The sequence below is a fragment of the Caballeronia choica genome, from assembly GCF_001544535.1.
Classification (GTDB): domain Bacteria; phylum Pseudomonadota; class Gammaproteobacteria; order Burkholderiales; family Burkholderiaceae; genus Caballeronia; species Caballeronia choica.
Genome location: NZ_FCON02000048.1, coordinates 1 through 54,203, shown reverse-complemented (window position 1 = coordinate 54,203; position 54,203 = coordinate 1). Strand labels below are relative to the sequence as shown.

Genomic DNA, 54,203 nt, shown 5'->3' with positions numbered 1-54,203 from the left:
ACGCTTTCGTGATGCGGTGACTTGTCGCAAACCGGATCGGCATTCGCCGGGTCTTGCGTGAGCAGATACGCCTGACAGCGGCAGCCGCCGAGATCGATCGTCTTCTCGTCGCAACTGCGGCAAGGCTCCTTCATCCAGTCGAAGCCGCGAAAGCGGTTGAACGCATCGCTCTCGTACCAGATTTCCCTGACCGTCATCTCCTTGACGTTTGGAAAGGTCAGGCCCGGCAGCGAGCGCGCCGTGTGACACGGCAGCGCGGCGCCATCCGGCGCGATGCCGAGGAACACCGAGCCCCAGCCGTTCATGCAGCGCTTGGGCCGGCGCTCGAAGTAATCGGGCACGACGAAGAAGATCCTGCACTTGTCGCCGATTTCCCGCCGATAGCGCTCGACGACCGCTTCCGCTTCCTTCAGTTGCTCGGCGGTCGGCATCAGTTGCGCGCGGTTCGTATGCGCCCAGCCGTAGTACTGCGTGTTCGCGAGTTCGAGATATTCGGCGCCCATCTGCAGCGCCATGTCGATGATCTTGTCGACGTGCGGCAGGTTATAGCGATGCAGCACGCAGTTGAGCACCATCGGAAAGCCATGCGCCTTGATCGCCTGCGCGACGCGGTTCTTCAGTTCGAACGTGCGCGTGCTGCTGAGGAAGTCGTTGAGTTCCTGCGTCGAGTCCTGAAACGACAACTGGATGTGATCGAGGCCCGCTTCCTTGAGTGCGTCGAGGCGCTTGTCGGTCAGCCCGATCCCCGAGGTGATCAGGTTCGTATAGAAGCCGAGCTTGCGCGCCTCCGCGACGAGTTCTTCCAGATCGTCGCGCAACAGCGGCTCGCCGCCGGAAAAGCCGAGTTGCGCGGCGCCCAGCGCGCGCGCCTGACGCAACACGTCAACCCACTCCGCCGTGCTCAATTCGCTGCTGTGATCCGTGTAGTTCACCGGGTTGTAGCAGAACACGCAATGCAGCGGGCAGCGATAGGTCAGTTCGGCAAGCAGCCACAGCGGCGGCGCGATGGTCGCCGGTTGTGCTTCAGCCATCGGTTGCGATAGATCGGTCATGCTCTTACTCCAGCCAGCCGCGCGTTTGCGCGCCGGCGATGAACGCGCGCACGTCGGCATCGAGCCCGGTGGTGTTGAACGCCTGCTCCAGATCGGCGACGAGCGTGGGCAGATCGCGCGTGCCGTCGCAGCGCAGAAGAATCTGCGCCGCGCTCTGGTTCAGCTTCACCATGCCTTCGGGATAGAGCAGGACGTGCGCGTCCTGCGCCGGTTCCCATTGCAGGCGGAACAGCTTCTTAAGCTTGGGACGAAGCTCGCTGGTGTCGCTCATTGGGGGAAGGCCTTTTCGATGGAATCGAGCATGGTCCAGAGGATGTCGAGCTTGAACTGCAGGATTTCGAGCGCGCGTTCCTGCTGCTCGCGCCGCTTGAAATGGTCGAGCGTGACTTCGAGCCCATGTTCGACGTCGCGTTGCGCGAGCGTGATACGCGAGCGGAAATACGCGAGGCCGACCGGCTCGATCCACGGATAATGTTCGGGCCAGGTCGCGAGCCGGTCCTTGTGAATCTGCGGCGCGAACATCTCGGTGAGGGACGAACAGACTGCCTCCTGCCACGGCGCGCGGCGCGCGAAATTCACGTAGGCATCGACAGCGAAGCGCACGCCAGGCGCCACGAGCCTGAGCGACCCCAGTTCATCGCGCGTGAGACCGACTGCATCGCCGAGGCGGGCCCACGCTTCGATGCCGCCTTCCTGGTCGCCGTAGCCATCGTGATCCAGGATGCGCAGCACCCAGCGGCGTCGCGTCTCGCGATCGGGGCAGTTGGAGATGACCGCGCCGTCCTTGAGCGGGATATTGATCTGATAGTAGAAGCGATTCGCGACCCAGCCACGAATCTGCTCGCGCGAACAGCCGCCGCTATTCATCTTCACGTTGAACGGATGATGAATGTGATACGCGGTGCCTTTCGCGCGCAGTTGCGCTTCGAACTCATCGCGGGTCCAGGCGGGTTTCGCGTCGTCCGTCGTGTCGATCATCGATGAAGCTCCCTGCGTGTTCATAGTTTGAACGCCATGCCGTCGCTGGCGACCTCGATGCCGTGCTCGGTCAGCACGCGCCGCTCGGGGCTGTCCTCGACGAGGATCGGGTTCGTGTTGTTGATGTGGATGAGCACCTTGCGCACGTTCGGCCGGTCGATGGAATCGAGCACTTCGATCATCCCGCCCGTGCCTGATTGCGCGAGATGGCCCATGTCGGCGCCGGTCTTCTTCGAGAGGCCGAGGCGGATCATTTCGTCGTCGGTCCAGAGCGTGCCGTCGACGAGGATCAGGTCCGCGTTGGACATGGCCTCGTAGACATGCGGCTCGATCGCGCCGAGGCCTGGCGCGTAGAACGCGCGCTTGTTGGATGCGGTATCGATGAAGACGAGGCCGATGTTGTCGCCGCGCTCGGGTGCTTCGCGATGCGGCGAATAGGGCGGCGCCTTGCTGGTGAGCGGCAGCGCTTCGATGCGCACATGCGGCAGGGCGGCGATGGTGATTGCTTTGCCATCGAGGTCGATGCGGTGGCGCTCGATGCCGCAGTAATGCGAGAGGATCGACGTGATGGGGAAGCCGGTGGACAGGTCTTGCCATACCGGGTCGGTCACGTAGAGCGGCAGCGGCGTGTCGCGTTCGCGCAGCATGAGGAGGCCGGTGACGTGATCGATTTGCGCGTCGATGGTGAGGACGGCTGCGATGCCGGAATCGCGTGGGCGGCGTGCCGGTTGGAGTTCGGGGTTCGCGGCGATTTGCGCGAGGATATCGGGGGAGGCGTTCACGAGTAGCCAATCGTGGGTGTTTTCGCTTACCGCGATCGAGGATTGGGTGCGGGGGGTGGCTTTTAGCGTGCCGGTGCGCGCGCCGGCGCAGTTGCGGCAGTTGCAGTTCCATTGCGGGAAGCCACCGCCGGCCGATGAGCCCAGGACTTTGATTTTCATTGCGGTTGGCCTTTCGCTGGCGCTTGGGGGTAGGGGTGGGTTTGGTGTTTACACCGTTTGATGTTTATGCGCTTCTGTGGAACTTGTATTGTTTTTAGTTTATTAGCTCTGCCCCTGTCCGGGGCGGGACTCACTTTCTTTGCTGCTGCAAAGAAAGTAAGCAAAGAAAGCAGCTTCCCACCGCGAATGCTTGCCAGTCGCCGCCAGACTGTTCCCTCGGAGTGGTCCAACCGGGGGAGTGTCGTTAGCGGGGTTTCATCGTTGTTGGCATGTAGAAAAGGCGCGCGCGTCGCACCGCTATACGAAGTGGACCAGCAGTCATACATCCAGCCTCGCGCTTCGCGCTCGCCCGTCAGGCAAAACCAACGCCCATCGCTATCGCTATCGCTATATCTACATCCTACGTTCGTGCTTGCTGCATGCTTCAATTCACCGCTTGGCAGACCTGTCGTCGGGCACGAAGTGCCGGGACGGATGAATGACTGCTGATCCACTCCGTGTAGCGGTGCGAGGTGCGCGCCTTTTCTACATGCCAACAACGATGAAACCCCGCTAACGACACTCCCCCGGTTGAACCACTCCGTTTCAAGCGCGAGTGAAGACGGGTTAGGGCTGGCGTTTGAAAGCTGCTTTCTTTGCTTACTTTCTTTGCAGCAGCAAAGAAAGTGAGTCCCGCCCCGGACAGGGGCAGAGCAAATAGACCAAGAAGAAAACAAGTTCCATAGAAGCCTAAGCGCATCAAACGGCGTAAACACCAACCCCAACCCCAACCCCAACCCCAACCCCAACCCCGCCCCCAAGCGCCAGCGATCACCCTTCACGGAAACATCCTCCTGACCAACCCATCACGGTCGATCAACTGATGCTTCATAGCGCCAGCAAAATGCAAAACGATCAGTCCGATCATCACCCACGCAATCACCCCGTGAATAGTGAAAAACACATGCCGCAGGTGCGCATCATCCCAACCCCACTGCGGCAGCGCCAAACCCCAAAACTTCGTACCGTACTTGTTGAACGATGACCCAAGATAGCCAGTCAATGGCATCGCGACCATTCCCACATATAAAAGACCCTGCGTGATACTCGCGGCGGCGCGTTGCCACGCTCGCATCGGCGGCAGAGGCGGTCGACCGTAGGCCATGCGTGCCATGATGCGGATCAGCACCAGCAGGAAAACCGTCATGCCAAGCGACTTGTGGAAGTTGATCACCGTCGACTTGAACGGCAAACCCTTCGGCAAGCCGACCATATAAAGGCCAATGCCAAGCATCGCGATGATGCCAAGCGCAATCAGCCAGTGCAGCACAATAAGCGGCAAGGCGAAGCGCGGCGCAGCGGCATTTCCCAGTCCCCCAGGATCGCGCGTCGCTCCGGGCGAATGCGCAGCATTCATGTCGAGCTTCCTCTTTGAAGGATGTCCTTAAATCTGACGTCTGTTCTATTCTTATCTCGTGACTAGGATTGCGCGATCAGCAATTCCCCTCGTCCATCCACCGCGAGGTCGCCGGCGTGGCGTCTCGGCAACGCGCTCGCGTCCAATGCCGAAAACGGCGCGATCTCGCGAGCAAGCGAACGCACAAAAAGCGACCAGAAGACGTGAAAGCCATGTCCGCCGCCCGTGAACGTGGGTGGCAGGCGGTCCGGTTCGCGCGCCAGCAACAACGTGCCGCGCCGCATCCCATACGCATAGTGTGTGCCGATCCGCCCCGCAATGCAGACCGTCCCCGCGACGATCCGCGATGCCGCGAAATCGCCCGCGTCGCCGCCGACCAGCACGAGGCCGCGGCGCATCCGGTCAGCAAGTCGCGCACCCGCGTTGCCGTGGATCGTCAGCGTGCCGCCCGTCATCCCTTCCATGTCGCCGGGCAGCGCGCCAGCGGCGAAGTCGCCGGCGTTGCCGGTGACGGTGAGCCGCCCGCCGCGCATCTCGCAGCCGGTGAAGCGGCCAGCGTCGCCGTCGATATGAAGCTCGCCGCCTGTCATGCCGAGGCCCGCACAGGCGCCGGCCGAGCCGTGCACCTCGATGCGGCCTTGCGCCAGACGCGCGCCAAGCCGGTCGAGCCAGCGCGTGTCGCCTTCCACGATCAGCATGGGCGATTCGCTGTCCGAGAGCGTCACGTCGAACAGGTCGCCGACTGCACAAGTCGCGTTGCCCGCGGGTAGCGCGAGTCGCGCGATCTCGTCGGCGGAGAGCGCCGCGAGCGAAGCAGGCAGCAATTTCGACGCATCCACGCGAAAGCCCGGTGCAGTTCTTACACGAAGCGCGATCGTGTTCATGCGGGCTCCCCGCCAATCCGTGCCGCCAGCTCGCGCAGATGGAAGTGGTAAGGGCCGAGCTTGCCGCCGTAGTTGCCGGCCGAGATTCGCAGCACGCCCGCCGCGCGCCCGAGCTGCGTGGCGGCGGCGATGCCCGCCGTCATCGCGGCGCCGACATCGGCGTCGGTGAGACCATCGATCACGATCTCCAGCACGCACGCGACGTCCGCCGTGAGTTCGCTCTTCTTCGACAAGCCGATCAGTGTCGGGCAGAACGCGTCGTTGGTGGATGCCGTCGCGCCCGCGTACTTCGAGCCGATCTTCGACCCCGAGCGCACGACGCCGCCCGGAAACGGCGTGATCACGTTCGGCAACGCGTGCATCGCGGTCACGGCGGCTTCGGCGGCGGCGAGCGCCGAATCGATATCGCGCGCGAGAAAGAGCAGGTTGCCGCCGCCGACCGCTTTCACCGTGACTGTGCTTTCCTCGCAAACGAACTCGCCGTCCATCACGGGCACGCGCCAGTAGCGCGTGGTGCCCATCATCTTCGATATCTGCCAGCCGTCGCCGAAAAAACGCAGGCCGCCACCGAGCGGCGCGTTGTCGGAAAGCGGCGCGCGGCTCGTCGCCGGATCGATGCCGCTGTAGACGGCCGTCGTCGGGCACGTCAGCACGCACTGGCCGACGCGCCGCGCGATCTGCTTCGCCAGTTCCTTCGACGACACCGCGAACATCAGCACCGAAATGCCGGGGCGCTGGTCGGGCGTTTCTTCGGCGGCGAGCTCGCGTTCGATGCCGGCTTCGCAGCCGCAGTCGATCACCGAGGTCGCGAAACCCGTCAGCGAGAGCGCGGCGTTGCGCGCCCACTTTGACGTGTGGGCGGTGATGATGAGGCGCGTCGCCTTCATCGGGAAGGCTTCCGCGAAGGTGTCGTCGATGAGCGTTTCGTTGATCTGCATGGCGCTCAGGCGTCGTTGAAGCAGGCGACCGGCAGCAGCCGGCCGCCGCGGCAGCACGCGCAGATTTCGTCGTCGCTGATGGCGGCGTGCGTGAAGTTGCCGGTGAGATTCGCGTCGCTATACGCGCGCAGCGTCTTTTCGATGCCGCGATCGAATTCGGGCGCGACGAAATGGATGCCGCCCGTCGGCGTGGCGACGAGCGTGCCGTCGCGCGCGACCAGTTGCCCGTCCTTGAACACGAACGCCGGCGACGTGAACATGCGCTCGCGATCCGGCTCGTCGCGATAGACGGCAATATCCGCCGCCGCGCCCGCGCCAAGCTGGCCGCGATCGCTCAACCCGAGCAATCGCGCGGGACCGGCGCGCGTGATGATCGCGATGTCATATAGCGAGAACTCGCGGGTGAGTTGCGGAAGCGCGCTCGCGACCTGCGCTTCGGGTTGCAGCTTCGCGAGCTGCTCGTCGCGGAAGGTCTTGTCCATCAGCAGGCGAATCAGGTGCGGATAGCTCGTGAACGGGCCGCCGTTCGGGTGATCGGTCGTCATCGAGACGCGCCACGGATCGTCGACCAGCAGGAAAATCTCCAGTCCGATGATCCATTGCAGCGCGTTCACGTAGCTTTGCTCGCGATAGCGGAACGGCACGATGCCGCAGCCCGCGTCGCATTCGATATCGCCGACGATCCACTTGCGCGGATTGCCGAGCGGCGCGTTCTTGAACTGCATCATCGTGTCGCCGGAAGCGGTCACGGTCTGCCCGAAAATGATCTGGCCGACATCGATCGATACGTTCGGCCGCGCATTCACCGCTTCCGCGATCGCGCGCGCCCCCGACGAAAACTTGCGCGGACCTTCCGTGCCGTAGCTGTGGAACTGGATATGCGTGAGGTGGATCGGCAGGCCGTCGGCGGCGTCCATCGTGGCGATCGTCGACGCGATGTTGCCCGGTACGCCAAGGTTGCTCGCGTGAACGTGCAGCGGATGCGGCACGCGCAGTTCGGTCAGCGCGCGCGACAGCGTGCGCAGCACGTCGCGCGGCGTAATGCCGTAGTGGACGTGCGCTTCGTCGACATCGAGCGAGCGCTGGTTGAACTTGAACGCCGAGATGCCGCCGGGGTTCACCACCTTCACGCCGAGCGCCTTGCTCGCGTGGATCGTCCAGCCGATGTAGTCGCGCAGGCGCTCGAAGTCGTCGCGGGCGGCGAGCATCTGCAGCAGGAGTTCGTCGTTGCCCATCATCACGTAGGCGCCGTGATCGATGATCGGCGTGTCGCCCATTTCCAGGTGCGTGTGGCGCGCGTTCGACGGCATCATCGCCGGCTCGAAGGCCGCCGTGTATCCCATCTCCGCGTAGCGGTAGCCGGTGGCGAGCGTGCCGGGCGTGCAGACGCCGCAGGACGGCAGGCGCAAATAGTTGCCGTCGGAGCCGGCTGCGGCATCGGCGTTGGCGCGGTGGTCTTCCGGCAGGAGAAGCCGCGACAGATTCGTCTTGCCGCCGCCGATGTGCGAATGCAGGTCGATGCCGCCCGCCATCACGACCATTCCCGACGCGTCGTAATCGTCGTCGACGGGCGCGTTCTCTGCGTTATCGACGATGCGCCCGTCGCGGAAGTAGATGTCGCGGCGCTCGCCGTTCACGCCGTTGGCGGGATCGTAGACCACGCCGCCCTTGAGCCGCGCGAGGCTCATGGCTGGCTCCCTTTGGCGAGTGCGGCGGCGATCTCGGCGACGGTCGGCAGCGGGGTCTTACGCGCGGCCTGAAGCGGCGCGACGACGGTCGCATCGATGCGGAACAGATGCCCGCCGCTGTCGATGCCGGGCGTCGCCACCGGGATGAACACGGTCGGCGCGTTGCGCTTGCCTGGTTTGCCTATCGTGCCGGCCAATGCAGGATGACCGAGCACGATGACGGGAACGTCGTCGGCGAGCGTGGACGGCAGCGGTTCCGGCCCGAAGCTCGCGACCCACAGGAGCGCGTCCGCTTCGCCATCGGCGAGCAGCGTCTCCGTTCGATAGCGGTACGGATCGTGATCGAGCGGCGCCGTCATCGACACATGCGTGCGCAACGGAAAGCCGGACAGCCACGTCACGGCCTGATTGACGGTGAGCGCGCCGTCGTCGCCGGACAATGCGAGACCGCCCGCCCGCGTCGTGCGATTCACGGCCTTGACGATGCGGTTCAGCGCTTCGATCAGCAGCGCCGCGTGTGGCTGCGGCAGCGCGGCCGGCTCGTAGACGAACACTGTGTAGCGCGCGGCCGCGACACGGTCGGCGAGTGCGGACAACGCGCGCTCATCGATGGCGCGTCCTTCGAGATGCGCGGACCAGAGCGCGAGGACATCGAAGGGATCGGCGTCGGCGAGGATCGAATCGACGCTCGCGTTCGGCAACGCGTTCGCAGCCGGATCGACCGGACACGCGACGAAGCTCAGTGCAACCGCCCGGTCGATGCCGCCCAGCGCGCGCTCGTAAAAGCGCGGATAGCGCTGCGACGGCGCGCAGCCGAACACGATCACAAGATCGGCACGCGAGCGCACCTCGGAGAGCGTCGTGAAGAACGACCCGCGATCCTGCAGCGCGAGCGTCGCTGCCGCGAGCGTATCGCCGTGCAGGTGATCGAGGACCGCGCCGCAGCGCGCCGCGAGTTCATACAGGGCGCGGGCGCCGGCTACGTCGGTCGCGAGGCCGCCGAAGAGCGGCCGCCGGGCGCGGGACAGGATCTCCCCGGCTCGCGCGAGCGCCGACGCGTGATCGGTGGTTGCGCCGTCGATCGCCGGCTTGCACGCTGCGTCCGCGCTGCCGTAGAGCGCAATCGAGCGCGCGAGACGCGGGCAGTCTGTGTTCAGTGCGGCGAGGCTGTGGTCGCCGCGCAAGTCTATCGAGATGTCGTCGCATAGCAGCGGGCAGAACGGGCAGGTCCAGTCGCGCGTGATCGAAACGGACCGTGCGGGTAACGGTGAAAGCGGAGGCGCGGGCGCGACAGCGGCGCCCGAGTGGCCGATACTCGACGGAAGGGAGGACGGATCGTGCATGGCGCCCCTTTGAGCAAGGTCCATGCCGGTCTCCATGCTGGTTGCCCCACGGGCGCACTTCACCGCGTTCGCGCCAGATCGACGCGAATGGCCCGTGCGCGCAACACAGTATGTGCGTCCTTCTGAAACACAGTGTCACCCGAGGGACACGCGCTGCAACACCGCCTTGCGAACGCATGACACTTATGACGCGCCGCACCACATGGCACGGATATTGTGTGAGCGGTTGGTTACCGATAAACCCGCACCACCTGTGACGAGTGACTTTGCTTTGACCAAAATCTTCGTATTCGAATATCTCACTGGCGGCGGTATCGACCCGGAACTGGCGGGCGCGGCGAGTCTCGCGGACCTGAGCGCGCTGGTCGTCGAGGGGCGCGTGATGCGCGATGCGCTCATCGCGGACCTGCGTGAGATAGATGGCGTGGAAGTCTCGTTCGCCAGTTCGCGCTTCGAGGCGGTCGATGCGTCGGAAGCGCATTACATGGCGGAGCCGAACGAGCCGATGACGCGCTTCGTCGCGCGCGTCGCGCGTGAGCACGACCATGCGTGGATCATCGCGCCAGAATGCGACGGCTTGCTGCTGCGTCTTCACGATGCCGTCGGCGCCGCGCGCTGGCTCGGCTGCTCGAAGGAATCGATCCGCGTCACGTCGAGCAAGAGCGCGACGGCCGCGTGTCTCGTGGCGCATGGCATCGCCGCGACGCCCGCGCTCGAACCGGACTCGGCGCCAGCGCTTGCGGGCGGCAAATGGGTCGTCAAGCCCGACGACGGCGCCGGTGGCCTCGACACCTATGTCTACGACGACCTCGGCCACGCATGCGCCGAATATGAAGCGCGTGCGGCGGCGGGCCGCAATCCGGTGCTGCAGCAATGGGTCGATGGCGATCCGCTCAGCTTGTCGCTCGTCTGCGGCGAGCGCCGCGCCGAACTCATCAGCATCAACCGGCAGCGGATCGGCTTGCCCGAAGCGCCGGCTCAGGGACACAACGAGCGCGTCGTGGAATTCACCGGCGTCGACATCGACCGCATCGAACGGCGCGGCGTGCAGGGACGCATGCTCGACGCGCTGGCGCAACGCGTCGTTACGGCGTTGCCGGGTTTGCGCGGCTTCGTCGGCATCGATCTCGTGTGGCATCCCGAGCGCGGGCCCGTCGTGATCGAAGTCAATCCGCGCCTGACCGTGGCGTTCGCGGGGCAGTCCGCGCGCCTTCGGCGCAATCTCGCACGCGACCTGCTGGCGGTGCATGGTGTCGCGGGCTTCGAGGTCGATACCCGGCCGCGCTTTCGCGCGTTCGGAGGGTTGTCGTGAACGCCGCTCAGGCGTTGGCCGAAGCGCCGGTCTTCGGCTGGGACGTCGGCGGCGCACATGTGAAAGTGTCGATGGTGAGCCGCTCGGGCGTGCTTGCCGATGTCGCGCAATGGGCGTGTCCGCTGTGGCAGGGGCTCACGCATCTGGAGCGCGCGATCGACGCCGTGTTCGAGCGCTGGCCCGCCGCGCGCGACGGCGCCGCCCGCCATGCCGTCACGATGACGGGCGAGATGGTCGACCTGTTCGCCGATCGTGCCGAAGGCGTGCGCGTGCTCGCGAGCGCGCTGGCGCAGCGACTCGGGCCGCGCACGCTGTTCTATGCGGGCGCGGCGGGCTGGCTCGCCCGCTCCGCCTGCGCCGACGGCTGGCGCAAGGTAGCGTCGGCGAACTGGCACGCGAGCGCGCAGTGGGTCGCGACGCGCATCGCCAATGCGCTGTTCGTCGACATCGGCAGCACCACCACCGACATCATTCCGATCGTCGAAGGCCGGATCGCGGCGCGCGGATCGAACGACGCCGACCGGCTCGTGAGCGGTGAACTCGTGTATCAGGGCGTGGTGCGCACGCCGTTGTGCGGCGTCGCGCATCGCATCGCGTTTCGCGGCGAGACGACGAGCGTGATGAACGAATGGTTCGCGACGAGCGCGGACGTCTATCGTCTGACGGACGAGCTTTGGGCGCCGCACGACCAACATCCGAGCGCCGACAACGGCCCGAAGACGAAGCCGGCAAGCCGTGCGCGTCTGGCGCGCATGATCGGCCGCGACGCCACCGAGGCGAGCGATGCGGAATGGCGCCGTTTCGCCGACGAGTGGCGGCGCGAGCAGTTGCGGGCGATCGAGGCGAGCCTGGCGCGCGTGTGCGCGGCGCATCCGGCGCTTGCGGCTGCACCGATCGTCGGCGCGGGGTGCGGGCGGTTCTTGGCGGCGGCGCTTGCCAGGCAGGAAGCGCGCAGCTATGTCGACTTCGCGATGCTTGCCGGCGCCTGTGCCGGTGCGGCGGACGCGCGAGGGGATGCCGAGGTCGCTGAGTGGATCGCGACGTGCGCGCCGAGCGTGGCCGTGGCGTTGCTGGCGGCGTCGGCGACCTCGATCGAACTGCTGCCGCGCGCGGGTGGCGAAGGGCAGACACTGGCCGCATGAGCGGACGAAGGCAGCATTGAAGCATTCACGACCAAGCGAGGAAACACGTCATGTGGGTGGTGAAAATCGGGGGAAGCCTCAGTCACGACCCGGCGCTGCGAGAGTGGCTCACGCAGCTTTGGGAAGTGGGCGGCGGGCGCGTGGTGATCGTGCCGGGCGGTGCCGAATTCGCGGACACGGTTCGCCAGTATCAGCTCGAATGGGGCTTCGACGATCTCGCCGCGCACAACATGTGTCTGCTCGCGATGGCGCAGTACGCGATCCTGATGCAGGGCGTGCTGCCCGAACTCGTCCTCGCATCGAGCGAGGAGAACATCCGGAAAGCGCTGCGCGACGGGCGCGTCGCGGTGTGGGTGCCGACGGGTTTGATGCGCGTCACGCCGGATTCCACGACCAATTGGGACACCACGTCGGACAGCCTGGCCGCGATGCTCTCGACGACGCTCAACGCCGAGCGGCTGATGGTCGTGAAGTCGTGTGCCGTCGATACTTGCGCTTCGCTCGAAACGCTTGCCGCGAATGGCGTGGTGGATGCGCGCTTCGCGGGTTATGTGAAGGATGCCAACTACGTGGTCGAGTTGTTTAATAAGGATGATGTGGGGCTTGTGCGGGATCGGTTGTTTAACGTGCCGGTGGTTTAGGGCTGGCGCCGGGTGCTTACGCCGTTTGACGGTTTTGCGCATGGTGCAGCGCATCCGCCCACTGTGCGACACGCTTGGGGTCCAGCCGCCCGCCGCGTCCTTCCGCTTCATCGCAAAGCGCCGTGCGAAATCCCGCGATATCCGGCTCCAGCGCGCGGATTTGCTCTAACTGCCCCCAGCCGAGCGAACCCGCCACGCACGTCATCGCGCCCCGCGCGCCCGCCGCCGCGAGACAGCGCGCAAGCGTCCCCGCGTCGACGCAATCGAAGAGCGTGCGGCCATTTTTGCTGGCCGTATCGAAGACAATGCCGGCAAAGCCGAGTGTCCCCGCGAGCGCCGCGAGTTCCGCATCCGCGCCGTCATCCGACAACAGCACCGGCACCACGGACGCCGGCAAACTCGCGAGCAACGCGAGGCAGCGCGCAGCGTCCGGCCCCGGCGTCACGCCGACCTTCACGTAATCGACGCCCGCCGCGTTCACTTCGATCACGCGCGCGGCAATCTCGTCGAAGGCGTCGGTCGGCAGGTCGCCGATCGTCGCGCTGATCGGCTTCACCGGATATTGCGCACGCAGCGCCCGCACGATGCGCGCGATTTCATCGACGGCCACGCCGCCCAGCGCGCCCGCGCCCGGCTCCTTCAGGTCGATCAGTTCGGCGCCGGCATGCGCGGCGTCGAGGGCTTCGGCGGACGAGCGGACGCTCGCGAGCAAGGCGGTCATGGGTGTCTCCGGTTACTGCGGTTTGACAGGGTCGCTGCGATGCCGCGCGATGGCTTCCTTGATCCAGTTCCACGCGGTGCGCTCGGCATCACCGGCGGTCTTGTCGATGGCGATCTGGAGATAGGCGATCTCGTTGTCCACCTTTTCAGGCGGCAGCATGAAGAGCCGGCTCACGAGGATCGCGCCTTCCACCACTGCGGACTGCGCCCGATTGAAGCCCGGAAACGGTGCGTGCGTCTCGCGATGCACGCATTTCATGCGTAGCACCGGGCGCTGTTCATCGTCGCGCACTTCGTCGAGGCGCAATTCCATGTGCGCCAGCGACCCGTCGAGCCGCACGCTTTCGATACGGCTCGTGGGCACGGTGGGCCAGTCGCGTTTCGTGCCGGTCACGCAGCCCGCGAAGATGCGCACGTCGGTCGTGAAGTTGATCACGGCGCCGCGGGTGGCGAGGATGTTGTCGAGCGTCGTCGACGGGCGAAAGGGCGCGAGGATCGCGAGGTCGTCCTCGAAGCGCACGCCCATCGGTGCGATGTGGGGCCGGCCATCGCGCGCCGCGGTCGTGACGATCGTTTCGAAAATCATGGCGGGGAACGCTGGTCGTAGCGGCAGGCTCTGAGCCGGCAGGTTGTACTACCAATGCAACGATCCCGCACGGCAGCCGCTCATCGCGGCTAGCGCGGGATTAACGGGTGGCGATATACATCGTGATTTCAAAACCAAAACGCATATCGGTGAAGCTCGGGGTTGTCCATTGCATACACGTCCTCCTCGTTGGTGGTTCAACCGTGCCCTCGCACTTCAGCTTCGAAACGCTCGGGCACGCGTCACGATGCAAGCCCCATGCCATAGCGGTTTAAGCAGGCGGCGAATGGAACGGACGCGCGCTTTCACGGCTGGGTGTCGCGGAAACGCAGCAAAGTGTTCCATCTGCATCATAGGCAATAACCCGCGATAAAAGGATCACTTAGGGACGCACAAGAAATTCGTGAATTCACTTCGAGAGTGGCCGCGCCTACTCTGCAGACTCAGCGCAGGCGAACAGCACGAAGAGCCGGACGTGCAACGAGCCCCGGCAACGCAGCCTGCCGCAACCGCCGATCACTCTCGAGGAAACGCAATGAACGACTTCAGCAAAGCCGCCGTCGAGCCGGTCCGCAATCCGCACGATCCGCGTTCGCGTTATGCGGCGGGCGTCATGAAGTATCGCGAGATGGGTTACTGGCAACCCGACTACACGCCGAAGGACACCGACATCATCGCGCTCTTTCGCATCACGCCGCAGCCTGGTGTCGAGCCCGAGGAGGCGGCTGCGGCGGTCGCGGGGGAATCGTCGACAGCAACCTGGACCGTCGTGTGGACCGACCGCCTGACCGCCTGCGACATGTATCGCGCGAAGGCGTATCGCGTGGAGCCGGTACCGTCCGCCGCCGCCGGCGAGCCGCAGTTCTTCGCGTACATCGCGTATGAACTCGACTTGTTCGAGGAAGGATCGGTCGCGAACCTGACGGCATCGATCATCGGCAACGTGTTCGGGTTCAAGCCGTTGAAGGCGCTGCGACTGGAGGACATGCGCATCCCGGTTGCCTATTTGAAGACGTTCCAGGGACCGCCGACGGGGATCGTGGTCGAGCGCGAACGGCTCGACAAGTACGGACGGCCGCTCCTCGGCGCGACGGTGAAGCCGAAGCTCGGGCTCTCGGGCAAGAACTATGGTCGGGTCGTGTATGAAGGGCTGAAGGGCGGCCTCGATTTCCTGAAGGACGACGAGAACATCAACTCGCAGGCGTTCATGCACTGGCGCGACCGCTTCCTGTTTTCGATGGAAGCCGTGAATCGCGCCCAGGCCGAGACGGGCGAAGTGAAGGGGCACTACCTGAACGTGACCGCCGGCACGATGGAGGACATGTACGAGCGCGCCGAATTCGCCAAGGAACTTGGGTCGTGCATCGTGATGATCGATCTCGTGATCGGGTGGACCGCGATCCAGTCGATGTCGAAATGGGCGCGCAGGAACGACATGATCCTGCATCTGCATCGTGCGGGGCACGGCACTTATACGCGGCAGCGCAATCATGGCATTTCGTTTCGCGTGATCGCAAAGTGGCTGCGCATGGCGGGAGTCGATCATGCGCATGCGGGCACGGCGGTTGGCAAGCTCGAAGGCGATCCGCTTTCGGTGCAGGGCTATTACAACGTGTGCCGCGACGCGCACAACGACGTCGACCTTTCGCGCGGGATTTTTTTCGACCAGCCGTGGGCCGGTTTGCGGAAGGTGATGCCGGTGGCGTCGGGCGGGATTCATGCGGGGCAGATGCATCAGCTGGTGGGGCTTTTCGGCGATGACTGCATCTTGCAGTTTGGTGGCGGCACCATTGGTCATCCGGGGGGGATTCAGGCTGGCGCCCTGGCCAATCGGGTTGCGCTCGAAGCGATCGTCAAGGCGCGCAACGAAGGGCGCGACATTGCCAACGAAGGACCCGAGTTGCTTGAGGCCGCTGCGCGGTGGTGCACGCCGCTGAAGCAGGCGCTCGATACGTGGCGCGATGTGACGTTCAATTATGCATCGACGGATACGCCGGATTTTGCTGTTACGGCTACGGCGGTTTGATGATCGCTGGCGCTTGGGGTTGGGGTTGGGGTTGAGGTTGAGGTTGAGGTTGATGTTTACACCGTTTGATGCGCTTAGGCTTCCATGGAACTTGTTTTCTTCGTGGTTTATTTGCTCTGCCCCTGTCCGGGGCGGGACTCACTTTCTTTGCTGCTGCAAAGAAAGTAAGCAAAGAAAGCAGCTTTCAAACGCCAGCCCTAACCGGTGTTCACTCGCGCTTGAAACGGAGTGGTTCAACCGGGGGAGTGTCGTTAGCGGGGTTTCCCCGTTGTTGGCATGTAGAAGAGGCGCGCACGTCGCACCGCAACAGGGAGTGGAACAGCAGTCATTCATCCGTCCTGGCACTGCGTGCCCGACGACAGGTCGTTGAGCGGTGAATTGAAGCATGCAGCAAGCACGAACGTAGGACGGTGATATAGCGATGGGGCTCGGGTTTCGGTTTTGCCTGACGGGCGAGCGCGAAGCGCGAGGCCGGATGTATGACTGCTGGTCCACTTTCGTATAGCGGTGCGACGCGCGCGCCTTTTCTACATGCCAACAACGATGAAACCCCGCTAAGGACACTCCCCCGGTTGGACCACTCCGAGGGAGCGGTCTGGAGGCGCATGGCAAGCATTGGCGGTGTGAAGCTGCTTTCTTTGCTTACTTTCTTTGCAGCAGCAAAGAAAGTGAGTCCCGCCCCGGACAGGGGCAGAGCAAATAGACCAAAAGCAAAACAAGTTCCATAGAAGCCCAAGCGCATCAAACGGTGTAAAACCAACCAAACCCCTATCGGACCGATAAAACCATGAAGATAACCCAAGGCACTTTCTCCTTCCTCCCGGAACTGACCGACGAAGAAATCTCCAGGCAAATCGACTATGCCCTGAGCCAAGGCTGGGCCTGCTCCGTCGAATTCACCGATGACCCGCATCCGCGCAACACGTACTGGGAAATGTGGGGCCTGCCGATGTTCGACCTCCACGACGCCGCCGGAGTGCTGCACGAAATCAACGCCTGCCGCACGACGTATCCGCAGCACTACATCAAGGTCAACGCCTTCGATTCAGTGCGCACCTTCGAAACGATGCGGCTCTCGTTCATCGTCAACCGCCCCGACGCGGAGCCCGGCTTCCGCCTCGAACGCCAGGACGGACCCGGCCGCGTGCAACGCTACGCGATGAAAAGCTACGCAAGCGACCGCCCCGCAGGCGAACGCTACGTGGAGCGATGAACCATGTCCGCCGAAGCCACCGTCGACATGCCAGCCCCCGAGACAACCGAGGCCACCGAGGCCACCGAGGCGCCGCAAGTCGATCTCGTCGCGCTCTTTCACGACTCGGGCATCGGCGATGTCCTCGCGGAACTCGACCGCGATCTCGTCGGCCTCGTGCCGGTGAAAACGCGCATCCGCGAAATCGCGGCGCAACTGCTCGTGGAGCGCGCGCGCGAAACGCTCGGCATCGCGAGCGGCGCGCCGACACTCCACATGTGCTTCTCAGGCAACCCCGGCACCGGCAAGACGACCGTCGCGCTGCGCATGGCCGAAGTGCTGCACCGGCTCGGCTATATCCGGCGCAATCATCTGGTGTCGGTGACGCGCGACGATCTCGTCGGTCAGTACATCGGCCACACCGCGCCAAAGACCCGCGATGTGCTGAAACGCGCGATGGGCGGCGTGCTCTTCATCGACGAAGCGTATTACCTCTATCGCCCGGAGAACGAACGCGACTACGGACAGGAAGCGATCGAGATTCTCTTGCAGACGATGGAGAACCAGCGCGGTGATCTCGTCGTGATCCTCGCCGGCTACGAATCGCGCATGGAGACATTCTTCAAGAGCAATCCGGGCTTTCGTTCACGCATCGCGCATCACATCACGTTCCCCGATTACGACGCGCTGGAGTTGCTGCAAATCGCGGAACGCATGCTCGCCACGATGCACTACCGGCTCGACGAGGACTCGCGACACGCGTTCGAAGACTATCTCGCGCGTCGCATCGCGCAGCCGAACTTCGCGAATGCGCGCTCGGTGCGCAATGCGCTCGACCGCGCGCGGCTCCGGCAGGCGAACCGCCTCTTCGCCGACGCGCTGCAAGGTGGCAAGCCAACGGATAGCGCGGCGCTGACGCTCATCGCCGCGAGCGATATCCGCGCGAGCCGTGTCTTCGATGCACCGCCGCCCGATCCCCTTCGATAGACCCTTCGATAGACCCTTCAGGAGAGTGCCATGCAGGACGGACGAACGACCCTTTCGAAGTTCCTCATCGACACACTCGACCGCAAGCCCGGGCCAGAATCGGCGAGCGGCTTGTCGGCGCTTCTGATCGACGTGGCCGCATCGATCAAGACGATTTCCGCGACGCTCACGAAAGGCGCGCTCGGCGGCAATCATGGATCGGCTGAGACGATCAACACGCACGGCGAGGAGCAGAAGAAGCTCGACCTCGCGACCAACGACATCTTCCTGCAGCACTGCGAGTGGGACGGCCTGCTCGCGGGAATGGTGTCGGAGGAAATGGAAGGCGTCTATGCGATTCCCGACGCCTACCCGCGCGGCGAATATCTGCTCGCGTTCGATCCGCTCGATGGCTCGTCGAACATCGATATCAATGGCGTGGTCGGTTCGATCTTCTCCGTGCTGCGCGCGAACGGCAAGTCCGGCGACGCGGCATTCCTGCGTCCCGGTCACGAACAGGTGGCGGCGGGCTACGCGATCTACGGGCCATCGACGATGCTCGTACTTTCGGTCGGCAACGGCACGCATGGCTTCACGCTTGAACGCGACGTCGGCAACTTCGTGCTTACGCATTCCGATATCCGCATCCCCGAAGACTCTTGCGAGTTCGCGATCAACGCCTCGAACGAGCGCTTCTGGGAACCGCCCGTGCGCCGCTATGTGCAGGAATGCAAGGACGGCCGCAGCGGTTGCCGCGAGCGCGACTTCAACATGCGCTGGATTGCGTCGATGGTGGCGGAAGTACATCGCATCCTGATGCGCGGCGGCGTGTTCATGTATCCGCGCGACTTCAAGACGCCCGCGATGCAGGGACGTCTAAGGCTTCTCTACGAAGCGAGCCCGATGAGCTTTCTCGTCGAACAGGCGGGAGGGCTTTCGATCACCGGACGCGAACGCATTCTCGATGTGAAGCCGCGCGCGCTGCATGAGCGTGTGCCGGTGATTCTCGGATCGAGGAACGAAGTGGCGCGCATCGGGCGATATCACGGCGAATACGATCGCGGCGAGGACAAGCCGTTCACGTCGCCGCTTTTCAACGAGCGTTCGCTGTTCCTGCCCGAAGCACCGGTTTAAGGAGACACGCGCATGTCAGTCAAGCATCCGATCATCGCGGTGACCGGCTCCAGCGGCGCCGGCACGACCACGGTCATGAAAAGCTTCACGCATATCTTCAGGCGCGAGCGCATCAATGCGCAGATCGTCGAAGGCGATGCGTTTCATCGCTACGATCGCCTCGGCATGCGCGAGGCGATGAAGCAAAGCGAGCGCGACGGCGTGCTCAATTTCAGCCACTTCGGGCCGGAAGCGAATCTGCTCCAGGAACTCGAACAGCTTTTTGCGAGCTACGCACAAAGCGGCACAGGCAAGTTGCGCCGTTATATCCACGACGATGCCGAAGCCCTGCAATTCAAGCAGGACGCGGGCACGTTCACGGCGTGGGACGACATCGCGCAGGGCACCGACCTGATGTTCTATGAAGGCCTGCACGGCGCGGCCGTCACCGAAAAGGTGGATATCGCGCGACATGCCGACCTGCTCGTCGGGGTGGTACCGATCATCAATCTCGAATGGATTCAAAAGCTGCATCGCGACCAGACGATGCGCGGTTACTCGCACGAGGCAGTCGTCGATACGATTCTGCGGCGCATGCCCGATTACGTGAACTATATCTGTCCGCAGTTTTCGCGCACGCATGTGAACTTCCAGCGCGTGCCGACCGTGGACACATCGAACCCGTTCACCGCCCGCGAGATTCCGCAGCCGGACGAGAGCTTCGTCGTGATCCGGTTCGCCAGGCCGAAGGGCATCGACTTCCCGTATCTCCTCACCATGCTGCACGACTCGTTCATGTCGCGGCCGAACGTGATCGTCGTGCCGGGCGGCAAGATGGGACTCGCGATGCAGCTCATCTTCACGCCGATGATTTTGCAATTGCGCGACCGCTGCGCCAGGGCATGAACCGATTTTCGACTCATGGAAAAGGAGGCATCCGATGAATGCCGTTGCTGAAACGATGGAGAGGCAAGAGACTCACGCGGATACGCGATCGATGGCGAATGCGCTGCGCATGCTCGCCATCGATGCGGTCCAGCAGGCGAACTCGGGACACCCCGGCATGCCGATGGGCATGGCGGAGATCGCGGTCGCGCTGTGGGGCCGGCATCTGAAGCACAATCCGCGCAATCCCGACTGGCCGGATCGCGACCGGTTCGTGTTGTCGAACGGACATGGGTCGATGCTGCTTTATGGCTTGCTGAATCTGACAGGCTACGACCTGCCGATCGATGAGCTCAGGCGCTTCCGCCAGTTGCACAGCAAGACGCCCGGACATCCCGAAGTCGGCGTGACGCCTGGCGTCGAGACAACGACCGGGCCGCTCGGCCAAGGTTTCGCGAACGCGGTCGGCATGGCGCTCGCCGAAGCGCTGCTCGCTCGCGAGTTCAATCGGCCGGGACATCAGGTCGTCGATCATCGGACGTATGCGTTCGTCGGCGATGGGTGCCTGATGGAAGGGATTTCGCACGAGGCCGCATCGCTTGCGGGGACGCTTGGTCTCGCGAAGCTGACCGTGCTCTACGACGATAACGGCATCTCGATCGATGGTCACGTCGCGCAATGGTTCGCCGACGATACGCCGGCGCGCTTCGCGGCGTACGGCTGGAACGTGCTGCGCGAGGTCGATGGTCACGATGTCGATGCCATCGATCGCGCGTTACATCAAGCACGCGTCTCGCCGAGGCCGACGCTCATCTGCTGCAAGACCGTGATCGGCAAGGGCGCGCCCTCGATGGCGGGCACGCACGACGTGCACGGCGCGCCGCTCGGTGCGAAAGAGGCCGAAGCCACCAGGGAAGCACTCGACTGGCCGCATGCGCCATTCGAGATTCCCGCATCGATCCGGCATCTTTGGGATGCACGCGACGAAGGCGCGGCAGCCGAAGCCGCCTGGACGCAACGCTTTGCCGCCTATCGCGAGGCTTATCCCGTAGAAGCTGCCGAGTTCGAACGGCGCGCACGCGGCGCATTGCCTGCTCGCTGGCGCGAAGCGGCGCTCGCACTGGTAGCCGGCGCGAACCGCGACGCGCAATCGATCGCGACGCGCAAGGCGTCGCAAATCGCGATCGAAGGACTTGCACGCGCGTTGCCGGAGTTGCTCGGCGGATCGGCGGACCTGACGGGCTCGAACCTCACGCGCTGGAAAGACGCGGTCACCGTGCAGCGTGACGAAGATAGTTTGCAAGGCAACTATATTCATTTCGGCGTGCGCGAGTTCGGCATGAGCGCGGTGCTGAACGGCATCGCGTTGCATCGTGGACATCTGCCGTTCGGCGGCACGTTCCTCACCTTCTCCGACTACTCGCGCAACGCATTGCGCATGGCCGCGCTGATGAAGACGCGCACGGTGTTCGTCTTCACTCACGATTCGATCGGCCTCGGCGAAGACGGTCCGACGCATCAGTCGGTCGAACATGCGGCAACGCTGCGCTTGATTCCGGGGCTCGACGTCTGGCGTCCGTGCGATACGGTCGAGACGGCGCAGGCATGGGTATCCGCCGTCGATCGGGATCGTCCTTCGTGCCTGTTGCTGAGCCGCCAGAACCTGCCGTTCGTCACACGCAGCGACCGGCAGATCGAGGCGATCGAACGCGGTGGCTACGTACTGCGCGACTGGCCGGATGCGTCGGGGCCGCATGACAGATGCGTCGTGCTGATCGCGACGGGTTCCGAAGTGATGCTCGCACTCGGCGCAATTGAAGCGTTGCGGGACGAAGGCATCCTGGCGCGCGTCGTATCGATGCCCTCGACCACGGTCTTCGACCGGCAGTCGCACGCATGGCGTGACAGGGTGCTTCCGCCCGGCGTGCCGCGCGTCGCGGTGGAAGCGGGCGTCACCGCGTTCTGGCGGCAATACGTGGGACTCGAAGGCGGTGTGGTCGGCATCGACAGCTTCGGCGAATCGGCACCGGCGTCCGCGCTGTTCGAGCATTTCAATCTGACCGTTGGCGCCGTCGTGGATGAAGCGCGGCGCGTCGTCTCGACATCGGGGAGCCTGTGATGGCGTTCATCGCATTGCGTCAACTGCTGGACCACGCGGCGGAACACGGCTACGGCGTGCCCGCGTTCAACGTCAACAACATGGAGCAGGTCCAGGCGATCATGGAGGCTGCCGAAGCCACGAAGAGCCCGGTGATCCTGCAGGCGTCGGCGGGCGCGCGCAAGTACGCGGGCGAGGCGTACCTGCGTCATCTCGTGCTGGCCGCGCTCGAAGCGCATCCTGATCTGCCCGTCGTGCTGCATCAGGATCACGGCGCGAGTCCGTCGGTCTGTCAGCAGGCGATTCGCTCGGGCTTCACGTCGGTGATGATGGATGGTTCGCTGATGCCCGATCAGAAGACCCCCGCCGCTTACGACTACAACGTCGAGGTGAGCCGGCGCGTGGTGGAGGCGGCGCATTCGGTGGGCGTGTCGGTGGAGGGTGAACTCGGCTGTCTCGGTTCGCTCGAGACGGGCGCGGCGGGCAAGGAGGATGGCGTGGGCGCCGAGGGCAAGCTCTCGCGCGACGAGTTGCTCACCGATCCCGAGCAGGCGCGCGCGTTCGTCGAGGCAACCGGCGTCGACGCGCTTGCCATCGCGATCGGCACGTCGCACGGGGCGTATAAGTTCAGCCGCCAGCCGACCGGCGACATCCTCGCGATCGATCGGATCGTCGCGATTCACGAGCGCATACCCAACACGCATCTCGTGATGCATGGCTCTTCGTCGGTGCCGCAGGAATGGCTCGCGACGATCCGCGAATTCGGCGGCGAGTTGCCGGAGACGTATGGCGTACCGGTCGAGGAGATTCGACGTGGCATCGCCAACGGCGTGCGCAAGGTGAACATCGACACCGACATTCGCCTCGCGATGACCGGTGCGATCCGGCGTGCGCTGGCGTCGGCACGCTCGGAGTTCGATCCAAGGCATGCGCTCAAGGCGGCGACGGCGGCGGCGCGAGCGTTGTGCGTGGAGCGCTTCGAGGCGTTCGGCTGCGCGGGACAGGCGGAGCGCATCAAGCCGATGCCGATGGAGGCGATGGCGCGGAGGTATCACTGAGCCGCCTGCCCGTCCGCCAGGTAAATGCAGGGCAAGCAAGTCCGCCGGAAGCGATCAGCTTTCGGCGGATTTTTTTGTGTCATCGCATCCGCGTGCGCGTGTGCGCAGCCGTGCCCCGCACGCATCCGCGGAAATCAAGAATTCGCCAATCCGAAACGAAGTCATCGGCGCATAGGAATTCTCCTGTTTTAGTCTGATTTCAAGATATGTCTTATGTGTCTGCCTAATTGAATCAGATTAAATCGGACATCTTCGATTAAGCCGGCATCAGAACTGTCTGCCCTCCAGACAATTTCGACATTCCGCCTGTTCGAAGCATTTTCCAATCCGACGAATTCCGCTTCCGGTTTCGAGGCCCGTCATCAAGACGTCTGCCCGATTGTTGCCGCGTTAGCCACTCGTCAACGCCGAGAGCATGCACCATGAACAAGACATACAAGACTGTTTGGAACCAGGCCACCCGCACGTGGGCGGTCGCTTCTGAGCTGGCGAAGAGCAAGACGAAATCGGCAGGCGGAAAGGCCGCATCGACGGTCGCGTCGGCGACGATGCTTGTCGCGAGCATGACCGGTGTCGCGACGATGGCGACGCCGCTCAGGGTGTCGGCGGCAGAGCAGGCGGTGTTCAATGACGGCACGAGCAATGCGTGTACGGCGATCAACGGCGACGGCACGACGTCCGCGGTGACGGGAACGGCCGCGTGCGCGACGACAATCGGCTCGGGCACAGCGAGTGCGGCGGGACTGGGAAGCGGGTTGAACTTCGCGTCCAACGCAAACGGGGCGTTTATCAACGGCGGCCTCGAAGTGTTCGGCACGGGCGTGGCGGCGGGCAGCCCCGCTGCGTATATCCATGGTCAACTGAGCCTTTTCAGCGGACCGGGAACGACGGGCGCCGCGAACAAGATCGTTGGTGTCGCGGCGGGCACGGCTGCCACGGATGCGGTGAACGTTCAGCAATTGACCAATGCGACGCGGTATTTCAAGGCTGGCGGCGCGAACAATGGGACCGATGACGCGACCACCTTCGGATCAGGAATTGCCGTTGGTAGCGCAGCAAACTCATTGAGCAATTACGGCGTAGCCCTCGGAGTCAAGTCGACAGCCTCAGGCAACAGCACGATCGCCATCGGAAGGAATGCACTTTCGACGCAGGATTCCAGTTTGGCGCTCGGCGTCAATGTAGCATCGACCGGCGCTGCCGCCGTGGCGATAGGCGGTGCTACGGATAGCGCGGTGAATGCCGCGCAGGCGTCGGGTTGGGGAAGCGTCGCGCTCGGGTATAAGGCATCGGCGGCAGGCAATTCCGCGGTCGCGCTCGGGCAAGCCAGCGCAACCGCCGATAACACGGTTGCGCTGGGTGCTGGCTCCGTGGCGGATCGCACGAATACTGTGTCGGTCGGCAAGGCGGGCGGCGAGCGGCAGGTAGTCAACGTCGCGAAGGGCACGCAGAATACCGACGCGGTCAACGTGCAGCAATTGAAGGACGCGGGCCTCACCACCGACACGAGCGGCGTCGCGACCAACAGCTTCGTCGCCTATGACGACACGACCAAGGGCAAGATAACGCTCGGCGGCACGTCGGGCACGACGATCACCAACCTGAAGGCGGGCTCGATCACCGCAGGCAGCATGGATGCGGTGACGGGTGGCCAGTTGAACACGACTAACACGAACGTGGCGTCGAACACGACGGCGATCGCAAGTGCTCAGTCGCAGTTGAACGCACTCGACGCGGCGGCCGTGAAATACGACAGTGCGTCGAAAGACACGATCACGCTGGCAGGCAGCGGCGGCACGATCATCTCGAACGTGAAAGCGGGCGCAGCCGACACTGACGCAGCCAATGTCGGACAGTTGAAGGCGGCTGGCCTGGTGGATGGGAGCGGCAATATGCTATCGGGTGTGACCTACGACACGAGCGCGAAGGACACGATCACGTTGGCAGGCACGTCCGGCACGACGCTCACGAACCTGAAAGCAGGTTCGCTCGCAGCGGGCAGCACCGATGCCGTGACAGGCGACCAGTTGAACACGACAAACACGAACGTGACGTCGAACACGACGGCGATCGCGGGCCTGGACACGCGTGTAACGACGAATACGACCGACATCGCAAGTGCGCAGTCGCAGTTGAACGCGCTCGACGCCGCAGCTTTGAAGTACGACAGCGCATCGAAGGACACGATCACCTTGGCGGGCACGAACGGCACGACGATCACCAACCTGAAAGCAGGTTCGCTCGCAGCGGGCAGCACCGATGCAGTAACCGGCGACCAGTTGAACACGACGAACACAAACGTATCGTCGAACACGACGGCAATCGCAGGCCTCGACACGCGCGTGACGCAGAACGCTACCGACATCGGCAGCCTGAACACGAGCGTCAAGGCCAACACGACGAACCTGGTGAGCGCACAAGCGCAGTTGAACGTCCTCGACGGTGCGGCAGTGAAGTACGACAACACGTCGAAAGACACGATCGCGCTGGCGGGCACGAACGGCACGACGATCACGAACGTGAAGGCAGGCGTAGCAGATACCGACGCGGCGAACGTGGGTCAGTTGAAAGCAGCGGGTGTAGTGGATGCGAGCGGCAACGCGGCGGCAGTCGTCGCTTATGACTCGGCGGCGAAAGACACGATCACGCTGGCGGGCACGAACGGCACGACGATCACCAACCTGAAGGCGGGTTCGCTCGCAGCGGGCAGCACGGATGCAGTAACCGGCGACCAGTTGAACACGACGAATACAAACTTATCGTCGAACACGACGGCAATCGCAGGCCTCGACACGCGCGTGACGCAGAACGCTACTAACATCGGCAGCCTGAACACAAGCGTCACGGCCAACGCGACGAACCTGGCGAGCGCACAAGCGCAGTTGAACGTCCTCGACGGCACAGCGGTGAAGTACAACACCGCGTCAAAGGACACACTCACTCTGGCCGGCGCAACCGGCACGACGATCTCGAACGTAAAGGCGGGCGTCGCCGATACGGACGCGGTCAACGTGAGCCAGTTGAAGGCGACGGGCCTCGTGGACGCGAGCGGCAATGCGGTGTCGGGTGTCACGTACGACGCAAGTGCAAACAAATCGGCGGTGACCTTCGCTGGCGTCGGCGGCACGCAGCTCAAGAACGTGGCGGCGGCCACCGACGACACCGACGCGGTGAATCTGGCGCAGTTGAAGTCGTCCGGTCTCGTCGATTCGCATGGCAACGCGCTCGACGCGCTCACCTACGACACCGGATCGAACAAGGGCGCTATCACGCTGAAGGGCACGGACGGCACGCTCATCACGAACGTCAAGGCGGGTAGCTTGACCGCCGACAGCTCCGACGCCGTCAATGGTGCGCAGTTGTTCGCACTCTCTGGCAACACGAGCGACGGCTACATTGAAGAGAACGGCAGCGGCGTGAAGTATGCGCGGAGCAACGATGCCGGCCTCGCCTCCGACGATGCCCACGCTCAGGGCGTCGGATCGACGGCCGTCGGCTACGCAGCCACTGCTTCCGCGAACGACGCTCTGGCACTCGGCCGCAACGCGCAGGCAAGCTTCGCGAACAGCGTGGCACTTGGCGCAGGCTCGGCAACGACGGTCGGCGCACAGGCAAACTACGCGGCCTTCGGTCTCGCGATGCCCCAGTCGTCGGCGGGCGAAGTGAACGTTGGCAATCGCCAGATCACCGGCGTGGCCGCCGGCTCCGCAGATCAGGACGCGGTCAACGTCGCGCAACTGAAGAGCGTCGATGCGAAGGTCGACGGCGTCAGCGCCGCGGTCGCTCAGGCCGACAAGAACGCGCTCAAGTACGACGACGCTTCGCAGGCCAGGGTCACGCTGGGCGGAGCGGGTCAGGCGCACGCGCCGGTGACGATCGCTAACGTTGCCAACGGCACGGTTTCGGCCGACAGCACGGAAGCCGTCAACGGATCGCAACTGTTCGATCTGCAAAACGCAGTGGTGAACAGCGCCGCGAACGCCGCGCAGGTCGCGAGCATCGTCGCGGTGGGCGGCACCGCGGCCGGCGATGTCGCGCAGGCATCGGGTACGCATGCAGTGGCAGTGGGTGCGAACACGTCCGCTTCGGGCAGCAACAGCGCCGCACTCGGTGCGAACGCGACGGCCATCGCGAACAACAGCACGGCCATCGGTACCGGCGCAACGGCGAGTCATGACAACGCGGTCGCAATCGGTGCGAATTCGACGACGGATCGCGAGAATTCGGTGTCGGTCGGTTCGGTGGGTGGCGAGCGACAGATCACCAACGTCGCGGCCGGAACGCAAGCGAACGATGCGGTCAATCTCTCGCAGATGCAGGGCGCGGTCGCGGGCGGTGTCGCGGCGGCAAACGCCCATGCGGATGCCCGTTTCAATCAGGCGAAGCGTGACGCCTACGCCGGCACGGCGGCGGCGATGGCTATCGCTGGCTTGCCGCAGGCGACGCTGCCGGGCCGGGGCATGATGGCGGTCGCGGGCAGTACGTATCACGGAGAGTCCGCCGTCGCGATGGGTGTTTCGGCGATCTCGGAAAGCGGCCGTTTCGCGGTCAAAGTGACCGGTTCGACCAACGGCCACGGCGACTACGGCGTGACCGCAGGCGCCGGCGTCCATTGGTAATCGCAGCATGATGCGTCTTTGGATCTAGACGCTGACGGGTGCCGCGCAGGGATGTTTTGACGGCACCGCTTGATCGCCCCTTGCAGACGTAAGTTTGCAAGGGGCTTTTTGCATCTGCCGTGACGGACGTCCACCGTTTGGGGGTCCGAGTAGCCTGTTGCGAGCCGGGATACATCCAGCTCACCCCTTCTTCTTCGTCGCCCCCGGCGCGTGCCACGCCATCAAATCCTCTTCGATGCGATCCACTTCGCAGCCCCAGTCGAGCGGCTGATCCTGATCGAAGCGCTTGCCCAACTGCCACGCGATTTCCGCGCGAGCCAGTTGCACGCCCATGTAAAACGCGTGCCCGCCATCGCTTTCGACCTTGAGCGCCGGATATAAAGCGAATGGATCGCCGGCCGTCTGATGGCCGTCGCGGTTATAAACGTGAATGCCATCCGCCGCCACCTGCACGCGAAAGTTCGGATCGCGCACGGCTTGGGCAAACTCGTCGATTTCCGCCGCGTTATAGGGAAACGGCCGCTTCGCATGCAGCGCCGACAGGTCGCCCGAAATCCCCTTCGGCAATACTTGCGCCTCACGCGCCGCGTGCATCACGCGTCGCGCGACGTCCGCTTCGCGAACGGCGCGTCGCGCATGCAGGCTGACCGATGTCGTCAGGACGGCGGCCACGCGCAATTCCGCCGCCATCCCGAGCAGCACGGCATTGATGCCGCTCGTATCGGCTTCGGTCAGTTCGGTCACATTGCCGATGCCCATCATGATCGCGACATCGGGATAACGCTCACGCAACGCCACATAACGCGCGATCGACGCCGCGAGCCCGAACGGAATCGGATCGAGGATCGGGTCGGCGAGAAATGAACGGCCGCGCTCCCTCAACACATCGATTGCCAAATCGAGCGAAGCCATATCGCCCGGCTCGCGTGCGACAAGTATCGGCGTCGATGCCACTTCGTCGAGCACCCACAGCGTATCGACGTTCAGGCTCATCAGATAATCCGCGCCCGCGCGGCCGCCGCGCACGAGTTCGTCGGTGAGCATCGAATCGACGCTCACGCGATAGCCCTGTTGCTTCAGCAATCGCACCGCATCCTCGAGATGCGGAAACGGCGTCTCCGGCAGGCAGCCGATGTCGATCACATCCGCGCCTTGCTTCGCATAGTCACGCGCGCGCGCCGCGATGCCATCGAGATCGAGCCGCGGTGCATCGACGATCTCCGCGAAAATCTCGGTCTCGTAGCGCGACAGATCGAACTGCCGCGCTTCGCGTCCGAAGAATTGCGGCAAGTCCTTGACTTCCTCGGGTCCGCGTTCGACGCGCAAGCCAAAGTGCTCGCTCAATGCATCGAGATCGCCGCGACAGCGACCGGGCACGATGATGCGGCTCGCTTCGACAGGAGGCGAAACGCGGCGCCGGATCATCTCGGCCGTCATCAGCCCGGCGACCTGCAAGCCGATCTCGCGCACTTCCCACGTGAAGGGCGCGGGGTTCATGCCTTCGAGCACCTGATGAAGACTCTTCTCGGCCAGCCTGCCGGTCAGGAAGACGATGTGTTCCATGCGAGCCCGAGTTTGGACAGCCGTTGGTCGAGCGCCGCCTTCAGATCGTCGAGCGAACGCGCGACCGTCGTGTGCTCGATGCGCGCGAGCCGCTCGACGTTCTCGAATTCGATCGCGCGCGGCCGCACTTCGACCCACTCGTGCGGACTCTGCGTGATGACGCTCGGTGCCGTGTCGCATGCGAAAACAATGCCTGGCACGCATTGCTTGCCTGCTTGCGCGAAGAGGTTGGTCGGCAGGGTATCGGAGATGCCGAGCGCGCATTTGGCGACGGTGTTGCTCGTCGCGGGCGCGATCACGACCGTGTGATAGTCGCCCTGATACAGCATGCCGACGGGCACGCTGCTCGCGCTGTTGTCGCGGAACACGCGAAAGTGCTCGCGCAGCTTGGGCACGGGCCAGCCGTAGAGCGGCAGCACTTCCTCGCCCGCCGACGACAGGAACAGGTCGACGCCGGGCAAAAGCAGCGCGAGATCGATGGATTCCTCGATCATGTGACCGGAGCCGGTCACGCACCACGCGAATCGAGCGTCGGGCTTGAACTCGTCAAGCCGGCGGGCGGGCGTGTGCTCGGTCATGCGTCGTGGGTCGACGAAGGTCCGTCGTGCGACAGCCGGATATGCAGTCTGTGCATCTTGCGGTACAGCGTGTTGCGGCTGATGCCGAGCACCTTCGCCACGTTGCTGACGTTCCAGCGATGTTCGTCGAGCAGCGACAGCACGGTCTCGCGCTCGCGCACCTGGATCGCGTTGAGCGCGGAGGTGTCGGCGTCGTCGGTCAGATGCGGCTCCGGTGCCGCCGATGCCGTTGCCGGCGCCGGCGCTGCGCTCGGCGAGGCGAGGCGCGCGGTTGCCGGCGTGCCGCCGCCGTTCACGACTTCCGCCGGCAGGTGCGAGCATTTGATCTCGGGACCGTCGCAGAGGGCGATCGCCATCTGCAGGACGTGACGCAACTGCCGGATATTGCCCGGCCACGCGTAGCTCAACAACGCGTGCCGCGCTTCCGCGCTGAGCGGCGGCGGGTCTTCAGCTTCGCTTTCGAGGATGTGATTGATGAGCGCGAGCGCATCGGCGCGTTCGCGCAGCGGCGGCAGGTTGATCTCGATGCCGTTCAGCCGGTAATACAGGTCCTCGCGAAACGCGCCGGTCTGCACGAGTTCGCTGAGATTCCGGTGGCTCGCACTGATCAACTGGAAGTCGACCTTCACCGTGGTTTCCGCGCCGAGCGGCGTGACCTCGTGTTCCTCGATCACGCGCAACAGGCGCGCTTGCAGCGCCATCGGCATGTCGCCGATTTCGTCGAGAAAGAGCGTGCCGCCATTCGACTGCACGATCTTGCCGCGCCGTCCTTCGCGCTGGGCGCCAGTGAACGCGCCCGCGCGATAACCAAACAGTTCGCTTTCGATCAGGTTCTCCGGCAGCGACGCGCAATTCACCGCGACGAACGTGCCGTCGCAATTCGGGCTGATGCTGTGCAGCGCGTTGGCGAACACTTCCTTGCCGGTGCCGGTCTGGCCTCTCAGGATGATCGGAATCTTGCGCTGGATCACGCGCGCCGCAAGCTGAATCTGCGACGCCATGCGCGGATCACCGAATTCGAGATGCGAGAGCTTGTCGAGATGACCGGTCGGCTCGCGAGCGTCCTTCTTCGATGCCTTGGCGCGTGCCGCACCCGATACCTCGCGGGAAACCGGATCGTTGAGCAGGATGCGCGTCACGCCGGTGCGGGCGTCGCGCGGGGTCTGCGCGGTCAGGAAGAATCGGCTGTTGGCCTTCGCGCTGTACACGGTCACCGGATGGAACGACCCGCGGATGCTGCGCGCGATCATGTCTTCGAGCGATGCGTTGAACGCTTCCTCGATGCGCTTGCCGCACAACTCCGTAGGCGACCGGAAGTCGAGCTGGAACAGCGCGCTGCGGCTCGCGGCGAGCACGACGCCGTCGTCGCTGACCGCAAGCTTGCCCGCGTGCAGCGTGCCGACGAATTCCGGCCGGCTATGAAAGTGGATCATGTTCGCGTGACGATAGCGCGCATCGATCAAGCGGTTCTCGATCATCTGCCGCGACATGCCGACGAGCACGAGCGAATGCTGCTGCAGGAGCTTCGAGCGGCTCGTCACGTCGAGCACGCCGACGATCGTGCCGCGATCGTCGAAAATCGGCGCCGCCGAGCAGGTCAGCGAGGTGTAGCGCGGATAGAAGTGCTCGTGCTGGCACACGGCGATGCAGTCGCGCTCGATCAGGCATGTGCCCATGCCGTTCGTACCGGCTTCGCGTTCGCTCCAGAGCGCGCCGACGCGCAGTCCGTCCGCGGCGACCGCTTCGCCGAACGGCACCGACGACACCTGATGCACGATCACGCCGTCCGCGTCGACGAGCACGACCGCGAGTTCCGGGTCCGCAAGCTGCTGATAGAGCGTGGTCATCTCGAGCTTCGAGCACGCGATCAGGTCGCCAGCGGCCTCGCGGCGGTCGGCGAGTTCCTGCTGGGTCAGGACGGGCGGCATCACGAAGCGCGCGGGATCGAGCCTGAACTCGTTCAGGCAGCGAATCCACGACTGGGCAACCGAGTCGTTCGCGGCGCGCGCCGCGAGCGGGTTGTTGACGATATTCAGGACTTCTCGGACATGAGTATTTATGTCAGCGAGCGACGACATGGGGGCTTGTCTCCCTGGCGTCTGATTCGCGGCCGCGGAGTTGCGGGCCGCGCGTCAGCGCCGAGTCTGTTGTGATTGCCCTTGCGCTGCGTTGCCTTTTCACGCATGCGCACCACGCGGTGCGGGCTCTCTTGTCGTCAGCAAAGCCGCAAACCGCGGAACTACGGCAAAACTCTACCTCTGATGACGCCCGTGTTCAATAAGTAGTCGCAGACAGAATGGTCGCCGCGCCCGATTTTTGCTTGACCCAAGGACCACTTGCCCACGCAACCTTTCGAGCCGCACCCGGCGGCGGAGCAAACCATGGACCGTTTCGATGCGATTCGCCAGCCACTCTTCCCCGATGCCATGGGTTTCGATGCCGCAGCGCAACAACCCATTCGCGACACCACGCCGATGGACATCGTCTATATCGAGGGACTGACCGGCAGCACGGTGATCGGCATCGACACGAGCGAGCTGCATGCGCCGCAGCCCGTGCGCATCAGCCTCGCGATCGGCGTGCCGGCGATTCGCGCGTGCACGACGGACCGCATCGAGGACACGATCAACTACGCGGCCGTGCGCGAGGCGCTGCATGCGCTTCTCGCAACGCACGGCGTGCGCCTGCTGGAAGCGCTCGCGGAACAGATCGCGCAGTTGCTGATCGCGGATTTCGGCGCGCACTGGGTGCGCGTGTCGCTCGCCAAGCCCGCGAAGTTCGACGATGTCGAATCGGTCGGCGTATTGATCGAGCGGCGCCGGGTCCGCAGGGGCGCGAGCTACGCGTCGCTCGGCGAAGGCCTGATTCCCAACTGAATCCTGCTTACTTGGACGCCGCCGCCGCGTGCCCGATCCCGCACGCGCGGTACGCATCTGACTGCAACGCCCGGAATTTCTTGGTCTGCGCCTTCGCACGGTCGACGCGGAACTCCGCGCCGCCTTCGCCGCCGAGGGTCGCGTATTTGGAGAACGTGGATTGCTCGACGAAATCGTCATAAGGAAGCACCGCGGCGATACGGTCGATCGCGCATGAGCACTTGTAGACGTTGACGAAGTCGTGACCGTTGTCGTCCATGCAGCCGAGCACGTATTCCACGCGGCCCTGCGTCGGGTAATCGTGGCCGTGCGCCGAAGCACCGCCTGCGCCGGCGTCCGCCGCGAGCGCGAGCGGCGAAACGAGCGAAACGAACGTGACGCAAGCGAGAGCCCGCAGCGCGCGACATCGTGGAATCATGCGAAAAGCCTCGAGAAGCGTTGATCGGCGAACTCGCGCGGCCGGCAGGCCGCGCGAGTTCGGTTGCTGCGCGGTCAGTTCGGCGCGAACGGATGTGCCGCCGTGGCTTTCTTCGCCACGACATCCTTCGCGCTCGGTTCGCCCGCCACGGCGCGTTGAAGCGCTTCGCGCGTCGCCTTGTAGTTGTACTCCTGGATCTTCTTGTCGTCGTCGGCCTGCCAGTGGATGAACACGCCCACGCAGATGAAGAGATCGTCGGCTTCGTCCGCCGGGATCGTGCCGTCCTCGACGCAGTCCGCCACCGCCAGCGCGACCGCGTGCTGCGCCGGGCCGAACATCTGCACGGCCTGCTTGGCGCCCTTGATCGTCACCTTGTTGAAGAGGATCGTGTTCGGCTTGGTCAGCAGGTTCGGCGCGACCACGGCGAGTAGCGACGTGAAGCCGTCCTTGTTGTTGGTGAGCGCGTTGCAGAATGCGGTCTCGGCGGCGGAGCCGCGCGGTCCGATGATCAAGTCGATGTGGGCGACCTCGTTTCCGTCGCCAACCAGCGACTCTCCTACCAGGACACGGTTGATCTTGGCCATGCTTTTCCTCCAGTGATTAGGTCTCGGATATTCGACTTGCGGACAACTTGCGACGCCGGTATCCCGGCCGCGCAAGACTCAGGCAGGCAAACCATGGTGTACCTATCATGATCCGTGCCAATGTCAGGCGCGCTTCCCGCCGATGTCGAGGCGTCCCGGCGCGATGCATCCGGCGACGAACAGCGTCGCGACCGTGAGATCGGCGCTCGTGCCCGGGTTGATGCCCTGCGCCTTCAGTCCGGCGTCCCAGGCGAGGAGCGGCGGCGTCGCACCGCGCGCCCACGCGGTGCGCCATTGAGCGTGGCGCAGCCGTGCTTCGCGCGTGACACTTTGCGCCACCGTCACACCCTGCTTGCGCACAATGTGCGAGTCGGGCCACGTGCCGAGGAAGGTGAGGAACACGTTGAGCGTGATCGTCGCCGGGGTCTTGAGGGGCGCGCTCGCGACCGCGCCGAGGCCGGTCTGGAAGATGTCGCGAAAGCCGCTGGCGTACTGGCGCGCGATGCTGTCGCGTTCCGCCGCGAGCGTCATCGCGGCGCGCAGGTCGACGCTAGGCTCGGCATGGACCGATTGCTCGGGCGCGTCGCCGAGACCGCCGGGGTTCGCCAGCGCAATCGCGCGATAGGCGGCGCGCGCGTCGTCCAGGTCGAGGCGTTCGAGCGTGCGCTCTGCGGCCTCATGCCATCTCGATGCGTTGCGCGGCGGCGTCAGTTCGTCGAGCGCAGCCGCGAGCGGCGCGCACAGCAGCACGATCCCGAGATTCGTATTACAGCCGGCGACGTTGAGCGTGCGCGTCACCGCATCGAGGATGCGCGCGCCGACCGCCATGCCCGGCGTGAGGAGCGCGCCCGCCGCCGCTTCGGCGCTCGCGATGAACTGCGCGGCGGTCATGCCGTGCCCGTCGCTCCCGACGCTCACGTTGCCCGGCTTCGGCGTCTCGACGTCGAGCTGGCAGGCGCGCAGGAAGACCTCGCGCGGGTTGGCGTCAACGGTTTGCATCGCCACTCGCCAACGCAACCGGCGCGCGCCCGCCCGCGAGCTTGCGGTCGAGCAGGTCGTCGACGAGCGCGGCGGCGATGTCGAGCCGCGTCACCGATTGCAGCCCGCGCCACGCCGCGACGCCGTTCACTTCGAGCACGAGCGGCCGCGCAGCCGCCGCAGAACCGTTGGACGCGTCGCCGTCGGTGCCGGGAATGAGGTCGACGCCCGCGTAATCGAGGCCGAGTGCCGTTGTCGCGCGGATCGCGGTGTCGGCGAGCGCGTCGGTCAGGAGCGCCGGTTCGCACGCCGCGCCTTGCGCGAAGTTGTGTATCCAGCCGCGGCCGCCGACGCGCCGCATCGCCGCGACCGCCCGGCCGCCGATCACGAGCACGCGCCAGTCGAAACCGGGCCGCTCGCCCTCGACGAAGCGCTGCAGATACGCCACTTCGCCGAAGGAACGCAGCGGCGGCAGCGGCGCGAGCCTGCCGCCAACACCCGCGCCGAGCCGCCGCAAGCCCTTGCCCTGCGAGCCGAAAAGCGGCTTCATCACGACCTTGCGGCCGGCCGCCGCCTCGCGCATCAGCACGCGCTGCGCGAACGCCGCCGATTCGCCGGCCCACGTGGCGGGCGTCGGCACGCCGTGGCGGTGCAGGAGAAAGCTCGTCATCGACTTGTCGACACTGCGCTCGATCGCGCGGGCGTCGTTATAGACCGGCACGCCGGATTCGCGCAGCGCATGCAGGACGCCGAGCCTGAGCGTCACCTGTTCCAACGTGCCGCCCGCGATGCCGCGCACGAACGCCGCGTCGGGCAGCGTGCGGCCGAAGCCGGGAATCGCGAGGCCGTGGGGCGTCCACGTCGTGTCGATGCGGCAGTCGGCGAGATCGACGCAGCGCGCCTCGACGCCGCGCGCGCGGAACGCCTTCTTCAGGCGCGACGTGTGCCAGCCGGTTTCGTCGGTCATGATCGCGATGCGCAGGCTGTCGCTCATGGCTTGCTCCACTGCGCGCGCAGCAACCCGGCATCGACCCGTCCGCCGTGCCACGTCGCGCCGCTTTCGAGGCTGCTCACCCACACTTCGGCGGGCGCAAAGAGTGCGGGATCGATCTGGTAGAAGTCATAGTTGAACGACGTGAAGATGTCGGCGAAGGGCCGCCCGTAGTCGCGTGCATTGCTCGACGGCAACTCGCGGGCGAGACGCTCGGCCACCGCGTCGTGCTTGACCGTGAGGTGCACGCGGCCGCCGTAGAGAATGGCGTCGTTGGTGCGGCCCATCGCCTGGATGGCGTCGGGCGCGGGCGGCGGCAACGGCGCCGTGCCGCTGCCTTCGACGATCTCGCCGAGATCCACGCCGAGCACATGCGTCTTGTGCAGCGCAACCTCGACGACGCGCGCCACGACCTGCACCGTCCCCGCGACAGAGTGTGTCGGCGTGACGATGATCGTGAGGTTGTCGGGCGCGAGCGCGCAGTCGCGCAACACCTTGTCGATGACGACCTGCGGCGGTAGGCGGTCGACTTCCATCACCAGCGCGCCGCGCTCGTGACGGTCGCGATAGCCGAGTTCATCGAAGAGCGGTTCCTTCACGGCCAGCGCCCGCGCCGGTCCCGAACCCAGCGAGAAGAACTTCTTGCCGCCGGTTTCCTCCTTGCTTGCTGCGAGGCTCCATCCGGCGTACTGGCTGCCGAGGCAGGCGAGCACCGGCGTCGACGTATGCACTTCGATCAGGCTCGGCCAGAACGGCTCGGCTTGCTCGCTCATGCGCCGCGCGACTCGGCCGAGCCCGCCCATGCAGATGCGCGCGATCAGCAAGCCCGCCTCGACGCCGCCCGGCGCGTCGACACCCGCGTCGACGATCGTCGTACCGGCGCCGGTGCGGTGGATCGCGACCGCAAAGCGCGCGGCTTCGTCGACGAGGCGCTTGACGAGGCGCTCGGCGAGTGCGTTGACGCTCAGGTGCCGCGAAGGATCAGCCGGTTGAGATGACGTCATGGGAGGGCTCGTGACAGGTTTCGATGCGTTGCAAAAGAAGCGACGACTGGCGCTGGAGTTTGTGCGTGACCGCGTCGATGGCCGGTGCCGTCACGACCAGCGTGCAGACCGGCTGGCCGGCTTCGATGCGCGTGCCGGGCATTGGGACGTCGCGGCACGCGGGGTCGCGATGGCAGGCGTCGCTGAAAGATGCCGGCACGGTGAAACCGCGCGGCGCGAACACGACGCGCTGGCCCGCCCGGCGCGTGGGCGCTGGCGGCGAAGATGGCAGCCGCCCGTGCAGGCAGGCGTCGATATGACAGGCGAGCAAGCTTTGCGGCCACACGGCTTCGTAAAGCGTCAGCGTCGACGAGGGACGCGCGTTGATTTCGAGCACGCGGATTGCGTCGCGATCGAGCAGGAAATCGATGCTGTTCAGGCCCGTGAGCCCCGTGCGCGAGACGATCGCGCGGATCGCGTCATGGATGGCCGCAGCCGTTTCGCACGGCAGATCGACGGGCCCGAGCGAGCCGGCATGCACGAAAGGCAGCTTCCCCGCTGTGACCGTCAGTTGCTCGGCGAAACCGATCACCGTGGCCTCGCGCCGTGCGCCGACAAAGAGCGCCGACATCGAACGCCCGGCAGCGGCGCGCTGATAGTAGGTATCCGCCGCGCTCTCGCTCGACGAAGCCGCTTCGACATGCACGCCGCCGCATCCGTCCGCGCGCTTGGCAAGCCACCCGTGCGCATTCGCGGGGCGCACAAAGGACACCTCCGGATGCGCGATCCCCAGTTCATCCAGCAACCCGAAGAACCGCCGCGGATCGCGCACCGAGGCCGTCGCTTCGGCGTCGTTGCCGATCAACCTCGGCAGCCGTGGGTGCCGATACACCTCGCCCATCAGCGGCTCCAGCCCGCTCGTCACGATGAAGCCGAGCAAACGCGGCATCCGCGCGGCGCGTTCCAGCGCATCGAAAAGCCGCGTGCGGTCGATCGCCAGCCCCTCGCCGCCGATATCGAACCACGCGAGCGCATGCTCGCGCGTATCGCGGTCGCCGAAGATGTCGAGCGCGATCGCGTCCAGCCCGGCGCGCGCCGCCGACTGCGCCAGCATCCGCGCCGACAGCCCCGCGACCGCGACGCACCGCTTGCGCGAGAAATGCATCGCGGTGTGCATCAGCCGAGGCCGGCGGCGATCGCGCGGGCTTCGTCGAACGCTTCGGGAAAGCCGAGATACACGGGCTTCCCCCCGGTGCGCATCCTGACGAACAGCCGATGCTCGACCTGATACTTCACGTTACCGATCGCCAGCGCGCCGATGCCGACCGCGTCGGCCCGCGCCGCGCCCGCGAGCGGCTTGCCGTCGTCCATCACGTTCACGCCCGCGATGCCTTCGGGCGGCACCGCGTTGACGTCGGCGGCGATCAGCAGGTTTTTCGCATGCGCGAGGTCGGCGGAGGTCATCACCTGGACGCCCGCGAGCGCCGTCGCGAACACCACTTCCGCGCGCGCGAGCGCCTTGTGCAGTTGATCGGGCGTGGTCGTCGCGAGGCCGGAGGTCGCGATGTCGAAGCGGCGGTTGATCTCGTCGCTGACCTGCGTCGCGCGCGACGAACTTGAATGGCTCGCGATCGCGACATCGGCGCCGAGCGCTGCCGCCATCGCCGCCGCCACGCGCCCGACCGCGCCGGTGCCGCCGAGGATCAGCAGGCGCTTGCCGCCGAGATCGACGTTGTGCTCCTTCTTCAGATGCCGCTCGGCGAGCGCGACGAGTGCGGCGGCGGTGGTGTACGAACCGCTCGGGTCGGCGAACACGGAGACTTCGAACGGCGGCACCATCGCCTGGCGCGCGCGGTCGAGCATGTCGGCGGCGAGCATCACGTCGCGCCCGCCGATGAAGATGCCGGTGCGCGACACGCCCTTCGGACCGCGTGAAAAGATCGCGTCCTGCGTCAACTGGACGACGCTGTCCTCATCGACGTTGCAGTACGGCACGACGATCTGGTAGCCCGCGTCGGCGGCCATGTTGACGTCGAACGGGCTCATCTGCGGCATCGACGTGAACATATGCAGAATGTAGGGCCTTTCGGTGGCTTCGGGCATGAGTGGACTCGCTAGGGGTTTGGGGCGACCGGAGCGGGCTCGAACGGCCGCACGGGCAGCGTCGGTGGCACATCACGCGGCGTCGATGCCGCACTTCTGGAGATCGACGGCTCGCCAGGTCGCACCGCGATTGCGGCCGGCGGCGATCGAGCACGCAATCGACGGCATTCCGCGGCTCGCCTCGCGGGCGAGCGCCAGCGCGCGCTCGGCCTGTTCCGGGCTGCGCAGGAAGGCGAAGCCGGTGGGTCCCCACGAGGTCTGTCCGATGCCGGCCGTCTCCTTCGCGGCAACCGCTTCGAGCGCGTGCGCGACGGCCGGGCTCGAGAACACGCCGCCCTGCACGGGCGCGAAGTACTCGCCGATGGTGTGCTGCAATTCGCCGATGCCTTTGGCGAAGGCGTCGAAGTCGCTCTCCGCGACGCCCGGCAGGATGCGCATCAGCACGAGATGGCTCAGATGCGCGGCAAGCGAGCGCGGAAACGCGCCGAGCGACGCGAGGCCGCGCCGTTCGTCGTCGCCGTGGAGGCCTTCGCGGGAGGTGTCGTCGACGAGCAGCACGCGCCATGCGTCCGGGAACGGCTGGCGAAACAGGAGCGGCGGCAGCCGCGCGATGCCGGCGGAAGGATGGCCGCCGTGGCCGCCGTCGACCATCAGACCGCCGTGGTCGAAGCCATGAATGCCGATGCCCGAGCGCGCGCCGCGTCCCAGCAGGCGCGCGATCTGCGCGGTGGTGGCGCTGCGTCCTGCGACGCGCACGTAGGCCGTCCCGACCGCCAGCGCGAGCTGCGTGCCCGAGCCCAGCCCGGTGTGTGCGCGCGGCGTTTCGTTCACTTCGATGGCAACCGGCGGCCCGCCATACGCTGCGTGCAACTGTTCCAGATACCGTTCGATGCGGGCCGTCTGCGCCGCGCTTCCCGCGCCTTCGACACGCGTTGCTTCTGCGAGCCGCGCCGTGATGCGCGTGCCGTGTCCGTCGATCGTGAGGCCCACGCTGCCGAACGCGCGCCCGAGCGACGCGTTCGGATCGATGAAGCCGAGGTGCAGGCGCGCGGGGGCATCGACCGTCACGGCCGATGGCGGCGAGAGGCGACCGGAAGGCATCTGCATCGCGATTGTTCCCTGGTTGGAGGTCGAGATTTCGAGCGGTGCCGGCCGAGCGGATTCGAAGCTGCCCGGCGGGGTAAGCCGAGCATTTGAGGCAAGAGGCGTACCAGCGGTGCAGGCCCGGTGTCCGCCTTGTGGGCACACCAACGCGCACGCCGAAGCGCGCGCACTGTGTCACGCGTGCGCCAGAGTGTTCACCCGGCGGTAAGCAAATTGCTCAGGCCTTGGGCGCGTCGTACTTGATGTAGCGAAAGCGCTGGTCGTCGGCGGGCGTGCCTTCGAGCGCCCCGCCTTCCTTGCCCGGCTGCCAATGGATCACGTCCTCGATTTTGCTGGCGAGCGCGAAGTCCTTGTCGGTGATGCCCTTCGCCGAATGCGTCTTCAGCTTCACGACCACGAACGCATACGACACGGTCAGGTCCGGGTGATGCCACGCGGCTTCCGCGAGATGGCCCACCGTATTGACCACCATCAGCGTGCTCTTCCAGCTCTCGGTCTTGAACTTGCGTCGGAGCCAGCCGTCTTCCAGATACCAGTGCTGAAGCGCGCCCGTGAGGCGCTGCTGGATCTCTTCATCGGAGTAGACCTTCTCGGCTTGAGTCATGGCGATGTCCTCCGCATCGTGCGTCTGTGAACAAAAGCAGGCTGCGTTCAGTATGCGCCAAGTGCCGCGCATCGATGCGGCAGGCCAACGCCCGCGACGCGCAACGTGCTGCATCGCGTCATGTCCCGTTCGCGATGAACTGTGTTGCGCGGCGCGCTTCGTATCGCGGATTTGACACAGTATGTGTCGCGCCGATGACCGGCACACCGGCGTCGAAGCACGCTGACGCATGTCGCGCTCAAGCAGACGCTTCACCAGCCATTCCGGCATGGAATATGCAATTGACCTCGATGACGCACGGGCCCGGCAATGAATCGGGCGCGGCGAAGCTCGTTACCTGCATTCGAGAAGGCGCGCAGGATGCAACCCGGTAGCGTGGTCATCCCTGGGTCGGACGGCATCACCATTCTGGAGGAGACATGAACTTACGCACCCTGGTTCTTGGACTGGCGGTGGTCGCGACGGCGGGTCTGAATTCCTATATGGCACAGGCAGACTCGCAGCTCGACACACTGATCAAGAACCCCTCGAACTGGGCGGCACAGGCGGGCGATTACTCGAATCACCGCTATAGCCCGCTCAAGCAGATCAATGAGCAGAATGTCGGCAAGCTGCAAGTGGCGTGGACCATGTCGACCGGTGTTCTGCGCGGTCACGAAGGTTCGCCGCTCGTGCTCGGCGACACGATGTACATCCACTCGCCGTTCCCCAACAAGGTCATCGCGATCAACCTCAAGGACCAGACTTTCCTTTGGCAATACGAGCCGAAGCAGGATACGCAGGTGATTTCGGTGATGTGCTGCGATACGGTCAACCGCGGCCTCGCCTATGGCGACGACAAGATCTTCCTCCAGCAAGCCGATACGAAACTCGTCGCGCTCAATGCGAAGACGGGCGAAGTGGTGTGGTCGGCGCAGAACGGCGATCCGAAGGCGGGTGAAACGAACACCAATGCGCCGCACGTATTCGGCGACAAGGTGATTACCGGCATCTCGGGCGGTGAGTTCGGCGTGCGCGGGCGGCTGATCGCGTATGACATCAAGACCGGCAAGGAGGTCTGGAAGGCCTACAGCACGGGGCCGGACAACGAAATGCTGATGGACCCGCAGCAGACCATGACCTGGTCGGACGGCAAGATGGTGCCGATCGGCGCGGATTCGTCGCTGAAAAGCTGGAAGGGCGACCAGTGGAAGCTCGGCGGCGGGACCACCTGGGGCTGGTACGCATGGGACCCGAAGCTCAACCTTGTCTACTACGGTACGGGCAACCCGGGCACATGGAACCCGACGCAGCGTCCCGGCGACAACAAATGGTCGATGTCCATCTTCGCTCGCGACCTGAATACCGGCAAGGCGAAATGGGTCTACCAGATGACGCCGCACGACGAATGGGACTATGACGGCGTCAACGAGATGATCCTCGCCGACCTGCCGATCGGCGGCAAGAAGGTGCCGGCCATCGTCCACTTCGACCGCAACGGCTTCGGCTACACGCTCAATCGTCAGACGGGCGAACTGCTCGTCGCGCAGAAGTACGACCCGGCGGTGAACTGGGCCGACAGCGTGGACCTGAAGAGCGGCCTGCCGGTGCGCAACGCGACCTACTCGACGCAGAAGGCCGGTCCGGATCACAACGTGAAGGGCATCTGCCCGGCGGCGCTCGGCTCGAAGGACCAGCAGCCCGCCTCGTTCGATCCGAACTCCGGGCTCTTCCTCGTGCCGACCAACCACGTCTGCATGGACTATGAGCCGTTCGAGGTCGAATACGTGTCCGGCCAGCCGTTCGTCGGCGCGACGCTCTCGATGTTCCCGGGGCCGAACGAGAACGGTGCCATGGGCAACTTCATCGCGTGGGATGCGAGCAAGGGCAAGATCGCGTGGTCCAAGCCGGAGAAGTTCTCGGTATGGTCCGGCGCGCTTACGACGGCCGGCGGCATCGCGTTCTACGGCACGCTCGAAGGCTACATCAAGGCGGTTCGCATCAAGGACGGCAAGGAACTGTGGAAGTTCAAGACCCCGTCCGGGATCATCGGCAACGTGTTCACGTATCAGTTCCAGGGCAAGCAGTACGTCGGCGTCTACTCGGGGATTGGCGGCTGGGCCGGCATCGGCATGGCTGCGGGCCTCCAGAAGTCGACCGAAGGCCTGGGCGCGGTCGGTGGCTATCGTGAACTGGCGAAGTACACGGCGCTCGGCGGCACGCTGTTCGTGTTCGCCATTCCGGGCGGCTGATTCCCTTACTGATCCTCCAACCTGAAACAAGGCCCATGGCCGCTGCCCGCTCCCGGGCGGCGGCCGGCTGGGCCGGAACGAAAGCCGGCATTGCCGGCGCATCACCGCTTCCATAGGAGAAAGACGCATGAAAGGCCGATCACTTTTGCCGCTGGCGATAGCACTCTTTGCGATGCCCGCCTCGTATGCCCAGACAGACCCGGGGCAGATGAAGCCGGTGGCGTACAAGGTCGTTGATGGCAACAAGGTCGACAACGATACGCTGCAAGGATGGAGAACGTGGCGCGCGCTCGCGTGCGAACGTTGCCACGGCGCCAAGCAGGAAGGCATGGTCGGCCCCTCGCTGATCGAGGCGTTCAAGACGCTCGATGAGAAGGAGTTTCATCGTACGGTATTTGGCGGACGTGTCGACAAGGGCATGCCCGATTTCAGTTCGAGCCAGATGATGCAGAAGAACTGGGAAAAGCTCTACGCGTACCTCAAGGGACGCTCCGACGGCAAGATCAATCCGGGCGACCTGCAGGCCATCGATGCGAAGTGACGCGCATGCGTGCTACGTTTTATTCTCGTCGTGTGCCCGCAGTCCTTTCCGGAGGTGTCGATGTCTGATTGCAAAGTAGCCCGCGTCATCGTCGTGCGGTTCGCCGCCGCGCTCTTCTCGGTGTGCATGGCGCAGGCCGCGCTCGCCGACGATCCGGCGCTGCCCAACAACGACGGCGCCGACGGCGTGCTGCGCGTGTGCGCCGATCCGAACAACATGCCGCTCTCGAACAACAAGGGCGAGGGTTTCGAGAACAAGATCGCGGCCCAGATGGCGAGCGACTTCGGCTACAAGATCGAATACACGTATTTTCCGCAGCGCATGGGCTTCATCCGCCGCACGCTGCGCGACAAGGTGCCCGACTCCGATCGCTACAAGTGCGATCTCGTGATCGGCTTGCCGAAAGGTTACGACCTCGCGGCCACCACGCGCCCGTATCTGCATTCCACTTACGCGATGGTGTTCCCGAACCGGCCGGAACTCGCGAGCATCAAGACGCCCTCCGACCTGCTCAAGCTGCCGCCCGAAACGCTCAAGAAACTGCGCCTCGGCATCTTCGCGCAGACGCCGGCCGTCGACTGGCTGCTCGGCAACAACCTGATCGAGCAGGCCGTGTCGTACCAGGCGCAAACCGGCGATCCGCAGGCGTTCCCCGGCGAGATGATCGAGCGTGACCTGACGAAGGGCAATGTCGATGTCGTGTTCCTCTGGGGGCCGATCGCGGGCTACTTCGTGAAGCGCGCGGGCGATTCCGTCAGGCTGGTGCCGTTCCCGCCGACGCCGGGCATTCGCTTCGACTACGAGATTTCGATGGGCGTGCGCTATGGCGAGAAGGCCTGGCACGACAAGGTCGACAACTGGATCGGCGCGAACCAGCCGAAGATCGACCAGATACTCACGAGCTACCAGGTTCCGTTGCTGCCGTTGCAGCCGGCGGCCGCGCAATGAGGCGCTCGTTCGTATTGCGGATGGCGGCCGCGACCCTGCTCGGTCTGGCGTTGAACGTGAGCGCCGCCGACCAGCCGTCGAGCGACATCGCCCCGGCCGAGAAGCTGCTGTTCATGTCGCCGCACCTGAACGGCGTCGATCCGCAGACGGAACTCGATTACGCGATGACCCTCTCCGGCCCGCCCGCGAAGGTCAACGACACGGTGCGCGTGCTCGTGGTGAGCGCCGGCAACACCAAGGGCGACGCGCGCGTCTCCGACCGCACGGGTCCGGTCGAGGTGCCGGGCGGGCTGCCGTGCAATCCGGTGATCCTGTACTTCCTCGAACACGACATCGTCGAGATGGAGCAGCTGACGGGCGGAAAGCGCCGCTATTTCCAGCAGCGCGTGCGTCTCGCGCTCGCGGCCGGGCCGCCGATCACGCCGGTCGTGACCGATGCCGGCGGCAAGAAAGTGAAGGCGCAGAAGATCGTGATCCAGCCTTATCTCGACGACCCCAACGCCGCGCGTTTTCCGCAGTACACGGCCACGCGCTACACGTTCATCGTCGCCGACGAGGTGCCCGGTCACGTGATGATGATCCGCACCGAAGTGCCGGGCGCGAACAACGATTTCGCCCATCCGCTGCAAACCGAAACGCTGAACTTCCAGAGCGCGCAGCACACGCTGGCGCCCGCGAAGCCCGGCGCGACGACACCGCTCAAGCCGGCGAACGCTCCCCGCGCGAGCCGTTGACCGTGGTCCGGGCGCCACGCGTGCCCGGCCTTTCTTCGACGCGTGGATCTTCATCGTGAACTTCGTCCGCTCGCTGACATTGCGCCAGTTGCAGATCTTCGTGATCGCGTGCCGGTGCCCGAGTTTCGCGCGCGCGGCCGAGGAACTGCACCTGACGCAACCGGCCGTGTCGATGCAGATACGGCAGCTCGAGGAAGCGATCGGGCTGCCGCTGTTCGAGCGCGTCGCGCGACGCCTCGCGCTGACCGAAGCGGGCGAGCGGCTCTCGCATCACGCGAGCCGCATCCTCGGCGAGATCAAGGACGCCGAGGACGCGATGATGTCGCTGACGCAGGCCGACAGTGGCTCGATTGCCGTGAGCATCGTGAGTTCGGCGACGTATTTCGCGCCCAAGCTGCTGGCACTGTATTCGCAGCAGTATCCGAAGGTCGATGTGCGCTTCTCGGTGGGCAACCGCGAGACGCTCTTGCGCTGGCTGCAGGACAACGCCACCGATCTCGCGATCATGGGGCGACCGCCGCCCGAACTCGGCACGACCGCCGAACCGCTCGCGTATCACCCGCATGTGATCGTCGCGCCGCTCACGCATCCGCTGCGTCATGCATCGCGCTTCGACTTGCAGGAACTCGCCGGCGATACGTTCCTGCTGCGCGAGCCCGGCTCGGGCACGCGCGCCGTGGCGGAGCACATGTTCCGGCAGCACCTGTTCGTGCCGGCGAGGAGCGTGACGCTCGGCAGCAATGAGACCATCAAGCAGGCCGTCATGGCGGGCATGGGCGTGAGCCTGATTTCGCTGCATACGCTCGCGCTCGAATTGCGCACCGGCGAGATCGCGTTGCTCGACGTCAACGGCACGCCGATCGAACGCACCTGGCAACTCGTGCATTCGCGCTCGAAGCAGTTGTCGCCGACGTGTCTCGCCTTCCGGCGCTTCCTGCTCGAACACGCCGAGCCGTTTCTCGAAGCCGAGTATGCGCAGTTCGCATTGCGGCCGCCGAAGCGCCCGCACGGTGAGCGGATAACGGGCGGCGTCGCGCGATGACGATGCGTTTGCTGTTGATCGCCGGATTGCTTTGGACGTGCGCCGCGCATGCCGTCACGCCTTTGAAGGTGACGCAGTTCGCGCCCGGCCTCTACGTGCATCGCGGCCAAGACGACGTCGCGACGCGCGCGAACAAGGGCGACATCGCCAACATCGGATTCATCGTCGGACGGGACTGCGTTGCCGTGATCGACACCGGCGGCACCGCCGAGGAAGGCCGCGAATTGCGCGCCGCGATCCGCGCGGTGACGCCGCGGCCGGTCTGCTATGTGATCAACACGCACATGCATCCCGATCACATCTTCGGCAACGTAGCGTTCGCAGCGGATCATCCGCAGTTCGTCGGCAGCGCGACGCTCGGCGAGGCCGAAGCGTCGCATGCGCAAAGCTATCTGCGCGGGCTGCGACGCGAACTCGGCGCGCTCGCCGACGGCAGCGAGATCGTCCCGCCGACGCTCACCGTCGATGGCACGAAAACGCTCGACCTGGGCCATCGCAAGCTGGTTCTGCGCACCTGGAAAACAGCGCATACAAACAACGACCTGACGGTATACGATGAAGAGACGGGCACGCTCTGGCTCGCTGATTTGTTGTTCGTGAAGTGCATTCCTGTGATCGATGGCAGCCTCACCGGCTGGCTCGCGGATATCGCGACGATTCGCCAGATGAATCCGCGCCGGGTGGTGCCGGGGCATGGCCCGATCGATACGCCGTGGCGAGGCGCGCTCGATGCCGAGGAAGGGTATTTGATGCGGCTGGCGCGGGATGTGCGTGGATCGATCAGGCGCGGCGAGACGATGCAACATGCCGTCGAGACGATCGGGCTTGCCGAGCGCGGCAAGTGGCGGCTTTTTGATATCTACCAGCGGCGGAATGTGACAGCGGCGTATGCTGAACTCGAATGGGAGGGGTAGCCGCTGGCGCTTGGGTTTGGGGTGGGGGTGGGGTGTGGGGTTGGTGTTTACGCCGTTTGATGCGCTTAGGCTTCTATGGAACTTGTTTTCTTCTTGGTTTATTTGCTCTGCCCCTGTCCGGGGCGGGACTCACTTTCTTTGCTGCTGCAAAGAAAGTAAGCAAAGAAAGCAGCTTTCCAACGCCAGCCCTAACACGTCTTCACTCGCGCTTGAAACGGAGTGGTCCAACCGGGGGAGTGTCCTTAGCGGGGTTTCATCGTTGTTGGCATGTAGAAAAGGCGCGCGCGTCGCCCCGCTGCGCGGAGTGGAACAGCAGTCATTCATTCGTCCCGGCACTTCGTGCCCGACGACAGGTCTGCTAGCGGTGGTGAATTGAAGCATGCGGCAACCACGAACGTAGGACGTAGATATAGCGATGGGTTTCGGTTTTGCCTGACGGGTGAGCGCGTAGCGCGAGGCTGGATGTATGACTGCTGGTCCACTTCGTTTAGCGGTGCGACGTGCGCGCCTCTTCTACATGCCAACAACGATGAAACCCCGCTAAGGACACTCCCCCGGTTGGACCACTCCGAGGGAGCGGTCTGGAGGCGCATGGCAAGGATTGGCGGTGGGAAGCTGCTTTCTTTGCTTACTTTCTTTGCAGCAGCAAAGAAAGTGAGTCCCGCCCCGGACAGGGGCAGAGCAAATAAACCAAAAACAAAGCAAGTTCCATAGAAGCACAAGCGCATCAAACGGTTGAAACCCAACCGCGCAGCACAAGAGCACCAGACGAAGCACGGAGAAACATCATGACCATCACCCGACGCGACGCGCTAACAGCCCTTCTCACAGCGCCGGCGTTCACCTACGCCTACGCCAACCAGCCCGACGACGATCCAAACAAGTCCGTCCGCTGGCTCGACTTCAAGGAAGGCACGTTCAAGGACCATCCGGTCGACCCGCACGGCGATGCCGTCATCAAGTTCCAGGCGCCCGCGCGCGCCGCCGATGCCGCCGTCGTGCCGATCTCGATCATCGCGCAGTTCCCGCAGACGCCTTCGCATTACATCAGGAAAATCCACCTCTTCATCGACGAGAACCCGGAGCCGTATGCAGGCTACTTCGAGTTCACGCCCGAATCCGGGCTCGCGAGCATCGAAACCCGCGTGCGCGTGGAAGACTACACGTTCATGCGCGTGATCGCGGAAACCAACGACGGCCACCTGTACAGCGCAGTGCGCTTCATCAAGGCATCGGGCGGATGTTCAGCGCCCGCCGGCAAGGACGATGCCGCCGCCGAGGTCACGGCGGGACAAGTGCGCCTGCAAGCCGAAGGGCAGGCGGTGGCCGGCCGGCCGCAACTCGCGCTGTTGATGGTGCGCCATCCGAACCGTACCGGCATGGCGATGAACCAGGTCACGCGCAACTATGCGACCGCCTATTTCATCCGCAAGGTCGCGGTGACTTACGCCGACAAGCCGGTGATGACCGCGAACGTGAACTTCACGATCAGCGAGAACCCGAATTTCCGCTTCTACTTCGTGCCGCGCGCGAGCGGCGAACTGAAGGCGCATGTCGAGGATACGAAGAACAAGCAGTTCGACGGCGCGGTGGCGATCAATCCGCAGCCGGGCGTGCAAAAGACGTCGTCGAACGGGCTTTGATGCGCGCGCCGTTGTTCAGCAAGCTAATGGGCGTGATGGCGCTCTGCGCGTGCGCGGCGCTCGCGCGCGCGGCGACGGGCGACGTGCCCGCGCCCGTCCAGGTCGCGCCCGGCGTCTACGCGATGCTCGGCAGCGCCGATGCCGTGGCGCCCGCCAATCGAGGGATCGTCGCGAACAACGGCTTCATCGTCGGCAAGAGCGGCGTTACGGTGATCGACACGGGTTCGTCATACCGCTACGGCCGCGCGATGATCGAAGCGATCCGACGGGTCACGCCGCTGCCGGTTCAACTCGTCGTCATCACGCATCAGGCGCCGGAGTTCGTGTTCGGCGCGTCGGCGTTTCGCGATGCGGGCGTGCCGATCCTCGCGCATCAGCGCGCCGCCGATCTGATCCGCGAGCGCTGCGCGATCTGTCTGAAGAACCTGCAGCGCACGCTCGGCGACGAAGAGATGGCCGGCTCGCGCGTGACGGTGCCGGACCGCACCGTCGACGCCACCACCCGCATCGACAGCGGCGGCCGCGAACTGCAACTGCTGTACTTCGGCCCCGCGAGCACGCCGGGCGATCTCGCCGTGCTCGATACGGCGACGGGCGTCGTGTTCGCGGGCGCGCTGGTGAGCGCCGGACGGATTCCCGAGCTGCGCAACGAGCAGATTCCCGGCTGGCTCGCCGCGCTCGATACGCTCCGCGCGATGAATCCGCGCGTTGTCGTGCCGGGCTTCGGGCCGCTCGTGAAAGGCGACGGCATCATGCCGACGGGCACTTATCTGCGCGAACTCGATGCGGCCGTGCGCCGCGCGTACGCGAGCGGCGCCGGACTCACCGACGCGATGCGCACCGTGCAGGTTCCCGCCTTCCGCCATGACAAGCTCTACGCGATCGCGCAGCCGCAGAACGTACAGCGCCTTTATCTGCAACTCGAAAAGCTCGAAAATCCCGACAAGCAATAACCCGGCGCCCGGCGCCAACCACCCCAGGAGACAACCCGATGGCCAAGCTCTTAGCGCTCTACAAGACTCCGGCGGACAAGTCCGCGTTCGATGCCTACTACGCTTCCACGCATATGCCGCTCGCCAAGACGGTGCCGGGGCTGAAGAGTTACCAGATCAGCGACGGGCCGGTCGCGGCCGGGCAGGGCGAGTCGCCGTATCATCTGGTCGCGATCCTGGGGTTCGATTCGATGGATGCGCTCCAGGCCGGACTCGGCTCGCCCGAAGGACAGGCGACAGCCGGCGATCTGGCGAACTTCGCGCAAGCCGGCGTCGAGCTGCTGGTGTTCGACACGAAAGACGCATGAACGCAGGCGGCGCCGGTCTGTCCGCCTCGTCCGATACAGTCGCCAAGGAGAAACGCGATGGTCAGGAAGACGCGCAAGGACCAGCCGGCGCCGCCGGACGCGGAACCGCCGCCGCCCAAAGACGAACCGGCGCCGCCGAAGGCGGCGGACGGCGCGCTGGACATTCCCGGACAGGTCGTCGTCGTGTTCCAGGGCGGCGGCGCGCTCGGCGCATATCAGGCGGGCGTCTATCAGGCGCTGCACGACGCGCAGGTCGAGCCGGACTGGGTGATCGGGACGTCGATCGGTGCGATCAACGGCGCGATCATCGCGGGCAATCCGCGCGACGAGCGGCTCGCGCGCCTCACTGAGTTCTGGGACCGCGTCGCGTACCGGCACGCAAGCACGAGTTGGCTGCCGAATCTCGACGGCTGGCTGCGCAATGTCGGCATCGTCACGCAAGGCATTCCCGCGTTCTTCACGCCGCGCATCGAGCCGTGGTTCGGCCTGCATGCCCGCGTCGGGCTGGAGCAGGCCGCGTTCTATTCGACCGAGCCTCTGCGCGAGACGCTGACCGCCCTCGTCGATTTCGATTACCTGAACCGGCGGGAGATGCGGCTGACGGTCGGCACGGTCAACGTCTGTAGCGGGCGCATGCGCTATTTCACCAACCGCGACGCACCGATGGACGTCGGCCACGTGATGGCGTCCGCCGCGTTTCCGCCGGGCTTTCCGTCGGTGCGGATCGACGGCGAGACGTACTGGGACGGCGGCATCTATTCGAATACGCCGCTGGAAGCCGTCCTCGACGACCGTCCGCGCAACAGTTCGGTGATCTTTGCCGTGCAGTTGTGGCCGGGAAGCGGGCCGGAGCCGGAATCGATCTGGCAGGCGATGAGCCGGCAGCGCGACATCCAGTATTCGAGCCGCGCGGAGAGTCATCTCGAACGGCAGCGGCAGATTCACCGGCTGCGCCACGTGATCCGCGAACTCGGGCAGCACATCCCCGAGGACGCGCGCGACGATCCGGCCGTGCAGGAACTGCTCGGCTGGGGTTGCGGCACGACGATGCAGGTGCTCGAACTCGACGCCCCGCGCTTCGAAGGCGACGACCTCAACAAGGACATCGATTTTTCGGCGAGCGGCATCCAACGCCGCTGGGCGGCGGGTCGCGAGGACACGATGCGCGCGTTGCAACGCGCGCCGTGGCTGGAGGAGCCGGACCCGATGGAGGGCATCTCGATTCACCGGATGGGTCCCGCGACGCGTTGAGTGCCTGAACGCTTGCATTTTATATCGAGTGATATAGAATGCGTTCTGTATCAAGTGATATAGAACTGGAGCAACGCATGGCGCGACCCCGCAATTTCGATGAAGAGAAGGTGCTCGAAGCCGCCGGCGACGCCTTCTGGGCGAACGGCTACGAAGGCACGTCCACGCGCGATCTGGTGAAGCACACCGGCCTCACGCAGCCGAGCCTCTACAACGCATTCGGCGACAAGCGGGCGCTCTTCCGGCGTGCGCTCGAACACTACCTCGACCGCACGCTGCGCGAGCGCATCACGCGGCTCGAGGCGAAGCATTCGCCGGGTGAGGCGATCGCGGCGTTCTTCGGCGAGATCATCGAGCGGTCGGTCGAGGATACGCGGCAGCGCGGCTGCATGCTGGTCAACTCGGCGCTGGAAGCCACGCCCGACGACGCCGAATTCCGCGATGCGATCGCGGAGGAACTCAGCCTGCTCAAGGGCTTTTTCCAGCGCTGTGTCGAGGCCGGACAGCAAAGCGGCCAACTCCCGCCGATCCAGCCGCCGGACGCCGCCGCCAAGCTGCTGCTCGCCGTGCTGCTCGGTGTGCGCGTGCTGGCGCGCGTCAATCCCGAGCGCGCGCTGCTGACCGGCGCGGTCGCGCCGGCCCTTGCGATGCTCGGACTGCCCGAGCTACCGCCCGGAACCGGCATCCCCTGAGATTTCCGCCGCAACGCCCGCGGCAAGCCGCCGTGCTATCGCACGGCGTGGTTCGACTCGTCCATTTGATCCGTGCAAGCAGCGCAACAGCGCTTCAGGAGCCAGCAATGTCCGAAGACATATCCGCCATACGCCTCTCCGAGCCCGCAGCGCTCGACGCCCGCTCGCTCTACGCGATGTTCGCCGGGCTTTGCGCGAGCCTCGTCGCGATCGGGCTCGCACGTTTCGCCTACACGCCGCTGATCCCGCCGCTGATTCAGGCGCACTGGTTCACGTCGTCGCAGGCGGTCACGCTCGGCGCGGCGAACTTCGCCGGCTATCTCGCGGGGGCGCTGCTCGGCCGGCCGATTGCGTCGGCCATGTCGAACCGCACCGCGCTGCGACTCCTGATGCTGATGGCGACGGCGGCGTTCTTCGCGTGCGCGTTTCCGCTGTCGGTCGCATGGTTCTTCGTCTGGCGCTTCGCTTCGGGACTCTCGGGCGGCGCGATCATGGTGCTCGTCGCGACGACGGTCCTCCCGCATATCCCGGCCGCGCGCCGCGGGTTCGCGAGCGGCATGATCTTTCTCGGCTTGGGCCTCGGGATCGCCGCGTCCGGGACGATCATCCCGAAGCTCTTGCAATTCGGCTTGCAGGATACGTGGATCGGCCTGGGCGTTCTGTCGCTCGTGCTTTCGGTGGCAAGCTGGTACGGCTGGCCCGCATCAGCGCCTGCAACGCCCGCCGCCTCCGCGCAGAAGGCCGCCCGGCCGGCGGCGCGCCACGAAGGCATGACTTTGCGCGTGCTCTACGCGCAATACGCCGCGAACGCGCTTGGCCTCGTGCCGGCGATGATCCTGCTCGTCGACTACGTCGCTCGCGGACTGGGGCGCGGCGCCGGGACCGGCGCGTCGTACTGGGTGCTGTATGGCGTGGCGGCGATTTTTGGACCGCTGATCTGCGGCAATGTCGCGGATCGCATCGGCTTTGGCGCGGCATACCGGATCGGGCTCGCGCTGCAGGCGGTGGCGGTCGCGATTCTCGCGCTGTCGGGCGATCCGGTCATGCTCGCCATCGCGACGCTGATACTCGGCATTTTCACGCCGGGCATCGTGACGCTCGTGCTCGGGCGCATCCATGAACTCGTGCCGCACGATCACGTCGAGCAGCGCGCCGCGTGGAGTCGCGCGACGACGGCCTTCGCGCTCTTTCAGGCGCTGGGCGGGTATGGCTATTCGTTCCTGTTCTCGCATTCGCATAACGACTACGCGCTGATCTTCTGGTGCGGCGCGGCGGCGCTCGGGATCGCGTTTATCGCGGATGTGCTGACCGGACGCAGGGCTCGCCGGATGGTGACGACGCATTGAATCGAAGCAGCGGTTGCTATCGATGTTCGCGCGGGTCGTCTGCGGCGGCCTGCTCGGTTGCGTCGGCCACGTCGAGATCCGGCCTGCCGTGATTGATCGCGATGAACACGCCCATCAGCGTCACGAACGCGAGCACGAGCAGGCTCGCGTTCAGGAGGACATGCGCATAGCCGAGTTCGCCGACATCGATGAACGGATACGGATAGAAATCCGACACGCTGCCGCGCCATAGCGTGACGAACAGATAGCCGAGCGGGTACGCGAGCCAGAGCAGGCATTGCCTGGCGGTGAGATGAAAGCGCGGCACGAACAGCACCCAGTAAAGCGCCGACAGCACCGGCACGAATGTGTGCAGGCATTCGTTGACGAGTGCGCGATACCCGGATGGCGTCCACAGGTAGCGCAGCAGCACGTTGTATGCGATCCCCACGAACACCGTGTAGACGACGATCGCGGTTACGACGGTTGGTTGCCGGAAGAAGCGCGCGACGGGGGATCGGGCACGGGTCGCTACGCAAGTGAAGCAGACGGCGCTCATGAACACGGTCAGGTTCGTCAGATAGCTGCTCATCCGCTCGATGCCGTAGAGCACGCTAAAGCCGCGAGCGATCGAGCGGCCAATGGAGATGTCGGTTTGCGCGGCGAGCGCGAGCCAGGCGATCAGGGCTATCGCCGCTGCCATGGATAGCGATGCGCCGCTGGGAGTGTGCAGCGGTAGTTCGGGGTCGTGCCTGCCTGGCGGGGATGAGGTAGCCATGCACTCGATTTTATATGCTGGCGCTTGAGCGCGTTTACACCGGTCGCTGGCGCTTGGGGTTGGGGCTGGGCTTGGGTTGGTGTTTACGCCGTTTGATGCGCTTATGCTTCTATGGAACTTGTATTGTTTTTGGTTTATTAGCTCTGCCCCTGTCCGGGGCGGGACTCACTTTCTTTGCTGCTGCAAAGAAAGTAAGCAAAGAAAGCAGCTTCCCACCGCCAATCCTTGCCAGTCGCCTCCAGGCCGCTCCCTCGGAGTGGTCCAACCGGGGGAGTGTCGTTAGCGGGGTTTCCCCGTTGTTGGCATGTAGAAAAGGCGCGCACGTCGCACCGCTAGACGGAGCGGATCAGCAGTCATTCATCCGTCCTGGCACTTCGTGCCCGACGACAGGTTCGCTAAGCGGTGAATTGAAGCATGCAGCAAGCAAGAACGTAGGATGGTGAT

Annotated in this window: 49 protein-coding genes; 24 read left to right on the top strand and 25 right to left on the bottom strand. The window is 65.0% G+C overall.

The window, feature by feature from the left end; all coding sequences use genetic code 11:
• From pqqE to AWB68_RS21135, 9 genes are all read right to left on the bottom strand, one after another.
• On the bottom strand, positions 1 to 1,052 hold a 1,052-nt coding region (pqqE, locus tag AWB68_RS21185; RefSeq protein ID WP_087646305.1), incomplete at its 3' end, for a pyrroloquinoline quinone biosynthesis protein PqqE.
• A gap of 4 nt (positions 1,053 to 1,056) precedes the next feature.
• A complete protein-coding gene (gene pqqD / locus AWB68_RS21180; RefSeq protein ID WP_087646304.1) occupies positions 1,057 to 1,323 on the bottom strand; it encodes a pyrroloquinoline quinone biosynthesis peptide chaperone PqqD in 267 nt (88 codons plus the stop codon).
• Positions 1,320 to 2,030, bottom strand: a complete 711-nt coding sequence (gene pqqC, locus AWB68_RS21175) for a pyrroloquinoline-quinone synthase PqqC (protein ID WP_125482988.1) — start codon at positions 2,028 to 2,030, stop codon at positions 1,320 to 1,322. The genes pqqD and pqqC overlap by 4 nt, the downstream gene beginning before the upstream one ends.
• Before the next feature lie 20 nt (positions 2,031 to 2,050).
• Entirely contained in the window at positions 2,051 to 2,971 is a 921-nt protein-coding gene (pqqB, locus tag AWB68_RS21170) for a pyrroloquinoline quinone biosynthesis protein PqqB (protein WP_087646302.1), read from the bottom strand.
• A gap of 817 nt (positions 2,972 to 3,788) precedes the next feature.
• Complete coding sequence (locus AWB68_RS21155; RefSeq protein WP_087646299.1) at positions 3,789 to 4,367, bottom strand: cytochrome b; 579 nt, start codon at positions 4,365 to 4,367, stop codon at positions 3,789 to 3,791.
• Positions 4,368 to 4,429: 62 nt separating this feature from the next.
• Positions 4,430 to 5,251, bottom strand: coding sequence for a formylmethanofuran dehydrogenase subunit C (locus tag AWB68_RS21150; RefSeq protein WP_087646298.1), 822 nt, complete (start codon positions 5,249 to 5,251; stop codon positions 4,430 to 4,432).
• Positions 5,248 to 6,189 (bottom strand): formylmethanofuran--tetrahydromethanopterin N-formyltransferase, encoded by a 942-nt coding sequence (fhcD, locus tag AWB68_RS21145; protein ID WP_087646309.1) that lies wholly within the window; start codon positions 6,187 to 6,189, stop codon positions 5,248 to 5,250. Before fhcD ends, AWB68_RS21150 begins: the two co-directional genes overlap by 4 nt.
• Before the next feature lie 5 nt (positions 6,190 to 6,194).
• Complete coding sequence (locus AWB68_RS21140; RefSeq protein WP_087646297.1) at positions 6,195 to 7,877, bottom strand: formylmethanofuran dehydrogenase subunit A; 1,683 nt, start codon at positions 7,875 to 7,877, stop codon at positions 6,195 to 6,197.
• On the bottom strand, positions 7,874 to 9,220 hold the full coding sequence (locus AWB68_RS21135; RefSeq protein ID WP_374729592.1) for a molybdopterin-binding domain-containing protein: 1,347 nt from the start codon (positions 9,218 to 9,220) through the stop codon (positions 7,874 to 7,876). Before AWB68_RS21135 ends, AWB68_RS21140 begins: the two co-directional genes overlap by 4 nt.
• A gap of 271 nt (positions 9,221 to 9,491) precedes the next feature.
• Between AWB68_RS21135 and AWB68_RS21130 the strand changes: the two genes are divergently transcribed.
• The 3 genes from AWB68_RS21130 to AWB68_RS21120 are packed head-to-tail and all read left to right on the top strand — an operon-like array spanning position 9,492 to position 12,315.
• Positions 9,492 to 10,532: an ATP-grasp domain-containing protein gene (locus tag AWB68_RS21130; protein WP_087646295.1), complete on the top strand. Its 1,041-nt coding sequence runs from the start codon at positions 9,492 to 9,494 to the stop codon at positions 10,530 to 10,532.
• Positions 10,529 to 11,674, top strand: coding sequence for a hydantoinase/oxoprolinase family protein (locus AWB68_RS21125; protein ID WP_087646294.1), 1,146 nt, complete (start codon positions 10,529 to 10,531; stop codon positions 11,672 to 11,674). The genes AWB68_RS21130 and AWB68_RS21125 overlap by 4 nt, the downstream gene beginning before the upstream one ends.
• A gap of 50 nt (positions 11,675 to 11,724) precedes the next feature.
• Positions 11,725 to 12,315 carry an amino acid kinase family protein gene (locus AWB68_RS21120; RefSeq protein ID WP_087646293.1) on the top strand — a complete coding sequence of 197 codons (591 nt, stop codon included), beginning with the start codon at positions 11,725 to 11,727 and terminating at the stop codon, positions 12,313 to 12,315.
• A 16-nt stretch (positions 12,316 to 12,331) separates the two neighbouring features.
• On the opposite strand, the gene AWB68_RS21115 is transcribed toward AWB68_RS21120, so the two are convergent.
• The 3 genes from AWB68_RS21115 to pqqA all read right to left on the bottom strand — a co-directional run bounded on the left by AWB68_RS21115 (position 12,332) and on the right by pqqA (position 13,796).
• Complete coding sequence (locus tag AWB68_RS21115; protein WP_087646292.1) at positions 12,332 to 13,036, bottom strand: (5-formylfuran-3-yl)methyl phosphate synthase; 705 nt, start codon at positions 13,034 to 13,036, stop codon at positions 12,332 to 12,334.
• 12 nt (positions 13,037 to 13,048) lie between these two features.
• The gene (locus tag AWB68_RS21110) at positions 13,049 to 13,621 is read right to left on the bottom strand and encodes a DUF447 domain-containing protein (RefSeq protein ID WP_087646291.1); all 573 of its coding nucleotides are present in this window, start codon (positions 13,619 to 13,621) and stop codon (positions 13,049 to 13,051) included.
• Positions 13,622 to 13,721: 100 nt separating this feature from the next.
• Positions 13,722 to 13,796, bottom strand: a complete 75-nt coding sequence (gene pqqA / locus AWB68_RS21105; protein ID WP_008354335.1) for a pyrroloquinoline quinone precursor peptide PqqA — start codon at positions 13,794 to 13,796, stop codon at positions 13,722 to 13,724.
• Between the two features lie 360 nt (positions 13,797 to 14,156).
• Here pqqA and AWB68_RS21100 point away from each other — a divergent pair, with 360 nt between their 5' ends.
• The 8 genes from AWB68_RS21100 to AWB68_RS21065 all read left to right on the top strand — a co-directional run bounded on the left by AWB68_RS21100 (position 14,157) and on the right by AWB68_RS21065 (position 27,578).
• A complete protein-coding gene (locus AWB68_RS21100; RefSeq protein WP_087646290.1) occupies positions 14,157 to 15,647 on the top strand; it encodes a ribulose-bisphosphate carboxylase large subunit in 1,491 nt (496 codons plus the stop codon).
• A gap of 787 nt (positions 15,648 to 16,434) precedes the next feature.
• Positions 16,435 to 16,860: a ribulose bisphosphate carboxylase small subunit gene (locus AWB68_RS21095; protein ID WP_087646289.1), complete on the top strand. Its 426-nt coding sequence runs from the start codon at positions 16,435 to 16,437 to the stop codon at positions 16,858 to 16,860.
• Positions 16,861 to 16,887: 27 nt separating this feature from the next.
• A complete protein-coding gene (cbbX, locus tag AWB68_RS21090; RefSeq protein ID WP_374729591.1) occupies positions 16,888 to 17,826 on the top strand; it encodes a CbbX protein in 939 nt (312 codons plus the stop codon).
• A 30-nt stretch (positions 17,827 to 17,856) separates the two neighbouring features.
• Positions 17,857 to 18,939 (top strand): class 1 fructose-bisphosphatase, encoded by a 1,083-nt coding sequence (locus AWB68_RS21085; RefSeq protein WP_087646287.1) that lies wholly within the window; start codon positions 17,857 to 17,859, stop codon positions 18,937 to 18,939.
• A gap of 12 nt (positions 18,940 to 18,951) precedes the next feature.
• Positions 18,952 to 19,824 carry a phosphoribulokinase gene (locus AWB68_RS21080; protein ID WP_087646286.1) on the top strand — a complete coding sequence of 291 codons (873 nt, stop codon included), beginning with the start codon at positions 18,952 to 18,954 and terminating at the stop codon, positions 19,822 to 19,824.
• Positions 19,825 to 19,858: 34 nt separating this feature from the next.
• The gene (tkt, locus tag AWB68_RS21075) at positions 19,859 to 21,922 is read left to right on the top strand and encodes a transketolase (RefSeq protein WP_087646285.1); all 2,064 of its coding nucleotides are present in this window, start codon (positions 19,859 to 19,861) and stop codon (positions 21,920 to 21,922) included.
• The gene (gene fba / locus AWB68_RS21070) at positions 21,922 to 22,959 is read left to right on the top strand and encodes a class II fructose-bisphosphate aldolase (RefSeq protein ID WP_087646284.1); all 1,038 of its coding nucleotides are present in this window, start codon (positions 21,922 to 21,924) and stop codon (positions 22,957 to 22,959) included. The genes tkt and fba overlap by 1 nt, the downstream gene beginning before the upstream one ends.
• 422 nt (positions 22,960 to 23,381) lie before the next feature.
• A complete protein-coding gene (locus tag AWB68_RS21065; protein ID WP_087646283.1) occupies positions 23,382 to 27,578 on the top strand; it encodes a YadA-like family protein in 4,197 nt (1,398 codons plus the stop codon).
• Between the two features lie 180 nt (positions 27,579 to 27,758).
• On the opposite strand, the gene AWB68_RS21060 is transcribed toward AWB68_RS21065, so the two are convergent.
• The 3 genes from AWB68_RS21060 to AWB68_RS21050 are packed head-to-tail and all read right to left on the bottom strand — an operon-like array spanning position 27,759 to position 31,797.
• Positions 27,759 to 29,141, bottom strand: a complete 1,383-nt coding sequence (locus AWB68_RS21060) for a DUF6513 domain-containing protein (RefSeq protein ID WP_087646282.1) — start codon at positions 29,139 to 29,141, stop codon at positions 27,759 to 27,761.
• Entirely contained in the window at positions 29,120 to 29,719 is a 600-nt protein-coding gene (locus AWB68_RS21055; protein WP_087646281.1) for a flavoprotein, read from the bottom strand. The genes AWB68_RS21060 and AWB68_RS21055 overlap by 22 nt, the downstream gene beginning before the upstream one ends.
• The gene (locus AWB68_RS21050) at positions 29,716 to 31,797 is read right to left on the bottom strand and encodes a sigma-54-dependent Fis family transcriptional regulator (RefSeq protein WP_087646280.1); all 2,082 of its coding nucleotides are present in this window, start codon (positions 31,795 to 31,797) and stop codon (positions 29,716 to 29,718) included. The genes AWB68_RS21055 and AWB68_RS21050 overlap by 4 nt, the downstream gene beginning before the upstream one ends.
• Positions 31,798 to 32,100: 303 nt before the next feature.
• Here AWB68_RS21050 and AWB68_RS21045 point away from each other — a divergent pair, with 303 nt between their 5' ends.
• Positions 32,101 to 32,595 carry a dihydroneopterin aldolase gene (locus AWB68_RS21045; protein WP_374729590.1) on the top strand — a complete coding sequence of 165 codons (495 nt, stop codon included), beginning with the start codon at positions 32,101 to 32,103 and terminating at the stop codon, positions 32,593 to 32,595.
• 7 nt (positions 32,596 to 32,602) lie between these two features.
• On the opposite strand, the gene AWB68_RS21040 is transcribed toward AWB68_RS21045, so the two are convergent.
• The 9 genes from AWB68_RS21040 to AWB68_RS21000 form a co-directional block, all read right to left on the bottom strand.
• Positions 32,603 to 33,013, bottom strand: coding sequence for a hypothetical protein (locus AWB68_RS21040; RefSeq protein WP_087646279.1), 411 nt, complete (start codon positions 33,011 to 33,013; stop codon positions 32,603 to 32,605).
• A 74-nt stretch (positions 33,014 to 33,087) separates the two neighbouring features.
• Positions 33,088 to 33,597 carry a formaldehyde-activating enzyme gene (fae, locus tag AWB68_RS21035; protein ID WP_087646278.1) on the bottom strand — a complete coding sequence of 170 codons (510 nt, stop codon included), beginning with the start codon at positions 33,595 to 33,597 and terminating at the stop codon, positions 33,088 to 33,090.
• Between the two features lie 123 nt (positions 33,598 to 33,720).
• Positions 33,721 to 34,596 (bottom strand): triphosphoribosyl-dephospho-CoA synthase, encoded by an 876-nt coding sequence (locus tag AWB68_RS21030; RefSeq protein WP_087646277.1) that lies wholly within the window; start codon positions 34,594 to 34,596, stop codon positions 33,721 to 33,723.
• Entirely contained in the window at positions 34,583 to 35,569 is a 987-nt protein-coding gene (locus tag AWB68_RS21025) for an ATP-grasp domain-containing protein (RefSeq protein WP_087646276.1), read from the bottom strand. The genes AWB68_RS21030 and AWB68_RS21025 overlap by 14 nt, the downstream gene beginning before the upstream one ends.
• Positions 35,566 to 36,570: a methenyltetrahydromethanopterin cyclohydrolase gene (gene mch, locus AWB68_RS21020; RefSeq protein WP_087646275.1), complete on the bottom strand. Its 1,005-nt coding sequence runs from the start codon at positions 36,568 to 36,570 to the stop codon at positions 35,566 to 35,568. The genes AWB68_RS21025 and mch overlap by 4 nt, the downstream gene beginning before the upstream one ends.
• Entirely contained in the window at positions 36,548 to 37,726 is a 1,179-nt protein-coding gene (locus AWB68_RS21015) for an ATP-grasp domain-containing protein (protein ID WP_087646274.1), read from the bottom strand. The genes mch and AWB68_RS21015 overlap by 23 nt, the downstream gene beginning before the upstream one ends.
• Positions 37,726 to 38,652, bottom strand: coding sequence for an NAD(P)-dependent methylenetetrahydromethanopterin dehydrogenase (locus AWB68_RS21010; RefSeq protein WP_087646273.1), 927 nt, complete (start codon positions 38,650 to 38,652; stop codon positions 37,726 to 37,728). The genes AWB68_RS21015 and AWB68_RS21010 overlap by 1 nt, the downstream gene beginning before the upstream one ends.
• Positions 38,653 to 38,724: 72 nt before the next feature.
• The gene (locus AWB68_RS21005) at positions 38,725 to 39,759 is read right to left on the bottom strand and encodes a beta-ribofuranosylaminobenzene 5'-phosphate synthase family protein (RefSeq protein ID WP_087646272.1); all 1,035 of its coding nucleotides are present in this window, start codon (positions 39,757 to 39,759) and stop codon (positions 38,725 to 38,727) included.
• Positions 39,760 to 39,973: 214 nt separating this feature from the next.
• Positions 39,974 to 40,360: a 4a-hydroxytetrahydrobiopterin dehydratase gene (locus AWB68_RS21000; RefSeq protein ID WP_087646307.1), complete on the bottom strand. Its 387-nt coding sequence runs from the start codon at positions 40,358 to 40,360 to the stop codon at positions 39,974 to 39,976.
• A gap of 419 nt (positions 40,361 to 40,779) precedes the next feature.
• Between AWB68_RS21000 and AWB68_RS20995 the strand changes: the two genes are divergently transcribed.
• The 12 genes from AWB68_RS20995 to AWB68_RS20935 all read left to right on the top strand — a co-directional run bounded on the left by AWB68_RS20995 (position 40,780) and on the right by AWB68_RS20935 (position 53,002).
• Positions 40,780 to 42,591, top strand: coding sequence for a methanol/ethanol family PQQ-dependent dehydrogenase (locus tag AWB68_RS20995; protein WP_087646271.1), 1,812 nt, complete (start codon positions 40,780 to 40,782; stop codon positions 42,589 to 42,591).
• A 127-nt stretch (positions 42,592 to 42,718) separates the two neighbouring features.
• The gene (locus AWB68_RS20990) at positions 42,719 to 43,132 is read left to right on the top strand and encodes a c-type cytochrome (RefSeq protein ID WP_087646270.1); all 414 of its coding nucleotides are present in this window, start codon (positions 42,719 to 42,721) and stop codon (positions 43,130 to 43,132) included.
• Between the two features lie 60 nt (positions 43,133 to 43,192).
• Positions 43,193 to 44,080 carry a substrate-binding domain-containing protein gene (locus AWB68_RS20985; RefSeq protein ID WP_087646269.1) on the top strand — a complete coding sequence of 296 codons (888 nt, stop codon included), beginning with the start codon at positions 43,193 to 43,195 and terminating at the stop codon, positions 44,078 to 44,080.
• On the top strand, positions 44,077 to 44,814 hold the full coding sequence (locus AWB68_RS20980) for a hypothetical protein (RefSeq protein ID WP_087646268.1): 738 nt from the start codon (positions 44,077 to 44,079) through the stop codon (positions 44,812 to 44,814). Before AWB68_RS20985 ends, AWB68_RS20980 begins: the two co-directional genes overlap by 4 nt.
• Positions 44,815 to 44,869: 55 nt before the next feature.
• Entirely contained in the window at positions 44,870 to 45,856 is a 987-nt protein-coding gene (locus tag AWB68_RS20975) for a LysR family transcriptional regulator (protein WP_087646267.1), read from the top strand.
• Complete coding sequence (locus AWB68_RS20970) at positions 45,853 to 46,770, top strand: quinoprotein relay system zinc metallohydrolase 2 (RefSeq protein ID WP_087646266.1); 918 nt, start codon at positions 45,853 to 45,855, stop codon at positions 46,768 to 46,770. Before AWB68_RS20975 ends, AWB68_RS20970 begins: the two co-directional genes overlap by 4 nt.
• A gap of 788 nt (positions 46,771 to 47,558) precedes the next feature.
• Positions 47,559 to 48,413, top strand: a complete 855-nt coding sequence (locus tag AWB68_RS20960; RefSeq protein WP_087646264.1) for a quinoprotein dehydrogenase-associated SoxYZ-like carrier — start codon at positions 47,559 to 47,561, stop codon at positions 48,411 to 48,413.
• Entirely contained in the window at positions 48,413 to 49,366 is a 954-nt protein-coding gene (locus AWB68_RS20955; RefSeq protein WP_235028434.1) for an MBL fold metallo-hydrolase, read from the top strand. Before AWB68_RS20960 ends, AWB68_RS20955 begins: the two co-directional genes overlap by 1 nt.
• Positions 49,367 to 49,404: 38 nt before the next feature.
• A complete protein-coding gene (locus AWB68_RS20950) occupies positions 49,405 to 49,713 on the top strand; it encodes an EthD family reductase (RefSeq protein WP_087646263.1) in 309 nt (102 codons plus the stop codon).
• Between the two features lie 57 nt (positions 49,714 to 49,770).
• Positions 49,771 to 50,964, top strand: coding sequence for a patatin-like phospholipase family protein (locus tag AWB68_RS20945; protein WP_087646262.1), 1,194 nt, complete (start codon positions 49,771 to 49,773; stop codon positions 50,962 to 50,964).
• A gap of 77 nt (positions 50,965 to 51,041) precedes the next feature.
• Complete coding sequence (locus AWB68_RS20940) at positions 51,042 to 51,656, top strand: TetR/AcrR family transcriptional regulator (protein ID WP_087646261.1); 615 nt, start codon at positions 51,042 to 51,044, stop codon at positions 51,654 to 51,656.
• A 107-nt stretch (positions 51,657 to 51,763) separates the two neighbouring features.
• On the top strand, positions 51,764 to 53,002 hold the full coding sequence (locus tag AWB68_RS20935; protein WP_087646260.1) for a YbfB/YjiJ family MFS transporter: 1,239 nt from the start codon (positions 51,764 to 51,766) through the stop codon (positions 53,000 to 53,002).
• 16 nt (positions 53,003 to 53,018) lie between these two features.
• On the opposite strand, the gene AWB68_RS20930 is transcribed toward AWB68_RS20935, so the two are convergent.
• Positions 53,019 to 53,684: a Pr6Pr family membrane protein gene (locus AWB68_RS20930; protein ID WP_327382974.1), complete on the bottom strand. Its 666-nt coding sequence runs from the start codon at positions 53,682 to 53,684 to the stop codon at positions 53,019 to 53,021.
• Positions 53,685 to 54,203: the final 519 nt, after the last annotated feature.

What these genes read in the sequence shown, in the direction of transcription:
- AWB68_RS21045 (WP_374729590.1), top strand. Translation starts at nt 32,101, where the DNA reads ATGGACCGTTTCGATGCGATTCGCCAGCCACTCTTCCCCGATGCCATG.
- AWB68_RS20950 (WP_087646263.1), top strand. Translation starts at nt 49,405, where the DNA reads ATGGCCAAGCTCTTAGCGCTCTACAAGACTCCGGCGGACAAGTCCGCG.
- pqqB (WP_087646302.1), bottom strand. Translation starts at nt 2,971, where the DNA reads ATGAAAATCAAAGTCCTGGGCTCATCGGCCGGCGGTGGCTTCCCGCAA.
- AWB68_RS20960 (WP_087646264.1), top strand. Translation starts at nt 47,559, where the DNA reads ATGACCATCACCCGACGCGACGCGCTAACAGCCCTTCTCACAGCGCCG.
- AWB68_RS21050 (WP_087646280.1), bottom strand. Translation starts at nt 31,797, where the DNA reads ATGTCGTCGCTCGCTGACATAAATACTCATGTCCGAGAAGTCCTGAAT.
- AWB68_RS21040 (WP_087646279.1), bottom strand. Translation starts at nt 33,013, where the DNA reads ATGATTCCACGATGTCGCGCGCTGCGGGCTCTCGCTTGCGTCACGTTC.
- AWB68_RS21120 (WP_087646293.1), top strand. Translation starts at nt 11,725, where the DNA reads ATGTGGGTGGTGAAAATCGGGGGAAGCCTCAGTCACGACCCGGCGCTG.
- AWB68_RS20935 (WP_087646260.1), top strand. Translation starts at nt 51,764, where the DNA reads ATGTCCGAAGACATATCCGCCATACGCCTCTCCGAGCCCGCAGCGCTC.
- AWB68_RS21060 (WP_087646282.1), bottom strand. Translation starts at nt 29,141, where the DNA reads ATGGAACACATCGTCTTCCTGACCGGCAGGCTGGCCGAGAAGAGTCTT.
- AWB68_RS21115 (WP_087646292.1), bottom strand. Translation starts at nt 13,036, where the DNA reads ATGACCGCCTTGCTCGCGAGCGTCCGCTCGTCCGCCGAAGCCCTCGAC.
- pqqC (WP_125482988.1), bottom strand. Translation starts at nt 2,030, where the DNA reads ATGATCGACACGACGGACGACGCGAAACCCGCCTGGACCCGCGATGAG.
- AWB68_RS21085 (WP_087646287.1), top strand. Translation starts at nt 17,857, where the DNA reads ATGCAGGACGGACGAACGACCCTTTCGAAGTTCCTCATCGACACACTC.
- AWB68_RS21140 (WP_087646297.1), bottom strand. Translation starts at nt 7,877, where the DNA reads ATGAGCCTCGCGCGGCTCAAGGGCGGCGTGGTCTACGATCCCGCCAAC.
- AWB68_RS20995 (WP_087646271.1), top strand. Translation starts at nt 40,780, where the DNA reads ATGAACTTACGCACCCTGGTTCTTGGACTGGCGGTGGTCGCGACGGCG.
- fhcD (WP_087646309.1), bottom strand. Translation starts at nt 6,189, where the DNA reads ATGCAGATCAACGAAACGCTCATCGACGACACCTTCGCGGAAGCCTTC.
- AWB68_RS21025 (WP_087646276.1), bottom strand. Translation starts at nt 35,569, where the DNA reads ATGAGCGACAGCCTGCGCATCGCGATCATGACCGACGAAACCGGCTGG.
- AWB68_RS21065 (WP_087646283.1), top strand. Translation starts at nt 23,382, where the DNA reads ATGAACAAGACATACAAGACTGTTTGGAACCAGGCCACCCGCACGTGG.
- AWB68_RS20985 (WP_087646269.1), top strand. Translation starts at nt 43,193, where the DNA reads ATGTCTGATTGCAAAGTAGCCCGCGTCATCGTCGTGCGGTTCGCCGCC.
- AWB68_RS20970 (WP_087646266.1), top strand. Translation starts at nt 45,853, where the DNA reads ATGACGATGCGTTTGCTGTTGATCGCCGGATTGCTTTGGACGTGCGCC.
- AWB68_RS21100 (WP_087646290.1), top strand. Translation starts at nt 14,157, where the DNA reads ATGAACGACTTCAGCAAAGCCGCCGTCGAGCCGGTCCGCAATCCGCAC.
- AWB68_RS21155 (WP_087646299.1), bottom strand. Translation starts at nt 4,367, where the DNA reads ATGAATGCTGCGCATTCGCCCGGAGCGACGCGCGATCCTGGGGGACTG.
- AWB68_RS21135 (WP_374729592.1), bottom strand. Translation starts at nt 9,220, where the DNA reads ATGCACGATCCGTCCTCCCTTCCGTCGAGTATCGGCCACTCGGGCGCC.
- AWB68_RS21015 (WP_087646274.1), bottom strand. Translation starts at nt 37,726, where the DNA reads ATGCACACCGCGATGCATTTCTCGCGCAAGCGGTGCGTCGCGGTCGCG.
- AWB68_RS20955 (WP_235028434.1), top strand. Translation starts at nt 48,413, where the DNA reads ATGCGCGCGCCGTTGTTCAGCAAGCTAATGGGCGTGATGGCGCTCTGC.
- mch (WP_087646275.1), bottom strand. Translation starts at nt 36,570, where the DNA reads ATGACGTCATCTCAACCGGCTGATCCTTCGCGGCACCTGAGCGTCAAC.
- AWB68_RS21055 (WP_087646281.1), bottom strand. Translation starts at nt 29,719, where the DNA reads ATGACCGAGCACACGCCCGCCCGCCGGCTTGACGAGTTCAAGCCCGAC.
- AWB68_RS20930 (WP_327382974.1), bottom strand. Translation starts at nt 53,684, where the DNA reads ATGGCAGCGGCGATAGCCCTGATCGCCTGGCTCGCGCTCGCCGCGCAA.
- tkt (WP_087646285.1), top strand. Translation starts at nt 19,859, where the DNA reads ATGAATGCCGTTGCTGAAACGATGGAGAGGCAAGAGACTCACGCGGAT.
- AWB68_RS20990 (WP_087646270.1), top strand. Translation starts at nt 42,719, where the DNA reads ATGAAAGGCCGATCACTTTTGCCGCTGGCGATAGCACTCTTTGCGATG.
- AWB68_RS21010 (WP_087646273.1), bottom strand. Translation starts at nt 38,652, where the DNA reads ATGCCCGAAGCCACCGAAAGGCCCTACATTCTGCATATGTTCACGTCG.
- AWB68_RS20980 (WP_087646268.1), top strand. Translation starts at nt 44,077, where the DNA reads ATGAGGCGCTCGTTCGTATTGCGGATGGCGGCCGCGACCCTGCTCGGT.
- AWB68_RS21110 (WP_087646291.1), bottom strand. Translation starts at nt 13,621, where the DNA reads ATGATTTTCGAAACGATCGTCACGACCGCGGCGCGCGATGGCCGGCCC.
- fae (WP_087646278.1), bottom strand. Translation starts at nt 33,597, where the DNA reads ATGGCCAAGATCAACCGTGTCCTGGTAGGAGAGTCGCTGGTTGGCGAC.
- AWB68_RS20940 (WP_087646261.1), top strand. Translation starts at nt 51,042, where the DNA reads ATGGCGCGACCCCGCAATTTCGATGAAGAGAAGGTGCTCGAAGCCGCC.
- AWB68_RS21030 (WP_087646277.1), bottom strand. Translation starts at nt 34,596, where the DNA reads ATGCAAACCGTTGACGCCAACCCGCGCGAGGTCTTCCTGCGCGCCTGC.
- AWB68_RS21080 (WP_087646286.1), top strand. Translation starts at nt 18,952, where the DNA reads ATGTCAGTCAAGCATCCGATCATCGCGGTGACCGGCTCCAGCGGCGCC.
- AWB68_RS21150 (WP_087646298.1), bottom strand. Translation starts at nt 5,251, where the DNA reads ATGAACACGATCGCGCTTCGTGTAAGAACTGCACCGGGCTTTCGCGTG.
- AWB68_RS21000 (WP_087646307.1), bottom strand. Translation starts at nt 40,360, where the DNA reads ATGACTCAAGCCGAGAAGGTCTACTCCGATGAAGAGATCCAGCAGCGC.
- AWB68_RS20945 (WP_087646262.1), top strand. Translation starts at nt 49,771, where the DNA reads ATGGTCAGGAAGACGCGCAAGGACCAGCCGGCGCCGCCGGACGCGGAA.
- fba (WP_087646284.1), top strand. Translation starts at nt 21,922, where the DNA reads ATGGCGTTCATCGCATTGCGTCAACTGCTGGACCACGCGGCGGAACAC.
- cbbX (WP_374729591.1), top strand. Translation starts at nt 16,888, where the DNA reads ATGCCAGCCCCCGAGACAACCGAGGCCACCGAGGCCACCGAGGCGCCG.
- AWB68_RS21095 (WP_087646289.1), top strand. Translation starts at nt 16,435, where the DNA reads ATGAAGATAACCCAAGGCACTTTCTCCTTCCTCCCGGAACTGACCGAC.
- pqqD (WP_087646304.1), bottom strand. Translation starts at nt 1,323, where the DNA reads ATGAGCGACACCAGCGAGCTTCGTCCCAAGCTTAAGAAGCTGTTCCGC.
- AWB68_RS21005 (WP_087646272.1), bottom strand. Translation starts at nt 39,759, where the DNA reads ATGCAGATGCCTTCCGGTCGCCTCTCGCCGCCATCGGCCGTGACGGTC.